This is a genomic window from Rahnella sp. ChDrAdgB13 (genome assembly GCF_017655185.1).
Lineage (GTDB): Bacteria > Pseudomonadota > Gammaproteobacteria > Enterobacterales > Enterobacteriaceae > Rahnella > Rahnella contaminans.
Window position 1 is genome coordinate 55738 of the sequence record NZ_JAEMGT010000006.1, and the last position, 44263, is coordinate 100000.

Annotated in this window: 57 protein-coding genes (1 of these 57 cut by a window edge); 43 read left to right on the forward strand and 14 right to left on the reverse strand. The window is 52.6% G+C overall.

Going from position 1 to position 44263, the window contains the following annotated elements:
* The 3 genes in view from waaA to coaD are tightly spaced (at most 6 nt apart) and all read left to right on the forward strand, a layout consistent with a single transcriptional unit that may run on beyond the window.
* On the forward strand, positions 1–138 hold the end of the coding sequence (gene waaA / locus J8X26_RS03120) for a lipid IV(A) 3-deoxy-D-manno-octulosonic acid transferase (protein ID WP_193333112.1). It extends 1137 nt beyond the left edge of the window; only the last 138 of its 1275 coding nucleotides appear in the window; its start codon lies off the left edge, out of view; it ends in the stop codon at positions 136–138.
* On the forward strand, positions 138–905 hold the full coding sequence (locus J8X26_RS03125) for a glycosyltransferase family 2 protein (RefSeq protein WP_165062003.1): 768 nt from the start codon (positions 138–140) through the stop codon (positions 903–905). The genes waaA and J8X26_RS03125 overlap by 1 nt, the downstream gene beginning before the upstream one ends.
* Positions 906–911: 6 nt before the next feature.
* The gene (gene coaD, locus J8X26_RS03130; RefSeq protein ID WP_208950132.1) at positions 912–1394 is read left to right on the forward strand and encodes a pantetheine-phosphate adenylyltransferase; all 483 of its coding nucleotides are present in this window, start codon (positions 912–914) and stop codon (positions 1392–1394) included.
* Between the two features lie 7 nt (positions 1395–1401).
* Here the strand turns inward: coaD and mutM are convergent, their stop codons facing one another.
* From mutM to radC, 4 genes are all read right to left on the reverse strand, one after another.
* The gene (gene mutM / locus J8X26_RS03135) at positions 1402–2211 is read right to left on the reverse strand and encodes a bifunctional DNA-formamidopyrimidine glycosylase/DNA-(apurinic or apyrimidinic site) lyase (RefSeq protein ID WP_152324981.1); all 810 of its coding nucleotides are present in this window, start codon (positions 2209–2211) and stop codon (positions 1402–1404) included.
* Between the two features lie 140 nt (positions 2212–2351).
* Positions 2352–2519, reverse strand: coding sequence for a 50S ribosomal protein L33 (gene rpmG, locus J8X26_RS03140; RefSeq protein ID WP_004392084.1), 168 nt, complete (start codon positions 2517–2519; stop codon positions 2352–2354).
* Positions 2520–2530: 11 nt separating this feature from the next.
* A complete protein-coding gene (gene rpmB, locus J8X26_RS03145) occupies positions 2531–2767 on the reverse strand; it encodes a 50S ribosomal protein L28 (protein ID WP_101079928.1) in 237 nt (78 codons plus the stop codon).
* A gap of 265 nt (positions 2768–3032) precedes the next feature.
* Positions 3033–3713 carry a DNA repair protein RadC gene (gene radC, locus J8X26_RS03150; RefSeq protein WP_152324979.1) on the reverse strand — a complete coding sequence of 227 codons (681 nt, stop codon included), beginning with the start codon at positions 3711–3713 and terminating at the stop codon, positions 3033–3035.
* Positions 3714–3896: 183 nt separating this feature from the next.
* Between radC and coaBC the strand changes: the two genes are divergently transcribed.
* From coaBC to slmA, 3 genes are all read left to right on the forward strand, one after another.
* Entirely contained in the window at positions 3897–5114 is a 1218-nt protein-coding gene (gene coaBC, locus J8X26_RS03155) for a bifunctional phosphopantothenoylcysteine decarboxylase/phosphopantothenate--cysteine ligase CoaBC (RefSeq protein WP_165062052.1), read from the forward strand.
* Complete coding sequence (gene dut, locus J8X26_RS03160) at positions 5092–5550, forward strand: dUTP diphosphatase (RefSeq protein ID WP_013577627.1); 459 nt, start codon at positions 5092–5094, stop codon at positions 5548–5550. Before coaBC ends, dut begins: the two co-directional genes overlap by 23 nt.
* Positions 5551–5721: 171 nt before the next feature.
* The gene (gene slmA / locus J8X26_RS03165; RefSeq protein WP_152324977.1) at positions 5722–6318 is read left to right on the forward strand and encodes a nucleoid occlusion factor SlmA; all 597 of its coding nucleotides are present in this window, start codon (positions 5722–5724) and stop codon (positions 6316–6318) included.
* Positions 6319–6381: 63 nt separating this feature from the next.
* On the opposite strand, the gene J8X26_RS03170 is transcribed toward slmA, so the two are convergent.
* The 4 genes from J8X26_RS03170 to J8X26_RS03185 all read right to left on the reverse strand — a co-directional run bounded on the left by J8X26_RS03170 (position 6382) and on the right by J8X26_RS03185 (position 10948).
* Positions 6382–6918 carry a GDYXXLXY domain-containing protein gene (locus tag J8X26_RS03170; RefSeq protein WP_208950133.1) on the reverse strand — a complete coding sequence of 179 codons (537 nt, stop codon included), beginning with the start codon at positions 6916–6918 and terminating at the stop codon, positions 6382–6384.
* Complete coding sequence (locus J8X26_RS03175; protein WP_208950134.1) at positions 6905–9112, reverse strand: DUF2157 domain-containing protein; 2208 nt, start codon at positions 9110–9112, stop codon at positions 6905–6907. Before J8X26_RS03175 ends, J8X26_RS03170 begins: the two co-directional genes overlap by 14 nt.
* A 32-nt stretch (positions 9113–9144) precedes the next feature.
* On the reverse strand, positions 9145–9786 hold the full coding sequence (gene pyrE / locus J8X26_RS03180) for an orotate phosphoribosyltransferase (RefSeq protein ID WP_152324973.1): 642 nt from the start codon (positions 9784–9786) through the stop codon (positions 9145–9147).
* A gap of 175 nt (positions 9787–9961) precedes the next feature.
* Entirely contained in the window at positions 9962–10948 is a 987-nt protein-coding gene (locus tag J8X26_RS03185) for a tyrosine-type recombinase/integrase (RefSeq protein WP_208950135.1), read from the reverse strand.
* Positions 10949–11426: 478 nt separating this feature from the next.
* Between J8X26_RS03185 and J8X26_RS03190 the strand changes: the two genes are divergently transcribed.
* The 9 genes from J8X26_RS03190 to J8X26_RS03230 all read left to right on the forward strand — a co-directional run bounded on the left by J8X26_RS03190 (position 11427) and on the right by J8X26_RS03230 (position 16992).
* Entirely contained in the window at positions 11427–11786 is a 360-nt protein-coding gene (locus tag J8X26_RS03190; protein ID WP_208950136.1) for a Cox family DNA-binding protein, read from the forward strand.
* Complete coding sequence (locus J8X26_RS03195; RefSeq protein WP_208950137.1) at positions 11783–11986, forward strand: hypothetical protein; 204 nt, start codon at positions 11783–11785, stop codon at positions 11984–11986. Before J8X26_RS03190 ends, J8X26_RS03195 begins: the two co-directional genes overlap by 4 nt.
* Entirely contained in the window at positions 11983–12240 is a 258-nt protein-coding gene (locus J8X26_RS03200; protein WP_208950138.1) for a hypothetical protein, read from the forward strand. The genes J8X26_RS03195 and J8X26_RS03200 overlap by 4 nt, the downstream gene beginning before the upstream one ends.
* Entirely contained in the window at positions 12240–12461 is a 222-nt protein-coding gene (locus J8X26_RS03205; protein ID WP_208950139.1) for a phage filamentation protein Fil family protein, read from the forward strand. The genes J8X26_RS03200 and J8X26_RS03205 overlap by 1 nt, the downstream gene beginning before the upstream one ends.
* Positions 12462–12480: 19 nt before the next feature.
* A complete protein-coding gene (locus J8X26_RS03210) occupies positions 12481–12801 on the forward strand; it encodes a hypothetical protein (protein ID WP_244370299.1) in 321 nt (106 codons plus the stop codon).
* A gap of 73 nt (positions 12802–12874) precedes the next feature.
* Positions 12875–13612, forward strand: a complete 738-nt coding sequence (locus J8X26_RS03215; RefSeq protein WP_208950140.1) for a DUF3850 domain-containing protein — start codon at positions 12875–12877, stop codon at positions 13610–13612.
* Positions 13609–14085: a hypothetical protein gene (locus J8X26_RS03220; RefSeq protein WP_208950141.1), complete on the forward strand. Its 477-nt coding sequence runs from the start codon at positions 13609–13611 to the stop codon at positions 14083–14085. Before J8X26_RS03215 ends, J8X26_RS03220 begins: the two co-directional genes overlap by 4 nt.
* Positions 14086–14230: 145 nt before the next feature.
* Complete coding sequence (locus J8X26_RS03225; RefSeq protein ID WP_307803311.1) at positions 14231–16636, forward strand: replication endonuclease; 2406 nt, start codon at positions 14231–14233, stop codon at positions 16634–16636.
* A 35-nt stretch (positions 16637–16671) separates the two neighbouring features.
* Positions 16672–16992: a hypothetical protein gene (locus tag J8X26_RS03230; RefSeq protein ID WP_208950142.1), complete on the forward strand. Its 321-nt coding sequence runs from the start codon at positions 16672–16674 to the stop codon at positions 16990–16992.
* A gap of 54 nt (positions 16993–17046) precedes the next feature.
* Here J8X26_RS03230 and J8X26_RS03235 read toward each other — a convergent pair whose 3' ends face one another.
* Genes J8X26_RS03235 through J8X26_RS03245 form a run of 3 tightly spaced genes read right to left on the reverse strand, consistent with a single transcriptional unit; the run spans position 17047 to position 20242 of the window.
* Entirely contained in the window at positions 17047–17313 is a 267-nt protein-coding gene (locus J8X26_RS03235) for an ogr/Delta-like zinc finger family protein (RefSeq protein ID WP_208950143.1), read from the reverse strand.
* 56 nt (positions 17314–17369) lie between these two features.
* A complete protein-coding gene (locus J8X26_RS03240; RefSeq protein WP_208950144.1) occupies positions 17370–18437 on the reverse strand; it encodes a phage portal protein in 1068 nt (355 codons plus the stop codon).
* Complete coding sequence (locus J8X26_RS03245) at positions 18434–20242, reverse strand: terminase large subunit domain-containing protein (protein WP_208950145.1); 1809 nt, start codon at positions 20240–20242, stop codon at positions 18434–18436. Before J8X26_RS03245 ends, J8X26_RS03240 begins: the two co-directional genes overlap by 4 nt.
* Before the next feature lie 177 nt (positions 20243–20419).
* Here J8X26_RS03245 and J8X26_RS03250 point away from each other — a divergent pair, with 177 nt between their 5' ends.
* The 22 genes from J8X26_RS03250 to J8X26_RS03355 all read left to right on the forward strand — a co-directional run bounded on the left by J8X26_RS03250 (position 20420) and on the right by J8X26_RS03355 (position 37740).
* Complete coding sequence (locus tag J8X26_RS03250) at positions 20420–21493, forward strand: GPO family capsid scaffolding protein (RefSeq protein WP_208950146.1); 1074 nt, start codon at positions 20420–20422, stop codon at positions 21491–21493.
* Between the two features lie 32 nt (positions 21494–21525).
* Positions 21526–22560 carry a phage major capsid protein, P2 family gene (locus J8X26_RS03255; RefSeq protein ID WP_208950147.1) on the forward strand — a complete coding sequence of 345 codons (1035 nt, stop codon included), beginning with the start codon at positions 21526–21528 and terminating at the stop codon, positions 22558–22560.
* A gap of 4 nt (positions 22561–22564) precedes the next feature.
* Positions 22565–23269 (forward strand): phage terminase small subunit, encoded by a 705-nt coding sequence (gene gpM, locus J8X26_RS03260; RefSeq protein WP_208950148.1) that lies wholly within the window; start codon positions 22565–22567, stop codon positions 23267–23269.
* Between the two features lie 104 nt (positions 23270–23373).
* Positions 23374–23847, forward strand: coding sequence for a head completion/stabilization protein (locus tag J8X26_RS03265; protein ID WP_208950149.1), 474 nt, complete (start codon positions 23374–23376; stop codon positions 23845–23847).
* A complete protein-coding gene (locus tag J8X26_RS03270; protein WP_208950150.1) occupies positions 23844–24320 on the forward strand; it encodes a phage tail protein in 477 nt (158 codons plus the stop codon). Before J8X26_RS03265 ends, J8X26_RS03270 begins: the two co-directional genes overlap by 4 nt.
* The gene (locus tag J8X26_RS03275) at positions 24314–25012 is read left to right on the forward strand and encodes a hypothetical protein (RefSeq protein WP_208950176.1); all 699 of its coding nucleotides are present in this window, start codon (positions 24314–24316) and stop codon (positions 25010–25012) included. The genes J8X26_RS03270 and J8X26_RS03275 overlap by 7 nt, the downstream gene beginning before the upstream one ends.
* Positions 25013–25014: 2 nt before the next feature.
* Positions 25015–26151, forward strand: coding sequence for a DUF2586 domain-containing protein (locus J8X26_RS03280; protein ID WP_208950151.1), 1137 nt, complete (start codon positions 25015–25017; stop codon positions 26149–26151).
* Between the two features lie 3 nt (positions 26152–26154).
* Positions 26155–26610 (forward strand): phage protein, encoded by a 456-nt coding sequence (locus J8X26_RS03285; RefSeq protein ID WP_208950152.1) that lies wholly within the window; start codon positions 26155–26157, stop codon positions 26608–26610.
* A gap of 4 nt (positions 26611–26614) precedes the next feature.
* Positions 26615–26953 (forward strand): phage holin, lambda family, encoded by a 339-nt coding sequence (locus J8X26_RS03290; protein WP_208950153.1) that lies wholly within the window; start codon positions 26615–26617, stop codon positions 26951–26953.
* 11 nt (positions 26954–26964) lie between these two features.
* The gene (locus tag J8X26_RS03295) at positions 26965–27306 is read left to right on the forward strand and encodes a M15 family metallopeptidase (protein ID WP_208950154.1); all 342 of its coding nucleotides are present in this window, start codon (positions 26965–26967) and stop codon (positions 27304–27306) included.
* Positions 27306–27692, forward strand: a complete 387-nt coding sequence (locus tag J8X26_RS03300; RefSeq protein ID WP_208950155.1) for a hypothetical protein — start codon at positions 27306–27308, stop codon at positions 27690–27692. Before J8X26_RS03295 ends, J8X26_RS03300 begins: the two co-directional genes overlap by 1 nt.
* A gap of 102 nt (positions 27693–27794) precedes the next feature.
* Entirely contained in the window at positions 27795–28070 is a 276-nt protein-coding gene (locus tag J8X26_RS03305; RefSeq protein WP_208950156.1) for a putative phage tail assembly chaperone, read from the forward strand.
* Positions 28071–28114: 44 nt separating this feature from the next.
* Complete coding sequence (locus tag J8X26_RS03310; RefSeq protein ID WP_208950178.1) at positions 28115–28258, forward strand: hypothetical protein; 144 nt, start codon at positions 28115–28117, stop codon at positions 28256–28258.
* A 1-nt stretch (position 28259) separates the two neighbouring features.
* Positions 28260–30341, forward strand: a complete 2082-nt coding sequence (locus J8X26_RS03315) for a phage tail tape measure protein (RefSeq protein ID WP_208950157.1) — start codon at positions 28260–28262, stop codon at positions 30339–30341.
* Complete coding sequence (locus J8X26_RS03320) at positions 30338–30673, forward strand: DUF2590 family protein (RefSeq protein WP_208950158.1); 336 nt, start codon at positions 30338–30340, stop codon at positions 30671–30673. Before J8X26_RS03315 ends, J8X26_RS03320 begins: the two co-directional genes overlap by 4 nt.
* Positions 30666–31850: a baseplate J/gp47 family protein gene (locus J8X26_RS03325; protein WP_208950159.1), complete on the forward strand. Its 1185-nt coding sequence runs from the start codon at positions 30666–30668 to the stop codon at positions 31848–31850. The genes J8X26_RS03320 and J8X26_RS03325 overlap by 8 nt, the downstream gene beginning before the upstream one ends.
* Positions 31843–32433, forward strand: a complete 591-nt coding sequence (locus J8X26_RS03330) for a phage tail protein (protein ID WP_208950160.1) — start codon at positions 31843–31845, stop codon at positions 32431–32433. The genes J8X26_RS03325 and J8X26_RS03330 overlap by 8 nt, the downstream gene beginning before the upstream one ends.
* 9 nt (positions 32434–32442) lie before the next feature.
* On the forward strand, positions 32443–34239 hold the full coding sequence (locus tag J8X26_RS03335; protein WP_208950161.1) for a phage tail protein: 1797 nt from the start codon (positions 32443–32445) through the stop codon (positions 34237–34239).
* Positions 34236–34781 (forward strand): tail fiber assembly protein, encoded by a 546-nt coding sequence (locus J8X26_RS03340; protein ID WP_208950162.1) that lies wholly within the window; start codon positions 34236–34238, stop codon positions 34779–34781. Before J8X26_RS03335 ends, J8X26_RS03340 begins: the two co-directional genes overlap by 4 nt.
* Positions 34781–35506: a hypothetical protein gene (locus tag J8X26_RS03345; RefSeq protein WP_208950163.1), complete on the forward strand. Its 726-nt coding sequence runs from the start codon at positions 34781–34783 to the stop codon at positions 35504–35506. Before J8X26_RS03340 ends, J8X26_RS03345 begins: the two co-directional genes overlap by 1 nt.
* On the forward strand, positions 35478–36008 hold the full coding sequence (locus J8X26_RS03350) for a hypothetical protein (protein WP_208950164.1): 531 nt from the start codon (positions 35478–35480) through the stop codon (positions 36006–36008). The genes J8X26_RS03345 and J8X26_RS03350 overlap by 29 nt, the downstream gene beginning before the upstream one ends.
* Before the next feature lie 7 nt (positions 36009–36015).
* Positions 36016–37740: a hypothetical protein gene (locus J8X26_RS03355; RefSeq protein ID WP_208950165.1), complete on the forward strand. Its 1725-nt coding sequence runs from the start codon at positions 36016–36018 to the stop codon at positions 37738–37740.
* Between the two features lie 258 nt (positions 37741–37998).
* Here J8X26_RS03355 and J8X26_RS03360 read toward each other — a convergent pair whose 3' ends face one another.
* The 3 genes from J8X26_RS03360 to rph all read right to left on the reverse strand — a co-directional run bounded on the left by J8X26_RS03360 (position 37999) and on the right by rph (position 39792).
* On the reverse strand, positions 37999–38256 hold the full coding sequence (locus tag J8X26_RS03360) for a hypothetical protein (protein WP_208950166.1): 258 nt from the start codon (positions 38254–38256) through the stop codon (positions 37999–38001).
* Between the two features lie 114 nt (positions 38257–38370).
* A complete protein-coding gene (locus J8X26_RS03365; protein WP_208950167.1) occupies positions 38371–38877 on the reverse strand; it encodes a hypothetical protein in 507 nt (168 codons plus the stop codon).
* A 198-nt stretch (positions 38878–39075) separates the two neighbouring features.
* A complete protein-coding gene (rph, locus tag J8X26_RS03370) occupies positions 39076–39792 on the reverse strand; it encodes a ribonuclease PH (protein ID WP_152324971.1) in 717 nt (238 codons plus the stop codon).
* Between the two features lie 126 nt (positions 39793–39918).
* Between rph and J8X26_RS03375 the strand changes: the two genes are divergently transcribed.
* The 6 genes from J8X26_RS03375 (at position 39919) to J8X26_RS03400 (ending at position 44215) form a co-directional block, all read left to right on the forward strand.
* Positions 39919–40782, forward strand: a complete 864-nt coding sequence (locus tag J8X26_RS03375; protein WP_152324970.1) for a YicC/YloC family endoribonuclease — start codon at positions 39919–39921, stop codon at positions 40780–40782.
* 187 nt (positions 40783–40969) lie between these two features.
* Entirely contained in the window at positions 40970–42247 is a 1278-nt protein-coding gene (locus tag J8X26_RS03380) for a site-specific integrase (protein ID WP_208950168.1), read from the forward strand.
* Positions 42240–42974: a hypothetical protein gene (locus J8X26_RS03385; RefSeq protein ID WP_208950169.1), complete on the forward strand. Its 735-nt coding sequence runs from the start codon at positions 42240–42242 to the stop codon at positions 42972–42974. The genes J8X26_RS03380 and J8X26_RS03385 overlap by 8 nt, the downstream gene beginning before the upstream one ends.
* A 102-nt stretch (positions 42975–43076) precedes the next feature.
* A complete protein-coding gene (locus J8X26_RS03390) occupies positions 43077–43289 on the forward strand; it encodes an AlpA family transcriptional regulator (protein WP_208950170.1) in 213 nt (70 codons plus the stop codon).
* A gap of 115 nt (positions 43290–43404) precedes the next feature.
* Positions 43405–44034, forward strand: coding sequence for a host cell division inhibitor Icd-like protein (locus J8X26_RS27965; protein WP_307803313.1), 630 nt, complete (start codon positions 43405–43407; stop codon positions 44032–44034).
* The gene (locus J8X26_RS03400) at positions 44027–44215 is read left to right on the forward strand and encodes a hypothetical protein (RefSeq protein WP_208950171.1); all 189 of its coding nucleotides are present in this window, start codon (positions 44027–44029) and stop codon (positions 44213–44215) included. The genes J8X26_RS27965 and J8X26_RS03400 overlap by 8 nt, the downstream gene beginning before the upstream one ends.
* Positions 44216–44263 lie beyond the last annotated feature (48 nt).

The following is a 44263-nucleotide window of genomic DNA, read 5'->3' on the forward strand; positions in this document are numbered from 1 at the left end:
ATCTCCACGTTGCTGACAGATGAAGATTATCGTCTGTATTACGGGCGTCACGCGGTAGAAGTTTTGCATCAAAATCAGGGAGCGCTACAACGCCTGCTGCATTTACTGGAGCCTTATCTGCCCGTGCGAGGTCATTAATGGCCGATAAAAAACGTTTATCCGTCGTGCTGATTGCACGCAATGAAGCAGATCTGCTGCCCGAATGCCTTGAGTCTGTGGCCTGGGCAGATGAAATCATCCTGCTTGATTCAGGCAGTGAAGATGCCACGCCGGACGTTGCCCGTCAGTTCGGCGCCAAAGTTTTCACCAACGAACAATGGCCGGGTTTTGGCAAGCAGCGCCAGTTAGCGCAAAGCTATGCGACTGGCGATTATATTTTGATGATCGATGCGGACGAACGGGTTTCCCCGGAACTGCGTCAGTCGGTGGAAAACGTTCTGAATAATTCTCAGGAAAACACGGTTTACAGTTTTGGCCGCAGTAATTTATTCCTCGGAAAATTTATGCGCCACAGCGGCTGGTATCCCGATCGTGTCAACCGCTTATATCCTTCAGCCTTCCGCTATAACGACGATTTAGTTCACGAATCGCTGAACACGGGCAATGCCGCCGTTATCCCTTTGCAAGGCGATTTGCTGCACCTGACTTGTCGGGATTTCTTTGCTTTTCAGCGTAAACAGCTTAGTTATGCCGAAGCATGGGCCCGTCAGCGCCATCAGCAAGGCCGCCGTTGCAGCTTTTTCTCTGTCATTTCACACACATCAGGCGCTTTCATAAAAACCTGGATCCTGCGGGCGGGTTTTCTGGATGGGAAACAGGGTTTGATTCTGGCAGGCGTCAATGCACAGTATACTTTCAATAAATATGCCGCCCTGTGGGCACTCAGCCATCAACTGCAAAAGTGAGCTTGTATGAGCACTAAGGCAATTTATCCCGGTACTTTCGACCCGCTGACAAACGGACATCTTGATATCGTGACGCGTGCTGCGTTGATGTTCGATCATGTCATTCTGGCGATTGCCGCCAGCCCGAGCAAAAAACCGATGTTTACTCTGGATGAGCGTGTGGCGCTGGCCACGCAGGTCACTTCTCATCTGAAAAATGTTGAAGTGATTGGCTTTCGCGATCTGATGGCGAACTTTGCCAAAGCGCAGGGCGCGAATGTGCTGGTGCGTGGCTTGCGTGCGGTGTCTGACTTTGAATATGAGATGCAGCTGGCAAACATGAACCGGCATTTGCTGCCGACGCTGGAAAGCGTATTTATGATGCCATCAAAAGAGTGGTCGTTTATTTCATCATCTCTGGTGAAGGAAGTGGCCCGCCACGGTGGCGATATCACGCCGTTCCTGCCTCAAAAAATCACTCAGGCTCTGATGGATAAGATCAGCGCCTGAGTCTGTTCTACCGCTGGCAGTTAGGGCAAAAAAACGTGGTACGCTGAGCGTGTTTCTTACTCTCGACAGGCGTACCGCATATCCTGCAAGGCTCGCCAGCGCGGCCATAAACCTGTAACTCCTGCGCGAAATACCCCGGTTTGCCATCCGACTGTAAAAAGTCTTTGAGAGTCGTCCCACCCTGTTCAATAGAACGCAACAATACTGCTTTGATGGTTCTGACCAGCAACTCCGCTTCATCATGTTTGAGCGAATGCGCAGGTCTGTCCGGTGAGATGCCGGCAACAAACAAGGACTCGCTGGCATAGATATTTCCCACGCCGACCACCAGTTTGTTATCCATCAGCCAGGGTTTAATCGGTGATTTTTTCGCGCGACATTTCTCAAACAGATAATCTGCCGTGAAATCTTCGCTCAGCGGTTCCGGTCCGAGATGTGCGAGAACATTGCTGGCAGCGAGGTCAGAAGACCACAACCAGGCACCAAAACGGCGCGGATCGGTATAACGCAGCACACGACCGGTATCCATCACCAGATCGACGTGGTCATGCTTGCCAGGTTCGGTTTCTTCCGACAGAATCCGCAAACTGCCAGACATGCCCAGATGAATGATGATCCAGCCCGTCTTAAGCTCAACCAGCAGATACTTTGCACGACGTTGAACGCTCAGCACCAGTTGGTCACTGAGCGACAGAATCTCTGTAGAAACAGGCCAGCGCAGACGCGGATTACGCACGATAGCGTGCATGATCGTGTGGCCTTTCAGATAGGGTTCAATCCCTCTGCGGCTGGTTTCAACCTCAGGTAATTCCGGCATAATTTCTCCCTTAGCAGAATGATTCTCAGAGTGTGTCGCAGACATCAGCATCAGGCAAACAAAAGTCGCTCTGAGCGGAAATGGCCAAATTCAGACAATAAAAAACCCGGCCGGAGCCGGGTTTTATTAATCCACTAAAATTATTTAATTTTAGCTTCTTTATAGATCACGTGTTGACGGACAACTGGATCGAATTTCTTCAGTTCCAATTTTTCCGGCTTAGTACGCTTGTTCTTCGTGGTGGTATAGAAGTGACCAGTACCAGCAGAAGAAACCAGCTTGATCTTCTCGCGAACACCTTTAGCCATGATGCAGTTCCTTAATACTTCTCACCGCGGGCACGCAGATCGGCCAAGACCGTCTCAATACCCTTCTTATCAATAACACGCATACCTTTAGCAGATACACGCAGAGTTACAAAGCGCTTCTCAGCCTCAACCCAAAAACGGTGGGAGTGCAGGTTCGGCAGAAAACGGCGTTTGGTCGCGTTCAGTGCGTGGGAACGGTTGTTACCGCTCACCGGGCGCTTGCCAGTAACTTGGCAGACTCGGGACATGTCTATTCTCCAAAAATCAAATCAGCTCGAGCTTCGTATAGGGTATGGCCGCCTCGTCAGGCTTTTAGAGCCCATCTCAGCAAACTCCACTGAGAACCGACTCACTGTCGTCGGGTAAAAACCAATTCATCAGGTTAGAAACCTGCTGAGATAGGCTCTTAACGCCAAACCCAAGATTCTCAAAGGTGGCGTAGTATACGCTCTGTAGCGTAAGTGCTCAAGTCCCGAACAGCTAAAGATCCCTAAGGATCTTCAAAAAACGACGCTAAATCCAACCGCGTTCAGCAAAAGAGACTGTTTCTCCGTGGCCTACAACCAAATGGTCAAGGACGCGAATTTCCAGCAGTTGGCACGCTCGAATAATCTGTTCAGTCACTTTCCGGTCCATCAGGCTGGGCTCAGCCCGACCGGATGGGTGATTATGCGCCAGAATTAGGGCTGCCGCATTAACCTTCATCGCACCGCGAACAATTTCGCGGGGATACACTTCTACGTGCCCAATAGTACCAGCAAACATCTCCTCATGGCGAATAACGCGATGCTGGTTGTCGAGAAAAAGTACCAGAAAGACCTCTCTTTCCCGAAAAACCAGCAAATTCTGCAGATATTCCCGCATGACCTCAGGGCTGAGCATCGCATTCTCCGCATTGAGGTGACGTAAATATGAGCGGCGCGACAGTTCTGAAACTGCAACCAACTGTGCAAATTTCGCGACGCCCATCCCTTTAATGCCCGCCATTGAATCAAAATCAGCCATCAGTAACTGATGCAGAGAACCGAATTTTTCCAGAAGATTCTTCGCCAGCGCCATGACGTGCATTCCCTGGCAACCGGTACGCAGATAGATCGCCAGCAGCTCCTGATCGGTCAGCCCTTTTGCGCCCTGTTGCAGTAATTTTTCCCGTGGAGGCAATTCACCCGGCCAGCTTTCCTGTACTTTCGTCATCCTGACTCCTTTTAGGCGCCGATTCTGGCACAGAGCCCTGCCCGTCGGGGTTTCCGGTTTAAAAGCCTGCGAGGCGTTACGCAGAATTTTTATTCATCCGCTTAAGAGCATCGCCAATAGCTGTCATCATTCCGCGTTATGCTAAAATGTCGCTTCTTTCGGCTTACAACCAATCGGACAATGATGATGACGGGACTTTCCGGCAAACATATTGTGCTCGGTATCAGCGGTGGTATCGCTGCCTATAAAGCACCAGAACTGGTACGTCGCTTACGTGAAAGAGGCGCAGAAGTCCGCGTGGTCATGACACAAGCGGCGAAATCCTTTGTGACCCCCCTGAGCCTGCAGGCCGTTTCTGGCTATCCGGTCTCTGATGACCTGCTTGATCCTGCTGCCGAAGCGGCAATGGGGCATATCGAGTTGGGCAAATGGGCTGACTTAGTTCTGATTGCTCCCGCCACGGCTGATTTACTGGCACGAATGAACGCAGGTATGGCGAATGACCTGCTGACGACTGTCTGTCTGGCAACCGCCGCGCCCGTCGCTGTTCTGCCGGCTATGAACCAGCAAATGTATCGCGCTGCCGTCACTCAGGAGAACCTGGAAAAACTGGCCGCACGTGGCACGTTAATCTGGGGCCCCGACAGCGGAAGCCAGGCCTGTGGCGATATCGGCCCTGGCCGGATGCTCGATCCGCTGGTGATAGTCGATTTAGCCAATACCCATTTTTCTGCACATAAAGATCTGGCGCATCTGAATATTATGGTGACTGCAGGCCCGACCCGAGAACCTCTGGATCCGGTGCGTTTCATCAGCAATCACAGTTCCGGGAAAATGGGGTTTGCGATTGCCAAAGCCGCCGCTGAACGCGGTGCGCAGGTCACGCTGATAGCCGGACCGGTCGTGCAACCGACACCTCTGAACGTTCGCCGGATTGATGTAGAAAGTGCGCTGGAGATGGAGAAAGCAGTGCAAGCTTTTGCAGCCTCCCAGCAAATTTTTATTTCCTGCGCTGCCGTGGCCGATTACCGCGCTGAAATCATTGCTGATGAGAAAATCAAAAAGCAAGGCGATGAAATCACTGTAAAAATGGTGAAAAACCCCGACATTGTCGCGGGCGTCGCTGCCATGACGGAAAACCGTCCCTACGTCGTGGGGTTTGCCGCTGAAACCCAGAATGTGGAAGAATACGCGCGGCAAAAAAGGATCCGCAAGAATCTGGATCTGATTTGCGCCAACGACGTTTCACTTGCCGGACATGGTTTCAATACTGATACCAATGCCTTGCATCTTTTTTGGCAGGACGGGGATAAAATCTTACCGCTCAGCGATAAGTCCCTGCTTGGTCAACGTTTATTAGAAGAGATTGTCAGCCGTTATGATGAAAAAAATCGACATTAAAATTCTCGACCCGCGCATCGGTTCGACTTTCCCTTTACCTGCCTACGCAACGCCGGGATCCGCAGGTCTGGATTTGCGCGCCTGTCTGGACGCGTCGGTAGAACTGAAACCGGGCGAAACGACGTTGCTGCCAACAGGTCTTGCTATCCATATCGGTGATGCAAATCTGGCGGCGGTTATCCTGCCACGTTCAGGTTTAGGCCATAAACACGGCGTCGTTCTGGGCAACCTGGTCGGTCTTATCGATTCCGATTATCAGGGTCAGCTGATGGTTTCCGTCTGGAATCGTGGTCAGACTACATTTGTTATCGAACCGGGCGAGCGCATTGCTCAGATGGTATTTGTGCCTGTCGTTCAGGCAGAATTCAATCTGGTGGAAGATTTTGACGCCAGTGAACGCGGCGAAGGTGGTTTCGGCCATTCAGGTCGCCAATAAGAACCTGTTCAGCACCGCAGATTTTGACGCGATATTGAACAGATCCTTATCACTATCAGACCGTAACAACACCAAGGGAACGAAATAAGCCGCAGGATCACAGCGATTCATGCGGCAGTTGTGCGGTTTCTCCATGATTTTAGCCGTTTTTTAGCAAGGGTCTATTCAGACATGGCAGAGAAAGAAACGACAAAAAGGAACCGGCGTGAAGAGATTTTGCAGGCGTTAGCGCAAATGCTTCAGTCCAGCGATGGCAGCCAGCGGATCACCACCGCGAAACTCGCCGCCAGCGTAGGCGTTTCAGAAGCAGCTCTTTACCGTCATTTTCCCAGTAAGACGCGGATGTTTGACAGCTTAATCGAGTTTATCGAAGACAGTCTGATTACGCGTATCAATCTCATCCTGCAGGATGAAAAAGATACATTGAACAGAATCCGTCTGATTTTGCTGCTGATTTTAGGTTTTGCCGAACGCAATCCGGGGCTCACCCGCATTATGACCGGTCACGCACTGATGTTCGAACAGGATCGCCTGCAGGGTCGCATCAACCAGCTTTTTGAGCGAATTGAAGCGCAGTTGCGTCAGGTTTTACGGGAAAAGAAAATGCGTGAAGGCAGCGGGTTTATCAGTGATGAAACCCTGCTTGCCAGCCAGTTACTGGCATTTTGCGAAGGGATGCTTTCGCGGTTTGTGCGTTCAGAATTCAAGTATCGTCCGACTCAGGACTTTGATACACGCTGGCCACTGATTTCTGCTCAGCTGCAATAACGTCATTTTCCAGCACAGGTTACAGATGCAAAAAAGGGCCGAAAGGCCCTTTTGTTTTTGGTCCTACGGCTGGATCATTTTTCCATGTTCATCCAGCATCGTAGTCAGCAAGGCCGTACCGTCTTGCCCTACCCGAAATGCACCATAACGCGCGCTGGCGAAACGCCCACCGTGACCTTCCTGGAAAAAGTAAGCATTCGTTCCCACCGTCAGCATTCCGGCATTCATATGATACTTCACCCGTAACTCCCCTGGCTTCAGCGGCTCGCCGCTATCAAACCTCGCCTGAGTGACCTGCCGCTGCTCATTGACTGTCACAATAATTTTGCCACTGACTGGCAGGCAAGGCGTCTGTGGAACCGAATCACACACCTGACGTTGCCGGGATAACTCCTGCTGCAAAGCCTGCGTTATGGCATAACTGAGAGCCATATAATCCCCCTGCATGAGAGAACGCGGATCAACCGGTGCAAGCGGCAATATCATCACCGCCCCCTGTTTAAGTATCTGTTCTTTTTGCCAGATACCGGCATTCACGGCGATCAGCGCCAGCAGTATCACTAATCCCGCCAGCCATTTTCTCAAATTAGTGGTTTGCATACGCTTCCTCCTTCCGCGCCGGTATCAGTTTTTTGGCGGCAAATGCCAGCGCAAGCAGCGCCACGCCAGTGACAAACATCAGAAGGGATTTCTGCAATAAACTGACACCGAGGAAGTAATACCAGTCAATAACATAAAGCGCGAGGAAACAGCCGCTGGCGGCCAAAACCCCCTGACTTCCCTGATAACGCGCCATCAGTAATAACCACAGGCCCAGGCCGATTCCCGGTGCATAATAAGCAGCGAAACCGCACAACAAAGCAGCAACCAGAAGCAGCGGCGCTGATGACGTCTTTTTCACCACCGTCTGATACAAACACCCGATGATTAAACCTGCGGCAATACCTGCGCCGGTTCCCGTCGAAAGCGTGAAATACCCTGCTGGCCGCCAGAAAAAATCAAAGAGAAGTGAGGAATTAATACCGGAAAAACACTGCAATATCAGGCCGGACGGGATCCCCCAGAGGAGAGGGGAAACAGCCTCAGCGCCTGCAGTGGCTGTTAAGTTAATTTGTTCCCTGATAATCCACAGCCAGAAAATCACAATGACAGCAATCAGCGCTGAAACCACACAAAAACTGGCGACTGGCGGTAAATACATCCCGGCCAGCAAATTGCCGGAAAGTATCAGCAAAAAAGTCGCCGCTGTTACCGCCATAAAGCGGAATGTACGATCTGCCATCGCCAGCGCCATCACTGCGAGAACCGGCAATGAACAAAGTGAGCCCACCAGAAAATACATATCCCAACTGGCTTCAAAGAGCATACAGAAGCCAAAGCACAGGCCACAGGTTGCCGCTATCGCCCATGCCAGCCCGATATGATGTTTGCTCACACCCTGCGCGCGAAGAAATCCGCCCGCGACCAAGGCAAGGATCAGCGAAGGGATAATCACAGTGGCAGCATTAGGGTCATTGAGCAGGCCGGCAACATAGAGCACCAGTATCAGCAGGAACAGAATGATCATGGCCGCCACCCAGCCACCGACACCCAGCGTCAGCCGCAGATACCAGGGGAGATGAGAGGAGTGATCGTATTGCTGAATCTCTTCAATTTGCGTCTGATTAAGCAAATTATGTCGGCGTAACTGTTCGGTCAGCAATGCCACTTTCGTGAAGGAAACCTCGACCGGCTGGTTCTCATAGAGTTTACGCCGCCAGTGGAGCATCAAAGCGCCACATCCCGCCAGCCATAGAGCCATCAGACAGCCCAGCATAAACAGCCCCCCCACATCGTAAGAACTGTCGAACATCTGCATGATCAACACGCACCCGATGGCCGCTCCACTGGCCGTCCCCAGCGTCAGCATACACAGGTCAGGATGGCGGTAGCGGTAGAAGAAGTAGCCCGCCAGTAAAACGAGCAGCCATAACGCCGTCGCAAAGTGATGAGGGGGACCGTAACGCCAGCTGGATACATTTCCGGCAACGATGGAAGTCAGCATTAACAGGAGAAAACCGGCCATCACACGGGAGAACCAGCGACTGGCGAGCCACGACTGAGGATTGTGTTTAATTGCCCGCAGGGCAAGCACTTCACGCGTAACCAGACACAACACCTGCACAATCAAGTAACTATAAAGTGCGGTGGAGGGAAAATAGTCGAGACCATCAAATATCGCGTTGTCCATCAGGGACATAGACACCGTGACGTAATAGAGCTGAAAGGTAAGATTGGCAAGCAACCAGGAGCAGAACCACAAACTGTTCTGTCGGGCGATGAGGGCTAAAGGCAGGAAAACAAACAGCCAGGCTCTGAACAACTCCCAGCTGTCGGCCCCCGTCTGATAAATCTGCCCATAGAGGGCAAACAGCGCGCCAAAACTGAGAGCGGCCGCCAGTAAGGCACTACGCGCAAGTCCGTCATACCAGCGCCACCAGACCACGACGGTAAGCGCAACGACCAACAACTCTGCCAGCGCAAACTTTGCCATCTTAGGCATATCTGCCCAGTTCCAGGCGACAAAAAAGACGGCAGCCGCGACCAGCGATAACAATCCCAGCAGCGAGAGTAACGGCACCAGAAATCTTCGCCATTGCGGAAAATCAGGCCGGACACCGCAGAAATCATAAATACGCTGGCATTCTGCGGGTGTCAGGCTTTTGCCTTTAACCAGCCGCTCCGTCTGGCCACAGAGAAACTCTGCTGCCCGCGAAGGCATCCATTGTTTGCTGCCTGCTTCAGTTTGTGTCATGACATCCCTGCCTTATAAAGTTTTACCCGAGATTAAACGCCATACTCCTGCCGGTAAGCCCGCACAGCAGCCAGATGGTCAGCCATTTCCGCTTTTTCTTCCAGATACTCAATCAGGTCGGCCAGCGTAATAATTGAAATCACTTTGCAATGATAGTCCCGTTCAACTTCCTGAATCGCAGAGATATCCGCGCGGCCACGTTCCTGACGATCCAGAGAAATCAGAACGCCCGCTAGCGTTGCATTGTGAGCATTGATGATTTCCATGGACTCACGGATAGCTGTACCGGCGGTAATCACATCATCAACCAGCATGACGCGGCCCTGAAGAGGGCTGCCCACCAATAAACCACCTTCACCGTGATCTTTGGCTTCTTTGCGGTTGAAACAATACGGCACATCGCGTTCATGATGCTCAGCCAGCGCGACGGCAGTGGTGGTTGCAATCGGAATCCCTTTATAGGCCGGGCCGAAAACTAAATCGAAATCAATTTTTGAATCCATCAATGCTTCAGCGTAAAAACGTCCCAGTAACGCCAAATCACGGCCAGTGTTAAACAAACCGGCATTGAAGAAGTAAGGACTTATGCGCCCGGACTTCAGGGTAAACTCGCCGAATTTCAAAACCTGTTTGTTCAGTGCAAACTCAATAAACTGGCGCTGATAGGCTTTCATTGATGGTCTCCTCGATAATGTCTTATATCTGCAATTGTCAGCCCGCAGGCCATAAAAAAGGCGACTTCTCAGTGACCTACACAACCCCGCCGCAACGGGGTTATTTGTTTTAAAACAGCCACTTAATCCATCGCACTAGGTTCAGTTAGTGCTAATTAGTGCTAGTTGATGGACACTATATGGACATCCCTGCAATCGGATTTAACGCAACTGCATCCTGTAAAAAATCGGGAGCGAAGTGCGCATATGTCATAGTTTGCTGTATGGTCGCGTGCCCTAGTATCCGTTGAAGCGTAATAATATTCCCTCCGTTCATCATAAAATGCGTGGCGAACGTATGGCGTAAGACATGGACAGCCTGCCCCATAGGCAAATCGGGTTTCATTGCTTTCAACGTGGTGCGAACCCTAACATAATCCGGGCGAAGCAATATTCCTGTTTTATCTCCTTTGACCAATGCTTCCAGGTCAGAGGAAATCGGGACAGTTCGACGTTTGCCGTTCTTCGTCTTCATGAACATAACTTTTCCCTGAATTATGTGTATGCCCTTGAGATTGGCAACCTCTCCCCAGCGGCCTCCCGTAGCTAAACATAACAACGCGGTCTTGCGATCATCTCCATCAAGTAACCCAAGGAAGGTATCTATTTCGCTGGCGGTCAAAAATGACATTTCTGATTCACCCTCTTTGAATGCCTTAATACCCCGAATAGGATGCTCGCTGTGATATTCGCCGGCCTCAATCAGCTTGGTAAACATGCCGCTCATAATAGCCAGGTGCCGGTTAACACTTGAAGCCTTCAACCCGTGGTTTAGCATGTGTACCCGATAGTCTTTAACCGCTTTCATGGTCAACTGGTCAGCCCGCTGCAAATCTAGCTCTTTCATCGTCTTGATGATGGCAGTTAAACGCTCCTTCTCTTTCTCACCACGAACGTGATGCTTGCCGTGCTGTATCCACCAAACATCCAACAGGTCAGTCAGCTTTCGCCGGTCTGCCGGTTTTTCTAGCCATTCTTTATTGTGATAGTTAACCAGGATGTGGCGTTCGTAAATTTGCGCCTCGCCCTTAGTATTAAATTTCCGCCGAATCCGTTTTCCCTCGGAACCTTGCGGCCTAACGTCCACTTCATAACGACCATCGTCGAGTTTCTTAATTGACATAAGAAGACCCTCCAATGAATTCATCATCTTGGTAACAAATGGTGAAAATGAATATTTTATAAATGCTTAACCAGACTTCTTCACGGATTGGGACAAGATTGTTTGCTCGTGCCCATTAAGAGAGAGAACCGGAGCAATTTGCCCGGCCGCTGGGTCCACCTCGTCATACATGAACCAACTTTGGTATTTCCTAAATCGGGGGTGTTTGAAAATTTTAGCCCCAACCTCAAATGACATTTTCATTCGACCAGATTCGTAGTTAGACAAACTACTATAAGGAATATCAAGTAGTTGACTCATCTCACGCCGATTCATCCTTTCAGATTCACGAATAAGCGCTAACTTCTCATGACTATCGTATGTTGACATTGTTATTAGCATCCTATAATTTTATCGCATTACTAACACCCAATTGAAATTTAACTAGCGCCAATTAGTGCTAGTTAGAAAATCGGGTACCAGTCTGGAGGATAGCAGAATGCAAGATGATGAAAAAATTCTAGAGGTTGAACCTACTGATAACGATGTTTTGCCTACTCGCAAGGTTGACACCATCAAACTGTCGACAACCCCTTCTGACCTGCTGTCAAAAGAAGGTTTCGCGTTGTATGTCGGCAAGACACCCAACGCAGTGGTTTGCATGGCGAAAGCCGGAAAGTTGCCATCGTTTTATATGGTTGATCCATTGAAACCAGGCGGCAACGCAGAACTATGGATTAACCGCAAAGAATGGGACAAGTACGCGGCCCAGTTGGTAGAAACTGCCCCAGCGGAATGGCATGGGTGGAAAGACCGCTTATCTGCGGGCAAGCCCAGAAACAGGAAATCTGCCGCATGAATCACTCAATAGATAGGCTGAGCAATCATTCATCTGATTATCGCGGCTTCATCATCACCCGCCGCCCGAAGACGGTTATCAGCAAGATTGCCCGCTACGAAGTGAAGCACGGCGAACAATCTTTCGGATTATTCGACGCGCAGGCCCAGGCGACTGGGTACATAGACCAACTTCATAATCAGAAGGGGATAGCGGCATGAAGACACCATTTTTGGCCGCGGCTAACAAAGTGCTAGGCATGTACGAACGCCGCCAGTTAGTTGCGACCGCAAAAGCACCGGCACACTCCGAAAGTGAAATCTATTGGGCCTGTGAAAAGCTGCGTGATATCGCCGGGGCCGCCGCTTATGCAGGCAGCGCCGAAGCCGTCAAATTGAGCGCCGCCGCCGAACTGTGGAGTAAAACTCACAAAATACCTGAACCGTTTACCGTTATTTTCGACGAGGCAGAATAATGCAAACTATCCAGTGTCCATCCCTGGCTAATATGCTGACCCACGGCCAGCAAGTTACGCACCGCGCTCACCAGCGTGGATGGATTGAAACCCCGGACGGTCGTTTCTTCCAGCCAAAAGCCACAGACGTGCAATTTGTTAATGGTCGCCGCCTTCCCTTCATGTCCCGCCCACGAAATAAACGTCGCTGGTTCGCCCGGTTGATGGGTATTTTCGCGTAGTTAATTGGTAGGGGGATTTATGCAGGCTTCAAATAATCAGCATGTTGCACCGTTACCGTTTAAAGATTTTCAGATAACGGCCCGCAAGCTTTTTAAACGTCATGAAAATATCGCGCTGCGCCGGTTCAATACGGGCAGTGATGATTTTAAATTCGTTGTGTTGACGTTATCGAATCGCCGCACACCCAAACTATTTACCCCGTCTGATATCGGAAAGCCTTTCGAAGATTTCAGCGAGTACCAGCGGGAAATGATAATAGACGCAATGAACAGCCTGTCGAAATGGGGCCATTCACTGCCTAATTACATATCGGCATCTGACCGAATTCTAGACATTTAAACCAACCGAACTTTGAACAGGCGCTAACGCGTCGGGCTTTCTGCATCCCAAAATCAGTATAAGGAACTAAATAATGACGACGTCAAAACAGGCTAAATTAAGCATCACCCTTAAATCTGTTGAGCTGATAAAAGAACTTTCACTAGGGCTAGCTCCTGTTGGTTGTTTCGCTGTTAGAAACCTTTGTAATGAAATAAGCCGCACCCTTATTAATCAGGCGGGCGAAATTGACGCACTAACCGCCAAAGTTCAAAGCCTGTCTACAGCCGCCAACAGCTACGAAGTGCATTGGGATTCGCTGATTTTCGCGATCATGGGCGCTGACGGTACCGCTGACATTATTGACGCTGCCGACGCAGAGCGAATAACTGCCGCAGCAATCGCCGCAGTTAAGAAATTAGCATCCGAGCGTGACGAAAATCGACGCATGGCCGAAGCATTCCAGACTGTTGCAGGGTGCAGGCTAACGCGTATTCCTGTTCACCATGAGTTGAAAATAGCTCCTGAGTTTTTTAAGGCCATCATTTGCGGCCAGAAAAAATCTGAAATCCGTATAAATAACCGTGACTTTGATGTTAACGACCGGCTTATTTTAAAGGAATGGGATAACGACAAATACACCGGTTGGCAACATGAAGTTGTTATCACTCATATCACTAATTTAGATTTCCTCCTTCCTAGTAATTCCGAGCGCGAACAATCAAAACCGTGGGTTTCACTTTCCCTCTCTGAAATATGCGGATTAGAGCCAGAATGTATCCAGCGTTATTTGAACAGCTGCCGCATGAGCAAGGCGAAGGGTGCCCAATGACAACTATCGCATGGGATGGATATGTTTTAGCGGCGGATACCCAGGCAACCGCGGGCGGTATTATTTGTTCACTCAAAGAGCGGAAAATATTTTGCCCTAGCATCAGTGAGAAATGGCATATCGGGGGCGACAACGTGGTCGCGCTGGGGTGCTCTGGCGAGTGCGGCGCAGAATATGAACTGATAGGTCACCTGGATACGGGTCTTAGCTATTCGTCTGAATTTGTTCCTACCGTTGAGTTTTCGGCTTTGGCGATAGTTGCGCGTGGGAAGGCGTATCTAATCATCAAAAATGCGGGGGATAAGACAGCCTCAATATCCTTACTTCGTGATCCATACGCATTAGGCTCCGGCAGCACGATTGCCCAAACGGCGATGCACTGCGGGGAAAGTGCTTTCGACGCCGTTCGCATTGCCATTGAAATGGATGTCTACAGCGGCGGAAAAATTGACAGTTTCGATGCCTCTCAATAAATCCAACCGGGGCCGAAAGGCCCCCACTCCACCACCAGCATACCCCGGCAACGCTGACACGTTCGCTGGAGTTTACTCATGGAATGATCCTTTAAAAGCGATTGGCGTCGACAAGGTACCTGCGCCGCTTGTTGCCGCTGTGCCTGTGGAACAGCATCCCGCCGTTGTTGCTCACCTCAAACGCCTGGACAAACAAGGCATCGTTGAGGCTGACGAAATCAGCACGGTATTGCGCGACCTGCTTCAAGCCCGCGCAGCTGCCGAACGCAGCATCTATGAACGCGCCCATGCGACGTGGTCAGAATCCCCCGAAGGCGTTGAAGCCCGGTTCCATGAGCAACCGTTTTTTATCCGCGCCCCGTTTGAGAAAAAAATAGCCTGGCTTCGCGAAAATCGCGGGACTAAGCACACCAATGCGTTTTTGATGGGCACCGTTAAGAATGCATTGTTGCGCCTGGATGCCGTGCGTAAATACCACGGCGTTAGCACCGGCCACGATTCCGAATTCATCGCGTATTACCGCCCGTCATATTGCCACCTGGCTGAGTTCTCCAAATCCCGCGTCAAAACGCTGGGTAACGAAATCGCCGGGCGTCTGAATGAAATGTTCACGACGGCCATAGACGAACGCGGCGGGAACGCTGCCGCCCTGCCTGACGCCGAACTGTTATTTATTTATCGCCATATGGCCGTGGAGGTTCACGCGCTGCGCGTGCGGCCACCGTTCTGGAAGGTCATTAGCCCGTTATTCAATCCGGTAGAATTCCCACCTGAACCGCTCGACCGTGCGGTTTTCGTGTCAGCACTGTATCGGATGATTACCCCTGATTGGTGGGAGCGCCAATTGTGGCGGCTGCGTGGTGACTGGCGGGAAAACCAACTCCGCGCTATCGGCAACGTCCATAAACGGGCCACGCCCTACATCAGCCGCGACGCCCTGGCCGACTGGCTGGAACAGCGCCGGAAGAACCGCGAATTCTTCAAATCTCACGAACTGGCCGACGAAGAAGGGAACCGCGTTTCCCTGGAATCAATGGTTGACGCCAGCATCAGCAATCCGGCAATTCGCCGTCACGAACTTATGGCCCGCATGAAGGGCATAGAGTTTGTCGCCCAATCGCGTGGCGACGTCGGCGTTTTCTATACCATCACTTGCCCGTCGAAGTACCACGCCACGAACGCCAGCGGCCACGCTAACCCGAAGTGGAACCACAGCGACGTAAAGCAGGCGCAAAAATACCTTACTAACCTTTGGGAACGCATCGGCTCAAAGCTGGGCCGGGAAGGCTTGCGGGTTTATGGTTTCCGCGTGGCCGAGCCACACCACGACGAAACGCCGCATTGGCATCTGTTGCTGTTTATGCGCCCGGAAGAACGCAACGCGATCACCAGTATCATGCGGGCTTACGCGGTCAAAGAAGACCGCGCCGAGCTGGGCAAACGTACCAGCGCCCGTTTTACGGCCAAACGCTTAGACCCGAAGAAAGGCAGCGCGACCGCCTACATTGCAAAATACATTTCGAAGAATATCGACGGCTACGCCCTGGACGGCGAAAAAGACCATGAAACTGGCAAGCCGCTGAAAGAAACCGCACGCCTGGCAATGGCCTGGGCATCCCGTCACCGCATCCGCCAGTACCAGCCTATCGGCACACCACCTGTCACGGTCTGGCGGGAACTGCGCAAACTGAATAACGCGCTGCAAGCTGAACTGATTAAGACGCGCGGGTACAAGCGCGGCCAGCGCCTTTTATCTGATCCGGAAATGGACGCGGTAATGGCGGCGGCGGATGCCGGTTGTTTTGCTACCTACATCATGAAACAGGGCGGCGTACTCATTCCCCGCGAAAGCTACATTGTGCGCCTGGCTTACCACGACGCTGACAAGCCGAACGCTTACGGGGAAATCGTGGAAAAGATTTTCGGCATCTTCTCGCCGCGTCTGGGGGATGATTCCCGCGTTTGCACCCGTCTTAAAACATGGACGATTGTCGCCAAACTCAAGACGCCACAGGCCGAAGACATGCGCGAAACCCCGGAGGTTTTGACCTTACCGGACGGCCCCGCCGTCCCTTGGAGTTCTGTCAATAACTCTACGGCAGAGGAAAATTTAAACGAAAATGCCGGAGTTGATGACAGTATTGTCGGGGGTGTTGGCATAGATTTTGACCAAATGGACGACAAAGAACGCCGGGGACTTTTGCGAAGGCTGAGAAACCCACCGGTTACCCCAAAAACGCCTCAAGATTCCTTACCCGATAACACACCGGCGCCCCAGGCGCGGAATACTCACGCCCAAAATACAGCGTTGCGGCTTATCGATTTTGCAGAAACAGCCGGAATTATCCTTGATATGCCTGCGGCCATATCGCTGGCCCTGGGTGCTGAATGGATTATCGACGGGTGTCGGTACATCGGCACGGCGGACGGCACCTTGTTTGCCGTGGGTCGGGCGCCTGAGCGTTGCGAGGGATTAATACGGGAGGAGAGAACCAGAAGATTACAAAGCTTTATCAAAGAAAAACAGATGATTGTTAAGAAACTAGCTTGATGGGCCATTTACGGCCATAAATTTGGGGTGCCAAAATGACAAAAGCAGATATTCAATTTTTATTTGATGCTGAAATGGAACGCCGCCGCATGGTGGATATAGCTGTGCGGGCTGATTGCTTTACCTATAGTTACCAGGCAGCAAAGGCAGTGTTTCAAAATTTTAATAATAACCATCCAATATTTTATGAAAATGGCACAGTAGACATTTTCCCGGATATAACCTTGCTTCATAGAATTTCGGCATTGAAGACATTCAAAGAAAAGGAAAAAACCCATATCCATCTTTCTTCAAAAATAGCAATTTTTGGCTTAGGTCACTGGGGGGCAAAACGTTTTATGCGCATTAAGTTTTAAGCACGCTGCTCACCCCATAACGAAAAACCCCGCCTTGATAGCGGGTTTTTTTGTTTAAACAGCCTGCCCATTTAGCAGGTTAAGCGCGAACTGCCGTTCGTCCGGTTTCAGCTGGTCAATCAGGAATTTCACCAGCTTGTTGCCGGTCAGCCCGCTGGGACTCAGTGAGTGCGAGAATGTCGCGTTAAAAACAAACGTATGGCCGCACTCCACTTCTGAACAGGCGCAGTACAAATCCGCCAGTTTTTTGTCCTTCCAGTCTGATTTACGAATGATTGCCGGTGATCCACACTCCGGGCAATTAATTTTAAAAATGCGCATATTTACAACCCCGCACGCCAGTGCCAACAATTGGGCTGATTTTAGCTTATCCGCGCTCATTTTTCGCCCTTATCCGGGGCAATTACAGGAATTTCAACGTCAAAATTCAGGTGCAACCGTGGAGGAATTTCCCGGTCTGTGTTGATACCGTTCATAAATTTACGTTGTAACGGGATCACCTCGTCTTTGCGGTAGGTACTGCGAGCCGTTTCCGGGTTCCCCATGACCGCGCCGTTGGTCGGGATGATACCAGCCAGGCCAGATGGGAACCGGTGGGCGGTTAAAATATCCTGGGCGGTGATGCTCTTTATGTTCGCAAATTCATCTTTTGCGGCTACCTCACCAACAGGTATCAACTTGACCCCTTCCGGGTCGCCCTTCGGGATGTTGATAAACATATTGCGGAAATTGCCCAGTCCTTTGGACTGCTCAATCTTGGTTTTAATTTCGGCTTCCACTTCCCCGGTAATGTTCGGGTCATTGGCATACAGGATAAAGCCCATGTGTGCGCCGTTGTTGTAATAACGACGCCTGAAAATGGTCGCTTCACTGTTTAACAACACCGAATGAATGCCGCCGATATAGTCCGGCAAACCGTAAACTTGTTGGCGCGGGTCATACATTTTGAAAAACACTACATCGCGCGAGTCATAAATCAGCGGCGGCCCCTCCTGCAACACGGCAAAAGCCCCGTCCTTTCTGCAACGTAGGTACAGCGACGGCAGCGGCATCAAGTCGATAACCTCCCCGAAAACATTACGAATTTTGAGAATCCCCACATCCCCGAATGTTAGATAGTCGAACGCCATTTGCTCGACCTGGTCACCGCTCAACCCGCCGCCCAGGTAGCCACCGGCCACCATGTTGCGCCGGGCGTACAACACACCGCCGTGCTGGCCGTTCAGATTTGGCAGCTGTGCCAGGGCCAGGCGGTCAATGGGTAAACTCCAATGGTCGTGGGTGTTGTCATACCAGATATTCAGGTAATCCGTACCCGTCGTCAAAATGGGTTCGGGTTCACCGAAGGTGATCACGCTCCCCTGACCAGCCATTGATGAAAACGCTTTCGGTCGCGCAGCTGCGGCGCGGTGATGTTTTTTTTGCTTACGCTGTTTCGTTGTCATGCTGCTTGTCCAAAGGCCCAGGTTGACGGGCGGTCAAATTCGTAGTCGATAGGTTCATTAATCACGGCGTGAGAAATGGCGAAGAAAACGTCCGCGTGGCCGGTGGCGTCCGAGCGTTCGGCGACGAACGTCAGCGCGTTGCCGCTGGCCGTCGTGGTTCGGCGTATTGCCATAAAGCTGGCCGGTATTTCGGCCCGCTCTTTATTGGTTTCGTCCTGGGCATCCTTCGCCCATTCGATGCGCTTACGTTCCACCACGTCTATCATCTTCATCACCAGGCGATTTTTACTTTCCACACTGTATAAAATCGCGTTGGCTTCGCGCGGCGCGAACTTGGTCACCAGGTCATAAACGCCTTTCCCGATGCCGGTCGTGTCGATACCGATATAGGTAATATTGAACCGCCGCATTAGTCCTTTTATCTGCTCGGCCTGCCAGCTGAAATTAAGCCCCTGCCATTGGTATATGGCGAGAACGCGGAAGCGCTCGCCCTCAAAAATCGGCGGGGCCACTATCACAAAGGTGGAATTGTCCCCCGACCGCGACGGGTCGAAACCGGCCCACACTTCCCGGTTACCAAATGGCCGGGCGGCGGTCGGGTCATAATCGCCCCAGGTTCCCGCGTCCACCTCGCAGGCCACCAGGGCCGCCAGTTTGAAAACGGCGTCTTTGCTGTCCACGAACTGGCACATGTAAAGCATGGCGAAGGCAGTCGGGTTGTACTTGTTGCGAAGTCGCTCGATATCGACCAGGGCGGCGAGTCCGCCTTCGATAGCGTCTTCCATCGTGATGATGTAACGCCAGATTTCATCCGGGCAGCGGATGCCCGCTTCACGCAATGCCTTCTCTTTGGGGAAGACTTTTCCTTTACGTGTCGGGTCGTCCTCGCTCCACGCTTCCCCCGTCCACACGGTATACGCCTGGTGGGTCTTCGCGCTGGGTGTCGAAAAATAGGTCGTGCGAAATTTGTTGTGCGTCGCCATTGCTGACGCCACTTCATGCAGGCGGGTGAATTTCGGGATCCAAAACACTTCATCACCATACAGGTGACCGTTAAAGCCCTGGGCCGTGCTGGCATTGGTCGACAGGAACCGCAGAATCGCGCCGTTGCTGAGACGGATATTTTTCCCGGTCAGCGTGACGCCGAAATGTTGCTGCGCAATCTGGACGATGTATTCGCGGAAAATTTCCGACTGTGCCCGGGAGGCTGAGAAAAAGACCTGATTGTCGCCGCTGATAACGGCATCTTCGAACGCTTCCCAGGCAAAATAGTAAGTCATGCCAACCTGACGGCTTTTGAGGATAAACCGCCAGTCTTCATCCTTATGGTCACGGCAATGCAGCTGATAGTCGAACAGGTGTTCGCGCGCCCAGTCGTCGAGCATTTCCGCCGTGATGCCGGACACGTCATTTTTTTTGTATTTACGTTTGCGACCTTCTCCGGGTTCGGCGCCGTCGAAGCCGTCACCTCCATAGCTCACCACGCTTTTAGCCTTAATCTCGGCCATCTTTTCGGCGTGCTTATTATGCTGGGCCATCAGTTTGACGTGCTGGGCGACCAGGTCGCGGAGTTCTTCCAGTTCCAGGGAGGTTTTTTTCTCCCGGCGCGTCAGCTGGTCAATGCGCCGGGCGATCACATGTTCGACGGAATCCACAGGCAACAGGGATGCCCACTGGCCGACGTCCGCCCAATGGTAAACCGTTCGCGGCGGGAGGTTTAATTCCTGCGCAATGTCTTTGGGCTGCCAGCGTTTAATATATAACGCGCGGGCCGCCTCTTTTATTTCATCTGAATATTTAGCCATGCGGCTATTATGACGGGAGATAACAAAGCCATTTATCATTAAATATCGGCAATAGTCGGCTAATACCTAATATCCGAATGCACCCGAAATAAAGCGGGTGCGCGTTATTCCTCAATTCGTAATACTGCCTTCCACAGAATACCGTCTGATAAATTCATTACATTATTAAGGTCAATTATGCCGCAACCTAATTACCGCACCGATTGGCTGTGCATTGCCACATCGGGGCAGGCTGTAGACGGTCGCACCATTGAGGCGCAATGGTTAATTGATGCGGCAGAAACTTACAGCCGCGACACCTACACCGCGCTGATTTGGCCGCACCACCCGCAATATGAATATGCCGAACGTGAGTTCACCTGCAATCTGGGTGAGGTTGACGCATTAAAAACAGAAACCGTGGACGGCGTTGTAAAACTTTATGCCCAGCTTATTCCTAACCGTTTTCTTATTTACGCGAATGAAGATGGACAAAAATTATTTACCTCCGCTGAATTCATGGGCGACTTTGCCGGAAGCGGTCGCGAATATTTGATGGGTTTGGCCGTCACGGATATTCCGGCAAGCCTTGGTACTGAAAAAATCAGATTCCAATTAGCGGGTGAAGAAAAAGACGCCGCACGCGGAAGTTTAGAAACTTTCAGCCTGGGTAAATTAAAGACCCAGAAAAAAGAATCCTCTTTTTGGGGGAAATTATTTTCTACCCGCAAAGAGTTTACGCCAACGCCAGAACCCAACACTAACACCGACAAGCCCAACGAGGGCGAGGAACAAAAGATGGATGAATTAAAAGCCCTCTTGCAGCAAATGATGCAAATGCTCACCGACATGAGCGACGCCAGCACCGGCGACGACCCTGATGTAGACGACCCAGACCAGGCCGCCGACGTCGTCGCCGATATCGCAAGTGATATCGCCGATGCTGCCGACCAGGTCGCCGAAATTGCCGCTGACGTTGCAGACAACCCGGACGACGAAGTCAAAGCGGCTGAATTTACCGTCGCAAAAGCCAACCTGGTGAAAGCCATGAAGGCGTTTAACGTGAGGTCAAAACCGGCGCGAAATTCTCGCCGAGAACGTCGCCAGTTCAGTGCCCGCCGCCCTGGTAAAAAATCTAAAAGTGACGCGTTTACCCAGCTGTCCACGCAGCTTAATAACGTCATGACCAAGCTGTCAGCCCAGGAAAGTGGCGGAACGCGACGCCCAGGCAATGCTCCAGGTGGTAGTAACAAACCGCGCGAACTCGTTTAAGGCGTTTTTGCCCAGATTTTAAGGAAAACACCATGCACCACAACCAGCAATTATCCCCCCGAGCAGAGGAGCGGCTACTCAAGTTTACCGCTGCCCTGGCTAGTTCTTACGGCGTGCGTGATACCGCAAAGTTTTTCGCGATCACCCCGCCAAAAGAAACAGCCCTGCGCGACGCCTTACTTGAGCGTTCGGATTTCCTGCGCCTGATTAACGTTACCGACGTCAGTCAGACTACTGGTCAAGTTATTAGCACCGGTAAGCCCGGCATTTATACCGGTCGTAAAAAAAATGGCCGTTTCAGCCGCCCGCTGGGCGTGGACGGTAACGAGTACAAGCTTTATGAAACGGATTCCGGTTCATACCTGGATTACAACACCCTGACCAACTGGGCGAACTCCGGCAGCGAAGACGAATTCTTCCAGCGCATCCAGGCGTTCAGCAATGAATCCTTTGCGCTCGACATGCTGCGCGTCGCGTTCAACGGTATCAGCGCCGCCGAAGACACCGACCCGGACAAAAACCCGAACGGTGAAGACGTCAACATCGGCTGGCACAAAATCGTGAAAGACCGCACACCGGCCCAGATTATTGCCGACACCGTCACCCTGGGCGGCACAGGCGCCGATTTCGTGTCCTTAGACGCGGCGGTCACTGACCTGCTTCACGCCTGCATCCTGGAACAATTCCGTAATGATCCACGCCTGTGCGTGCTGATTTCCGGTGACCTCATCGGCAAAGACGCCACCACCATGATGAACATGGTCGACCGTCCAACCGAGAAAGTGGCCGCGCAGCTGATGAACCGCCAGATTGCTGGGCTGGACGTTTACACCCCGCCATTTATGCCGGAAGGCCGTTTGATCATCACCACGCTGGACAACCTGCATATCTATACACAGGGCGGTACCCGCAAGCGTAAAGCAGACTGGAGCGACGACCGCAAACAGTTCGAAAACAGCTATCTGCGCATGGAAGGCTACGCGGTTGAGCACGACGAACTGTACGCCGCGTTCGACAAAATCACGCTCGCGGAACCGGTCACCCCACCAGAAGAAGGCGGAGAGTAACGCTATGGCCATGTCCCCGTGTCAACGTCACCGCGCCCGCGTTAAAGCCTCGCAGGCACTGGACAACCGCGAAGCGCTGACAGCCTCACCGGCCAGTTTCCACCTGCAAAAGCTGGAACTGGAAAGCGACGTCGCACAGCTGCGCAGCCTGCCGCGTACGGAAGACCGCATCGAAATGAAGCGGGACGAACTGCTGCCGCGCTGGTTGCCAACGGTGGAAGCCTACCTCGCCGGTGATAAGCGTTATGCAAATCCGGCCCTGGTGTACTGCGTTGTCTGGCTGTTTGACACCGGGGAAATGGAAAAGGCGCTCGACTGGGCAGATATCGCCATCGCCGAAGGTCAGGCGACGCCGGAAAACTTCAAAACCACGTTACCGGCGTTTGTGGCTGATACCGTCATGGAATGGGCCATCAACGAAGCCGCCGCAGGCCACAGCATAGAACCGTACTTTACGCGAACGTTTAACAACATCCGCGACAAGTGGCGGTTGCATGAAGACATCAACGCCAAATGGTTCAAGTTCGCCGGGCTGTACATGCTGCGCGACGAGAACGGCGCACCGCGTGCCACCGCCGTGGAAGATGTCGACACGCTGGAACAGGCCGACGCGCTGCTTGCCCAGGCGGAAAAGTACAACCGAAACGCCGGTGTAAAAACCATGCGCACGAAAATTCAGGCCCGCATTAACAGCCTGGTCGCGCTGTAAAGACTACCGCAAGCCGGGGCGGGCGCGGTGGAGGCATAAAGCCCGTAAGGCTTTTTGGCCGTGGAAACCGTTAGCCCGCTTCTCACATTTTTGAGGTGTACCCGATGAACAGCCCGAGTTTCAGCATCAGCGGCAGGCCGGTGGGATATCAGGACGATGCCATCACCAACGGTGTGGCGTTCTGGCCGGATTTGAATCTCGCCGAGTTTCAAAAAACGCGCACCATCCCCGCCGACCTGCCGCCAGAAATTGCAGGCGTCGCCGTGCTGGCGGCCATTGCCGAGGTAAACAGCACATTAGGCGATGTGGTTACGTACTGGACGGGCAAAGGATGTACCCAGGCCAAAGACGTGCCCGGCGCGAAGATGGGCGCCGAGAATCAGCTGACAGCCCAGTACAAAAAGGCCGTCTATGCCAGGGCAAAAGCCGATTTATTGGGTGAATTTGCCGCTATCGGGCGCAGGGAATCACACCCTGGGCAGGAAAGCACAGACACCCGCGCCAACCTGCTGGCTGAGGCGGCGTATGTCATGCGCAACATGTTGCAGCTGCCGCGCGTCGGGGTGCATTTGATATGAGCCAATTAGACGACCTGACGGCTTTTCTTACCGCCAACCTGCCGCCTGATGCCATGCAAATGTTTCAAAGCACGATGGACGATTGCGAAATCACTCGCAGCGGCAAAGCCCTGGGGCTAGGTCAGCGTCGCGTTGGCGTTTTTCGCTATAACGGTCGTTTGTCCTGGGACAATTTTCCGTACCGCCGTTATTCCCCCGGCGTGGTGTATGCGCTGGTGTTGGCCTGGATTGAAGACCACGCCAACGAACTGCACGACGAACTCAATCTCGCCGACCCCACGGTCGACCCGGAGTTTGATGATGAAGACGCGTGCATCTTGGAAATCGTCGTCGCCCTGGCAGACCCTATCATCATCACGCCGACCGACAACGGCGCCGTGCCGTTTCGGGGCAAGCGCTGGGATGTGGTCAATCCTGAAATATGGACAGCGACGGAAGTCGAAGTCATTACCCAGATAGCGGGCGAATCGTGATCCGCGGCGAACTGAATCAGCGTCAGCTGAAACAGATGCGTGCTGCGCTGGCCGCCGCTGACCTGCCGCCGAAGAAACGCCAGCGCCTGTTATGGCGTATCGCCAAACTCGGCATCATCGTGGCGGCCAAACGCAACCAGCGGAACCAGGCAGACCCGGACGGGACGCCGTGGTCACCGCGAAAGCGTGGCAAAGGCAAGATGCTGCGCGGCCTGCCCAAGCTGCTGGCCGTGCGGGAAATGCCGGAAATCCAGGGCGTGCGGATTTACCTCAAGGGCGGGAATTATCGCAACGGGGCGAAGCCGATTGCGGCGGGTCTGGTCGGCGCCGTGCAGCAGGACGGCGCCCATATTCAGATGAATGCCAGTAGTGCGCCGAGAAAGTCGCAAACCAACCGCCCGGCACTACCGCGACAGGCCAAAAAGCTGCGTGCGCTGGGGTACAAAATTCGCCAGGGCAAGCGCTGGATTAAGCCGTCGAGCAAATACATCGTGGCAAAAATGAGCATGGCCCAGGCGGGTTTATTGATTAAAAAACTGCGGGGCACACCGTCAAAACGCACCTGGACAATCGACATACCGGGGCGCGTATTTTTAGGCGTCAGCAACGACGAATTTAACAAAATACTTGCGCGGCAATTGCAGGCGATTGGCTTCGGCTGGGACGTCAACGCGCAGGACATCAGGGGGTAATCATGACCTGGCCCAATATCAACATTGACCAGATTAACCGCTTTAACGGCACCACGACCGACGTCGAGCGCGTCGTTTTGTTTGTCGGTTATGGCAAAACCAACATCGGGAAAACACAGGCATTAAATACCGGCAGCGACCTGGACACGGCGCTGGGCGCTGACGACAGCCAGCTGAAATCGCTGGTTATCGCTGCTGCGAACAATGCCGGACAAAACTGGTTCGCCTACGTGCATGTCATGCCTGAACCCGATATTGAAAAAGACGTGCCGGATGCGGACTGGACGGCGGCCATTCAATCCGCCCAGAACGTTGCATCGGTTGAAGGTATTGTCCTGGCGTTTGATACCGTCCTCACAGCCACCATTAACCGGGCCACCGAAATGCGCAACACGCTGAAAGCCAATTTTGGCCGGTTCGTGTGGTTCCTGCTGGCCGTCAGCGGACCAGATGCGGAGGAGTCCTGGTCGGATTATTTAGCCCGCATGACCACTCTGCAACAGGGCATTGCCTCCCCAGGCGTCCAACTGGTTCCGCGCCTGTGGGGTAATGAACCCGGCGTTCTGGCCGGTCGCCTGTGCAACCGTTCGGTGACCGTTGCAGACAGTCCGGCCCGCGTGGCAACGGGGGCTGTGACAGCACTCGGCAGTGACGCCCTGCCCAAAGACGGCGACGGCGTGGAGCTGGACTTAGCCATCTTGCAGGCCCTCAACACCAACCGTTTCAGCGTACCGATGTGGTACCACGATTTTGACGGTATCTATTGGGCGGACGGCTGCACCCTGGACGTGGAAGGTGGCGATTACCAGACCATTGAGAATGTGCGCATCGTCGATAAAGCCTCCCGCCGCGTCCGTTTGCGTGCTATCCCGAAAATCGCCGATCGTTCGCTAAACAGCACGCCAGGCAGTATCGCGGCCCATGTGACGTATTTCGGCAAGCCGCTGCGCGAAATGGCGATCACCTCCCAAATCAACGGGATTGAATTCCCAGGGGAAGTAAAACCACCGCAAGACGGGGACATCAGCATTACCTGGGCGAGTAGCGTCAAGGTGCAAATTTTTATCAAAGTGCGTCCGTACGAAAGCGCGAAAGAAATCGCGGTCAGTATCGAACTCGACACCTCTCTGGAGAGCTAACCCATGACAGAACGCATTAGCGGCGGGTCGTTCGATGTGAACTATGACAGCGTCATGATCCACGTCGAAAACGCCACGGTGACCATCACCGACAACAGCGCCGCCGTACAGACGCGCGGCGTGCCCAACGGCCACGTCAAAGGATCAGTCTCGGCAGATGTTGAAATCGAAGTCGATTCCCTGAATTTCAAAAAATTCACGGCAGTGGCCCGCGCGGCAGGTTCCTGGCGAGCTATCGCCGCGAAAGACTTTCTGTTTTATGCCAACGCGGGCGACGAGGAAGAAAAAATCGAGGTATTCGGCTGCGTGCCGACGCTGTCCGACCTGGTCAACATCGCACCGTCTGAGGCCAACAAGACCACGAAGAAAATTAAATTCATGGTCACCAGCCCGGATTTTGTGGCGATTGATGGCGTGCCGTATCTGTCAGCCCGCGATACGCGCGACCTGAAAGGATAACGCCATGCAATACAGCCCGTCCGAATTCCTTGCGGAATCCGTCAAGTGGGTTGCTGACAACGCCCCAATTGTTTACACGGCGGCGAGCGCCTTTTCTATCGCCGCGATCATGTCGCTGCGAGACGGTAAACGCTGGATTTATTCGCTGATGGGCGGTTGCGTGTGCGCCGTTATCGCCCTGAGCCTGGGCGGCGTCCTGGACTCTATCGGGTTTACCAAGGATGTGGCCCCGGTCATTGGCCCGGTTATCGGTTTTATCGGTGCCGACAAATTGCGCGACATTATTTTAGCCATCGTAGAACGCCGCACCGGCGCGGACGGTGGCAACAATCAACCTAAATAAGGTGTTTCATCATGACATTAGGCGAAAAACAACAAGAGTTTACCCGCATGGTCGGCCTGCTGATTGCCTGGGCGTATGCCAACGGCTTTGCCCTGACATTCGGCGAAGCCTACCGCACCCCGGAACAGGCAAAACTGAATGCAACATCCGGCGCCGGTATCGCCAATAGCCTGCACACCCAACGCCTGGCCGTGGATTTTAATCTGTTTATCAACGGCACCTGGCAGACCGACAGCACCGCATTCACACCGCTGGGTGAATTCTGGGAAAGCCTGGGCGGCAGTTGGGGCGGGCGATTCAAGACCAACCCGGACGGCAATCACTTTAGCCTTGAACATAACGGGGTCCGCTAATGCTGCGTGACCTGTGGTGGTATTTGTTCCTCTTAGCGGCCGGTGCCTATATGGGCTGGACTGCTCACGATTTGCGGGACGCAAAATTAGAACGGGACGCAAACCGGTCAGCAGAGCAAACCCGCCAGGTTGTCACCGAAGTGACAAGGCAATCCGGCCAGGTATTGGAAGCCAAAATCGCGGAGTTAAAAGCCAATGAAACCCACACCGAGCGGGAAATCCGCACGGAAATTATTAAGCCGGTGTTTACCAATGTTTGCGCTACTGACGAGTATGTCCGGGTGTTCAACCAGAGTGTTGATCAGGCCGAGCGAACCTTATCAGGAAAACCAGCTGACATTGTGCCCGGTTACCCTGCCACGACTGGCGGGCAAAACCGGCGCTGATTTTGACGCGGCGTTATCGCGGTATATCCAGCTGTATACCGACTGCGCCGCACGACATAACGCCCTGGTGGGCATCATCCGACAACGAAAGGATTTAGACCAATGAGTAACCAAAAAAATAAAACCATTTCCATGACCGTGGCCGGTGTTGAACTGACGTTCGAACCGAACAAAACCGCGTTTAATGGCCTGATGAATGAAGTCACCGCGACCAACAAAATGGCGCCAATGGTCACGTATTTGGGCCGTATTGTGTCGCCCGACTTTAAGGACGCACTCACGCAGCTGATTGACGACTATCCGGGCGTTGAACTGCAAATCGCCGAGAAGGTGAATTCGATTTACTCGCCACAGGTTGAGATTGAAATAAAAAACTGACGGCGCGGGTAGCGGCCATCCGGGCGAATGCCCTGGAACAGTATTTGACGCTGCGCCGCTACTATCTGCCACACGAAGACGACACCGAAGAAAATCTCGCCCGCGCGTTGTGGCTTGACGAGTATTTTGCAAAGACCAAAGCCTATAAAACGGCGGAGGGAATAGCGATAGCCCTTAACGGAACCTGACATGAGTCACTTAGATTTTACTTTGAGCCTAATCGACAAGCTGACGCGACCGCTAAAAACGGCCCAGTCGTCGCTGAAAGGTTTCGCTGAAAAATCGCAGGCATCTTTCGGGAAAATCGGCATCGGAACTGCTGCCGTGTGGGCAGTTGCGCAATCCATCAGGGGCGTACTCGGCCCCGCGTCGGAAATGAAAGCGGCCTTGAATGAACTCGGCGCCAAGGGCGTGGCGGAGGATACGCTCAATAAGCTGTCCTCCGCCGCGCTTAAATTCAGTATCCGCTACGGCAAAAGTGCGGTCGACGTAGTCAATTCCAGCTATGCCATAAAAGGCGCGATGGCCGGACTCGCTGACCAGGATTTACCGCGCGTCACGCTGGCCGCCAACACGCTGGCCGCAGGGGTTAAAGCCAGCGGCGAAGAGGCTGGGGAATACATCAGCGCGATGGCGTCCCGCTTCAACAGTGAACTATCCAGCCTGGGACACGTGAGATTTGCCGAAGAACTGGCGGGGAAAACCGCCTACATGGTGCAAAACTTCGGCGTCAAAATGCAGACCATGCAAGAGCTTATCGAAGGCACTAAAAAAGCTGGGGCAGACTTTGGCGTCAGCATGGACGAACAGTTCGCCGTGCTGGGCAACTTGTCACGCACGCTCGGCACTGAATCCAGCGGCATTTACGAACAGTTCCTGCGCAGTGCGCCCGCCGCGGCCCGAAAGCTGGGCATGAGCTTTGTCGATGCCACCGGCAAAATGCTGCCAATGGGCGACATTTTGCAAAAGCTGCAAGACAAATACGGCAAGAGCATCGAAGGCAACGTCAAGGCACAGCAAGATTTAGACGCCGCTTTCGGTGGTGGTGCCGACGTCATTAAAAAGCTTTACGGCCAGCAGAATATTTTAAATCGCAGCATCAGCGAACTGGGCCGCAATGACGGCATGAAGCGTGCCGAGGAAATGGCCGCCAAAATGGCGAAACCCTGGGAGCGCATCACCGCGTCGTTTTTCGCGATACGCGTCGCAATCGGTAACACTTTGTTGCCCATCCTCACCCCGCTGATTAACCGCGTAGCCGACGTCGGGGCCAAATTCGCCCGCTGGCTGGACATGTTCCCCAACATTGCCCGCTGGCTGGGTTACATCACGCTTGCCGTACTGTCATTTGGTTTAGTCGGCGCGGCGGCAAATATCGCGATGGGGGTATTTGGCTTCACCATGATGGGCCTGACCGGGATTTCCAAATTACTGGTCACCGCCTGGAAGATGCTCACCTTTACGCTGAATTTGCTGCGCCCGTCCCTGCTTATGACCCGTATCGGTCTGGCCGGTCTGTGGATCCAGTCCAAATTACTGGCCGTGTGGACAGGCGTCTGCCGCGTGGCACTGTTTGCCTGGAACGCGGTACTAAAAGCCGGGGCCATTGCCATGCGTATTTATGGCGTGGCGACCATGTTCGCCGGTGTCGCCATGCAGATTTTGACCAGCCCGATCACTTTAATTATTGCCGCGCTGGCAGCGCTGGCCGTGGGTATCTGGTATGTGGTGACGCACTGGGATGAACTGAAAACCGCCATTATGGAAACCGCCGCTTTTGCCTGGGTTATGGATATGGCCGGACAGGTCGGCAAGGTCTTTTCAAGCGTCTGGGATTCCATCGCCCAGGGCTGGGATGCTGTGGTGAAATTCTTTACCGGATTGTCACCAGTGACCGCATTTGAAGGGTTTTCCGAGGCCATCGGCAATATTTTCAGCGGCCTGTTTAATGTCCTGAAAAACAGCTTTACCGCGACGTACAACTGGATTGCCGAAAAGTTAAATAACCTGCCCGGCGTCAATATCGACCTGAAAACCACGGCGGCGACCAACGTCGGCACCACGACGGCCCCGCAGCTAAACGGCACATCACTGCTAACCGGCAACACAACCGGTTCGGCGATCCCCCGCGACGGGCTAATGAGCCAGGTTAAATCCGACAATAAAACCGTTGTCGACAGCCGCAAAACATGGGGTGACACCTACATTAATGCGCCAAACGGCATCACCCCCGGCCAGCTGGCCGAATGGCAAGAGATGAACGCAGGATGAGCGATACACTGATTTACATTGATTTGCTGATAACTCACGGGGATTTCACCCTGGATTCCGGCAATGAGCCGCAGCTGTGTAACAACCAGGCCAGCATCGGACAGGACATTATTCACAGCATTTTAGAAAGTGGCATCACGTCGAAACTGATTGGCGAACGCAGCCCGACCCTGCGCGGCGATGTCATTACACAGCTGACGTTGCTAGTGGAAAGCGACACCCGACTTATTCCGGGCACGATTGTGATTACAGAAGAAAACTTGTCACGCCTTTACGTTACCGCTGAAACCTATGATTTCGGCGATGTCGGCCAGGGAGTTAATTATGTCTGAAAAACCAACCGTCGATTTTGAGCAAATTTTGCGTGATAGCGGGATGCCGACCACGGAAGACGAAATCGGCGCGGCGTTTAAAACCATTGTCGCTGATGAAAATTACGTGACGAATACGTCGCGCATGTCGCCGTTCTGGCGGCTGATTAACAAGATTGTCAGCACGCCGGTGTTATGGCTGAAAGATGCCCTGGTCAGCGTCGTTTTAACGAATATGTTTGTGGCGACCGCCACCGGCCCGATGCTGCGCCTGTTAGCCTGGGCGGTGAATATTGAAGTCAAACCCGCCAGCGCGGCAGCGGGCACCCTACGCTTTTATAAATCCACACCGGCCAACGCGGTGACCATCACAGCCGGGACGATTATCCAGACTGAGCGCATTAACGGCGTGGTGTATGCGCTGGCCGTCAGCCAGGACACCACGTTGCCCGAAGGTGTCGAAAGTGGCTTGGTTGCTGTGACCGCCACCGGTACCGGCAGCGGCTACAACCTTGCACCGGGTTATTACCGCATTCTGCCGGTGGCCGTGGCCGGGATTGCCAGCGTGGTGAATGAAGACGATTGGTTAACCACGCCGGGCGCCGATGAAGAAACCGACGACGAGCTGCGCGACCGCACCCGCAACCAGTTCAACCTGGTGGGAAATTACCATACGGATGCCATTTACCGCAGCATGATAGCCAGCATTGTGGGCCTGAGCGTCGACCGCATTTTCTTTTTGCATGACGCCCCGCGCGGCCCAGGTACCGCAAACGCCTATTTATTACTCGACAGCGGCGAGACGTCACAGCCTTTTATCGACGCGGTCAATGACTACGTTAACACCCAGGGCCACCACGGCCACGGCGATGATTTGCAGTGTTTTGCCATGCCGGAAACGACCCACACACTGGCCGTCACGGTGTTTGTCCTGAGCAAAGAGAACATGACGGCGGAAGAACTGGATGAACTGCAATCCGGCGTCACCAATCTTATCCGCTGCGCCTTCCGGGAAAATGCCAATTATGACGTCAAAAAGACCTGGCCTTATGCGCGGTTCTCATTCTCCAATCTGGGCCGCGAATTGCACAAAACATTTTCGGTTATTGATTCCCTGAGCTTTTCGCTTACGGACATCATCAGCGAATTAACCGTCCCGCGCCTGGAATCCCTGACAGTGGAGATTATCAATGACTGATTTTCTAACCCAGCTTAAAAGCCTGAAACTGCCGTCCTGGATGGACGCAGGCGAACCGGCCAAATTATTGCGGGCCTGCGTGCGGTTTTGGTCAACCGTTTATGACTGGATCACCTGGCCGCTTCGCCAGTTCGACCCGCTGACCTGCGCTGAACCGTTGTTAAACCTGATTGCCTGGGAGCGCGACATCACCCGTTTTGACGGTGAGCCGCTGGAACTGTACCGCAAGCGGGTGAATTTCGCCTTTATCAACGCCCAGCAGGCGGGCGAGGTGGCCGGATTTATTGCAATTTTCAGTCGCCTGGGTATTGGTTATGTCGAATTGCTGGAACGTCAGGAAGGGCTGGACTGGGACGTCATTGTCGTGCGGGTAACAGATAGCCAGGTTGCGAACAATAGCGACCTGCTTTTAGAGATTATTCGCAAATATGGCCGCACCTGCCGCCGCTATCAGTTCGAAGTCATTACAACCCTGACGGTGCATATCAACATCGGCTGGTATCAGGGTGAATATATTTGCTACCCGGCCACGCTGGGCGACGTAGACACAACATCAAGCGCAACATTTAGCGCAAGTTTGTAGGGGAAGACCATGTCACAAACCGTCATTACACAAGCCTTTGTTGAGTGGAAAGCCCAGCAAGCCGCAGACAACCAGCCCGTTACGCTGGATGAATTTATTTTCGCTTTCGTGCCCGACCTGGACGTCACCAAGCCCATTGAAAACACCGAGGCCATTCCGACCGACAAAATCGTATACCGCCAGGCCGTCAGCAAAACCGGCGTAGTCAATGCCAATGCCGTGGTGTATTCCGTCACGATGGGCGCCGACGTCGGGGATTTCGATTTCAACTGGATAGGGCTGACCAACAAGGCCAGCGGCACACTTGCCATGATTATTCATGCGCCAACCCAGCGCAAAATCCAGAACGCCAGCGGCCAACAGGGCAACGTCCTGGTGCGCTCCATGTTGATGGAATACAGCGGCGCCCAGGCATCTACCAATATCACGACACCCGCCGAAACCTGGCAGATTGATTTTACCGCCCGTCTGGCGGGCATGGATGAAGCCGACCGCCTGGCGGCGCTGGATATCTACGGCGCCGGTGCATTTTTCGATAATGGCTTTTTGGTCGCAAAAACCGGTTCGCAATATTTCGTGACCAAGGGGCTGGGGTATGTGGGCGGTTTGCGTGCCGAACTGGCGGCAAATCAAAACGTCGCCGTGTCGGCCAAACCGACAACAGTCTGGGCAGATGTGTGTTACCAGGGCACGTTGACCAGCGCCTACAAAACGGCGATCACCTTCACAGTTGCGGATACGCTGGAAAACCACACTACTGACGGCGTCGCGCATTACGTGTTTGCACTGGCAAGCATTGACGCCGCAGGCACAATCACCGATTTACGTCCGAAAGGCTCTTTGGCTGACCAAACCTTTTTACGTAAGGACAAAAACCTTACCGATATCGCTAACCCAGCCACAGCCCTCAAAACGTTAAACGGCGTCCCGACAAGCCGGACAGTCAACAAAAAACCATTGTCTGATGATATTAATCTTGCCCCAGATGACGTTGGGGCGCTGCCTTCCGGGGGTACTGCGGTCGCAGCCAAAAAGTTAGAAACGACCCGCAAAATTGCTGGTGTCGAATTCGACGGCACAAAAGATATCTCACTGACGGGTGCCAATATTGGGCTTGATAAAGTCGGCAACTATGCTGCCGTCCAGGCCAATGGCGGGCTTCATCACGATAGTGCGCATCGTATTTATATGGATTGGGCAATCGACGGAAAAATATACGCGACCGTTGATAACACTGACCAGGGCGCCTTTTTTACGACAAAAAACCCACCCAATTACGGCCAGGTAGGAGCCTATCCCCAGTCAGGGGGAAACGTCAGCGGCTATGTAAATGCAACGTATCTGAGCGCTACCCAACCCCCTAACCCAGGAAAAGAAGTTCAGGGAACTTTCATCGGCTGGAATGAAACGGGCGGGCAAGGTGAATCTGATTTTATTAATAACCGTGGTGGGGGCGTGGGCGGATTTCATTTTCGGACGGTCAACTCGAATAACAGCGAACAAAGCGGATATATCAACTTCTCAGGGACTGGCGATATTTCGGCCCAGGGGGATATTAACACTGACACCGGTGGGATATTCGAGAAAGGTCAACGCGTTTATAGCCCCAACAATCCCCAGCCTAACATAGTTCAGGATATGCGTTTCGGGACATCGGCTGAATTCCAGGAGCGGTCGAACAATGAGCATGTTGACGGCGGGGTAATGACCTCCTTCAAAGACTCAGGAAGTTCAAATTATTGGATACGCGTCCGTCAGCTACAAAAATTAATTAATAACACTTGGTATACGGTGAGCTACACATGAAAGCTAAAATTTACGGCCCTTTTTCACCACGCGAGAACCTGACGCAAGATGAAACAGCGTTAGCCACAACACGCGGCGTTAAGTTTATCGGCGACCCGCAGGGTAACGACTGGTATCAGTTGGTTAAGAAATTTTCAGCCGATACGCTAAAAATCATTTTTGATGACAGCGGCATTATTCGTATGGCGAGCTATGACGCATCAACTCTTTGGCCGAAGGGGCAAAGCGTGGCGGAAGTTGACGTCATTCCCGAAGGTTTCGCCCCTGAAACATTACGCGAGCGCTGGGTTTTCGACGGCAAGAAAATAATCGCGCATACCTACACCGCCGACGAACTGACCGAACAGGCAACAGTTACCCGCGACAACTTACAGGCCGAAGCCGCGCTGAAAATCGCCCCTTTGCAAGATGCCGTTGATATTGACGACGCCACCGACGAAGAACGGGCGAGCCTGACGGCCTGGAAAAAATACCGCGTCGCGCTGAACCGGCTGGACTTGTCCGCCGCGCCGGATATCACCTGGCCGGAGGCACCGCAGTAATGTGGCAAGAGTCGATAATCCAGATTGCCGACGATATGGCCCCGCTTTCGTGCGCCATCGTGCCGGCACATCCCTGGGTTTACGGTCTGGGACAATCGGCTGATTCAGGCGGTTACCTTAGCCCGGCCAATGCGCTAGGCTATCTCGCCAAAAAGCTGACCACCAGCGGGGCCAGCGGCGATGTGATTGTCCTGATGATTGCCGAAAATACGCATGATGATTTTATCCAGGGATTAAACAGCCTGGCCGCCGTATTTCCAGCCCCGGCGTTTACACAGGTCAGCAGGATGGCAAAGGCCGCCGCCGAACTTAGCACGGTAAAAATGCAGCTCCCGGCAAAAGTTACCAACGCCCTGCCCGCCGCCGCGCCGTTGTCCGTACCGACAAACCGGGCAGCCGTAAATGCCCAGCGCGTTGCCGCCGCGCAGCTGGCTGCCGCAGTCAGCACAGGAACAGCCGGATTGCAAAAGCAGGTCACCGAATTTATCCAGGCCCGCGCCGACTTGCTTTCATCCGTCAGCCTGGCACTTGACGACCTGAAAGGGGCCAGCGCCAAAGTGTGGGCATTTACGCACAGCGGCAATCACATCACCGGCGCCATTGAACTACTGAAAGATATTCCGCAAACCACCGCCGTGCATACCGCTGCGATGATGTTCACCGGGGATTCCCTCGCCGATTTGGAGAAGATGTTACATGAGCCAGACCGCGCTTCTCGCCCTTGATGGTGAGGGCATTTCGATGCAAAACATGCTGGTTTCGCCGTCTATGCAATTCCAGGAAAAAGACCAGTCCGGCCAGACGTCCAGCACGGCCAATGCCGAGCAGGGAATAAAAGCCAAAGAGCTGCGCGTTTCCGGGTTAATCACGTTTGACGACCAGGCCGTATTACAGCGCCTTTTTCAAATTGCATCGGCGACCGAATCTAGCGGAGCGCTAAAAACCTACCGGGTCGCGCATGAAACCGCGACGGCCATAAACTTTCGTGAAGGCACGTTCACCGGCCAGATTGACGCCGTTCCCCAGGAAGACCGCCTCGCCTGGCAAGTCAGTTTCACCCTGCGCGAAAAAGGCAGTGTCCCGGAGAAACGCCAGGCGCGGAGTGCAAATAAAACTGCCAGCACAAAACAAACCGGCGCCGGTGGCGAGTCAGCTGACGAAAGCCCGGACAAAATGAGCTGGTTTGAAGAAAAAGTCCTGAAACCTGTTAACGATGCGTTGGGATAACTGAGCCATGAAACCGATAAAACGTTTATATCTGTCCAGTGATCCGATCCCATTGGTCGACAGCAATCTGGTGTTAGAACTGAATGCGTGCGGTCGGGGATTTATTACCGCCACAACGGAAACCGACTACACCGGCAAGATGGTGCGCCTTGATATCGGTTACGACGGATTAGTCCTCCGCTGGTTTACCGGTTATGTCGAAAGGTCACAGCCCGCAGAGAACGGCGCCCAGCGTCTTTTTGTCCGGGAACTTATCGGCATATTCGATAAACTGTGGCCGTGTTCATTTCAGCATCCGACCCTGCGACAGATTACCGACTGGATAAGCGAACAATCCGGGCTGACCGTCTCGCCGCCAGCCGGGGCCAGCTATGCAGATAAGCCAATCCCCCATTTCACCCACAGCGGCACCGGGTACCAGCTTTTCGCTAACCTGGGCAAAGCGTTTGGCATCACGGATTATCTCTGGTACCAGCTGCCTGACGGCGGCGTCTTTGTCGGCGCTGCACAGCACAGCATGTTTGCGGGCAAATCGGTGGAAATCCCCGGAGAATTCAGCCAGGCCACGGCGGGCGGTAACTCCATGACCGTGCCCATGATTCAGAGCTTACGACCAGGCGCGGAGGTTAACGGCCAGCGCCTTAACCTGGTACGCCTGGAAAATGACGACATGGCGATCACCTGGCAACCGCGTAACAAAACCACCGGCCAGCCATTGCAGAAAACGCCAATACAACGCCAGGTTGAAGGCGTATTCCCTGAACTGGCTTCCGGTCTGCACCTGCCAAAATTTGCCCGCGTGGAATCACCGAGCGAAGACGTCAGCAGCGGAAACATTGCCGACCCATTCCGCCCGCGCTATGCGGTCGATTTGCAACTGCTTGACGCTGACGGCAATCCCGCAGCCGACACGCCGGTTTATCCTGCCGTGCCGCTGCCGGTACCGATGGCCGGAAGTGAATCCGGGATGTTCCAATTTCCGCCGCCTGGCACACTGGTGGAAGTGGGTTTCACCGATGGACGCCCGGATAAGCCGTTTGTGCGCCAAAGTATGCCGCAGGGCCAGAACCTGCCAGCAGTAAAACCGGGCGAACAGCTGCAACAGCAACGCGACGGGGTATCGCAACGCGTCACCGTCGCTGGTGACTGGGAACGCCAGACAGACCAGACCATCCGCGAAAACTCCATGAGCAGGGAAATAAACGCCGACGACGAAACCCGCAAACTGGTAGCCAGGGAAACCACCGTTCAGGCCACGGATAAAACCACCGTGCTGGGCACGTCCACCCTTCTGGCCGGTGCGGTGACGCACGTCAGCGAAGGCGATTACTGCGTCGGCACATCGGGAAACCTGACCATGACGAGCGGGAAAGATGCGACCGTCAAAATTGCGGCGAACGTTAAACGCGACATTGGTGCCAATCTGGAAGACAACATCACCGGCAACATGATGCTATCGGTCGGCGCTGCGCTTACTGAGAAAATAACCGGCATTCGCCGCAGCGTCGCCCAGGCGCAACAGCTGATTGCGCCGTCCGTTAAACTGGGCACAGATGAAATCAACGTGTTAACCCTTCTGACCGACACGCTGGACGTTGTCAACGAGCTGGCGAAATTGGTCGCCACCCATACACACCCGGACACCGGGGCCAGCCAGCAGGCGAGCCAGTTCACTGCCATAGCAGAGAAAACCGACACCCTACGGAACAAATACGGCCCAATAATTGCCTGATTTTTCCCTCCACGCGTAAAACGATCTGTAACGCCCACCACGAAGCGCAATAACCCAAGGCCGACACCGTTCGGCCTTCTTTTCGTTCGTCTAACCACGCCCCACAGCCGCAACAGAAACACGTACACGGAATCGCATCCGAGACGGAAACGGCGCTACACCGCACCCGCCTGCACGATTTGGATCATAAAAATTTTGCAAAAGAAATTTTGTGCAAACCACCCCGCCAGCCCGCGCGGCGACTGGGGTTTTGTGCTTTCACTGGTTTTGCACACTGCGCAAGGTTTTGCAGAGTTTTGCAAAAAACACCGAGGGGTCACCGGCTAACCATTTGTTTAACTGATTGTTTTTAATTGGATCTCTTTGCTTTCCGTCACGATCAAACTGACGAGCGGTCAGCACCGTGGGAAATTGAGAGAATCGCGGGAAGCCTTGCGCCGCAAGGGCTGGCCGGGAAATAACAGAAATTATTTTTTGCAAAACTTTGCGCGTTGGATCCGAATAGGATCGCGTCACTATCCGTTATCACCGGCGCGTTATCCGTGGTCATTTGCCGTAATCCGTGATGATTCCGTCACAAGATTCGCAGCAAAGAAAAGCCCCGCGAACGGGGCTATTTTCTCGACTTAGTTATTTAGGTAGTCGACCTTCGGTTACTACATAGTCAACAAGCTTGTTTGATTTTGTATCGAGGATGCATGAATAAGTCATGTTCACTTTTGCGTTAAAGCCATTTGTGAATTTAAGTGTATCTCCCAGGTAGGTTATTTGGTTCTTTTCTGGCTCGTTAATGTAACGGCTGAAAATATTACCAAATGCGCCATTCGTCCATTCATAATCATATTTTGACCGGCTTTGGATGGGGTCTTTACATTCCATAATGGCATCAACAAGATGGGCATCAAAAACACATTGCCCGTCATTCGACGCACAAACTTTCACTTTTGGAAGTTCCTTCGCTGCATCATCGCCACCACTAAAATACCAATAGCCAGCTCCAACCAGCACAGCCAAAAAAATGAAACCTTTGAAGGCGTCTTTTGCGCTGAAACCTGGGTCTTTAACACCACAATGCGGACACACCTTAGCCTTTGCCGATACTTCCTTTTTGCATTCTTTGCATTTCAACATTGCCATATGAGAATTCCTTTTTTAAACGTGGTTTTTTAAAGCAATACGAATATTAACGATTCATGCTATCTAGAGAAAGAAAAAGCCCCGCAAGCGGGGCTTTTAATGTCGACATGGTCACGATGTGGACATCGCTAGAAATAAATCCTTTTATTTCAGTCTACTAGACTCGATTTAGAGCGACTTCTCAGTCGCCTTAAAAAATTATTCCGCCAGCGCCGCTTTCTGCGCCTGGAAGATAGTGTCGATGCCCCCTCTGGCGAGGGCCAGTAAACTGAGCAACTCCTCATGACTGAACGGCTCGCCTTCTGCGGTGCCCTGCACTTCAATCATGCGGCCATCTTCCATCATCACGACGTTCATGTCCGTTTCAGCTGCCGAATCTTCGACATACTCAAGGTCGCAAAGCGCTTCGCCTTTGACAATACCCACAGAGACGGCGGCAACCATCCCTTTCATCGGATTGGCTTTCAGTTTACCCGCTGCTACCAGCGCGTTCAGTGCATCTGCCAGCGCCACACAGGCTCCGGAAATGGACGCAGTACGCGTGCCGCCGTCAGCCTGCAAAACATCGCAGTCCAGCGTGATGGTGAATTCACCCAGTTTTTTGAGATCCACTGCCGCACGCAATGAGCGGGCAATCAGACGCTGAATTTCAAGGGTACGACCGCCTTGTTTGCCTTTCGCGGCTTCACGCGCATTACGGCTGTGCGTGGAGCGTGGCAGCATACCGTATTCAGCCGTGATCCAACCTTGTCCCTGACCTTTCAGGAAACGCGGAACGCCTTCTTCGACCGTCGCGGTACACAGCACTTTGGTATCACCAAACTCCACCAGCACGGAACCTTCAGCGTGTTTAGTGTAATGGCGGGTCAGTGTTACGGGGCGTACTTGTTGTGCATTTCTGCCTGCTGGACGCATGGATAGTTCTCCGGGTCGCGAATCGTGTTTGGCTGCGCATTATACGGACTTCGCGAGGTAATGCCTATCATGACCCGCTTACCGGGGCTATAATCGCTGCATCTTTACATTAACAGGTACGCATACATGATCCGTAGTATGACCGCTTATGCCCGACGCGAAATTAAGGGTGACTGGGGCAGCGCCGCGTGGGAACTTCGCTCGGTAAACCAACGTTATCTCGAAACTTACATCCGTCTGCCAGAGCAATTTCGCAGCCTGGAGCCGGTTATTCGCGAGCGCATTCGTGCCCGGCTGACCCGCGGTAAAGTCGAATGTAATCTGCGTTTTGATCTCGATCCGGGCGCGCAAAGCACTCTGCAACTGAATGAAAAACTGGCGAAACAGCTGGTTGAAGCGGCGCAATGGGTAAAAATGCAAAGCGACGAAGGCGAGATTAATCCGCTGGAAGTTCTGCGCTGGCCGGGTGTCATGCTGGCCGAAGAGCAGGATCTGGATGCAATCAGCACTGAACTGCTGCTCGCGCTGGAAACAGCTCTCGATGATTTCATCGCTGCCCGCGAAAGCGAAGGCGCCGCACTGAAAACAATGATCGAACAACGCCTTGATGGCGTTAGCGCAGAAGTCATCAAAGTCCGTGCCCAGATGCCCAATATCCTGCAATGGCAGCGCGAGCGTCTGGTCAGCAAGCTGGAAGACGCGCAGGTACAGCTGGAAAATACCCGTCTGGAGCAGGAACTGGTTCTGATGGCGCAGCGTGTTGATGTTGCAGAAGAGCTGGACCGTCTGGAAGCGCACGTTAAAGAAACGCATAAAATCATGAAGAAAGATGAGGCGGTCGGCCGTCGTCTTGATTTCATGATGCAGGAATTTAACCGCGAGTCGAACACGCTGGCATCCAAATCGATCAATGCCGATGTCACAACATCCGCCATCGAGCTGAAAGTCCTTATCGAACAAATGCGCGAACAGATCCAGAATATCGAGTAAATATTTAAGAACCATCACAAAGACGCAAAAACCATAAAGCCCGCATAATGTCGGGCTTTTTTATTGTCATGAACTATCATAAAGAAGCACTAAAGCGCATGATATGCGTGTACCCAAAGGTGTACCCAATGAGTTTTGTGTACATCAATTTGGGTACACCCCATCATTCAATGTTCAGGTAATCACTATGCCAAAACTCACAGACATGCAGATCCGGGCATGGATAAAGGCCGGAGAACGTTTTGAAGGCCGTGCAGATGGCGGCGGCCTGTACCTGAGATTCCGCCCGGCAGATAAAAGCCCATCGTGGAGATTCAGATACAAGCTGGCGGGGAAATCCCGCGCAATGCTGATGGGTTCGTATGCTGAACTATCCCTTTCAAAAGCTAGAGAGACCGCCAAAGAGCTTTCAGCGCGTGTGTCACTGGGTTATGACGTGGCAGGCGAGAAACAAGAGCGAAAAACCGAAGCACTTGCGAAGATGGAAGCCGAGAAGAACGCTATGCGCGTTTCAGTGCTGGCCGCTGAATACTTTGAGCGTCAGATCCTGCCACGTTGGAAGCACCCAGATATCTTGCGCCGTCGCATCGACAAAGACATAAACCCCCATATCGGCAACATGAAGGTTGAAGATGTGAAACCGCGCCACATTGACGACATGCTAAAAGCTATCGTTGACCGTGGAGCGCCTACCATAGCAACAGATGTTCTACGCTGGACACGCCGCATATTCGATTACGGCATCAAGCGCCACGCATTAGAAATTAACCCATGCTCAGCTTTTGAGGTGTCCGACGCTGGCGGGAGAGAGATTAGCCGTGACCGCTGGCTAACCCGTGACGAGTTAATTCAGTTTTTTGCCGGTATGCGCATGGCTAAGGGATTTAGCCGACAGAATGAAATTACGTTTAAATTATTGCTGGCGCTTTGTGTGCGAAAAATGGAGCTGTGCGCAGCCCGCTGGGAAGAGTTCGACCTTGAAGCAGCAATCTGGCACCTGCCAGAAGAACGCAGTAAGAACGGAGACGCCATCGATATACCGTTACCAGCGCCAGCAGTGGAATGGCTGCGTGAGCTGCACACTTTCTCATGTAACAGTAAATGGGTGCTGCCAGCCAGGAAGATGCAACATCGTATGATCCCCCATATTCAGGAAAGCACCCTACCCGTAGCGCTGGCAAAAGTTCGGGCTGAAATGCCAGATGTACCAAACTTCACAATCCACGATTTCAGGCGCACAGCCCGCACACACTTAGCTGCGCTTGGAGTTGATCCTGTAGTTGCTGAACGCTGTCTGAACCACCGAATAAAGGGCGTTGAGGGCATATATAACCGCCACCAGTATTTTGAGGAGCGCAAAGCGGCGCTAGCGCAATGGGTTCATTTGTTGGTGGCGTTGGATCATGGGGAAGAATACAACGTAACGCCATTTATCAAGATAAAAGCAGGAATTAAAGGTGAATAGAAATCATCCAGCTGTTGATTATGTAAACTTGGTAAATCGCAGAATTTATGATGATGCTGCGGAAGTTTCGAAAAATGCGCAGTTCTTAATTGCGGAAGATGAAGATGGAACCCTTGGCTTTTTAGTCAGTTCGTTTTCCCTCGAAGATTTACAGCAATGGAACCAATCGCAGAAATTTTTCTTACGCTCAGAAATATCGGCAGAGAAAATTAATGCAATGATTAAAGACATGGCAGAGTCAGGCATTAATAATCGGATAGCGCAAGAAGTTACAAGGGATGGGATTCCAAATGGTAATAGGTTTTCAGGCTCCCTAAGCCTTAAAGAGTCTCAAAACATGATGATCTCGTCATGCATCATGTACTTTTTAGGGTTTGATGACATAGCTAAATCGTTATTAGAAACAGCTTTTTATAATGAGGAAATGAAGCTCGGCCAATTAAAATTCATTCATTACGGAAGCTCTGTAGTTTCTAATTACAAGCAGTCACTACGATCATCGAAACCAAGAAACCCACACTATGCGGAAGCGATGCGTATAGCAGCATTAACATGGGAAAAATATCCAGCTGCCAGCAAAAAATCGATGTGTGTGAACCTTCGCAATCACTTTAATGGGCAGGTAAGCATCGACACCCTAAATGATTGGATAAAGAAACAGAAAATTCAGCCACCCAAACCTAAGGCATACACTAGTTTTTCCCTCGTACTCTCGCCTGATGCTTAACCGGCTGCTCCCCCCGCATAGCCGGTTAAGCATTCTGGTGCTTCGTAGCTTTTAGCTCTTCAATTAACCCCATTACGGCGCATAGGGCGTCATTCAGAGGTAATGGGAAACATGAAAGAACAATCCGCAATTCCAACAACTGGTTATATCCGTCGTTATCGTATGGCTGTAATGCTTGGCATCAGCGTAGCAACTCTCGATCGTTGGGTTCGCAATGGAACCTTACCGAAGCCTACAAAGCTTGGAGAAAAGATAACTGCATTCGATGCTGTCGAAATCAATCAATGGCTGGAAAAACGCCGCAACTCTATCTGAATAAACAGAAACCACATTCAGTAAACTAAAACCCGGACATCAATATGAAGATGAAAAATTGCCCTCACAGGCAGGGGTTCGCACACCTTCAAAACAGCTATTTAGGAGGGGAACGATGAATGGCGCCCAAAGAAAAAGCGCCCCATTGCCGGAGCGCTTCTGTGAACGTATTGCTGAGGTCTGCTGTGCCAACACTGGCGATAATATCAAGCCAGCTTGCGGTGGTCAAAATCAGCCTTTTGGCTCGATGCCGCGTTTTCGTAATTCAGAACGCCCTAATTCTTTTAGCCAATTACTGGTACTGGTGTTTTCTTCCATCGCCAGATCATCGAATTGTTTGCGTAGCTCTGCTGGTATGCGGATCGGAAGCATTGGGGACTTCCCTCCGCCTTTAGGTTGTTTGTCACGAGTTATTGACATGCATATGCCTATAGGTTTATTGTTAACTCAAATAGGTATATACACTAACATGTGTAAGCCTATAAAAACAACGCCCCGAACTGGTGGAACAGTACCGGGGCGTCTCACCACCAACGTTAACGCAAGTAACGAGGCAGCTATGAAGAATCATACCCAAACTCACTCGAAATTTCAGTACCGTTTCCGCTTCCTAGCTCTTTGCGCAACTGGCAGCGCGATTATTCACATCACTGCACCTGACGAACACGCAGCGCGTGAAATGTCACCCGCTGGCTTTGTGATGGTCTTTACCGCCCGTCTGCCTGCGGAGGTGCACCATGCGTAATGACGTTCAGTTACCGAGAGCCACTTATCTGGAAGGTGTCATTGATAAAATTGATGCACTGGCTCAGGCCGCAATGTTTCTCTATGAAGACAGCGAGCGCGAACTTGCCTACAGTCTGATTGACGCCATTACCCGCCTGACCAGCAAGGCGCAGGATGAAGCAACGGAGGCGCAACAATGAACCTGCAAACCCTGACAGCAAAAGCGCGCGAGCTGCGCGGCAACGTCG

Coding starts and splice junctions, on each gene's coding strand:
- rpmB (WP_101079928.1), bottom strand. CDS start 2,767: ATGTCCCGAGTCTGCCAAGTTACTGGCAAGCGCCCGGTGAGCGGTAAC.
- J8X26_RS03210 (WP_244370299.1), top strand. CDS start 12,481: ATGCAGGCTTCAAATAATCAGCATGTTGCACCGTTACCGTTTAAAGAT.
- J8X26_RS03325 (WP_208950159.1), top strand. CDS start 30,666: ATGTCTGAAAAACCAACCGTCGATTTTGAGCAAATTTTGCGTGATAGC.
- J8X26_RS03400 (WP_208950171.1), top strand. CDS start 44,027: ATGCGTAATGACGTTCAGTTACCGAGAGCCACTTATCTGGAAGGTGTC.
- J8X26_RS03270 (WP_208950150.1), top strand. CDS start 23,844: ATGAGCCAATTAGACGACCTGACGGCTTTTCTTACCGCCAACCTGCCG.
- rpmG (WP_004392084.1), bottom strand. CDS start 2,519: ATGGCTAAAGGTGTTCGCGAGAAGATCAAGCTGGTTTCTTCTGCTGGT.
- J8X26_RS03265 (WP_208950149.1), top strand. CDS start 23,374: ATGAACAGCCCGAGTTTCAGCATCAGCGGCAGGCCGGTGGGATATCAG.
- J8X26_RS03170 (WP_208950133.1), bottom strand. CDS start 6,918: ATGCAAACCACTAATTTGAGAAAATGGCTGGCGGGATTAGTGATACTG.
- J8X26_RS03290 (WP_208950153.1), top strand. CDS start 26,615: ATGCAATACAGCCCGTCCGAATTCCTTGCGGAATCCGTCAAGTGGGTT.
- J8X26_RS03335 (WP_208950161.1), top strand. CDS start 32,443: ATGTCACAAACCGTCATTACACAAGCCTTTGTTGAGTGGAAAGCCCAG.
- J8X26_RS03320 (WP_208950158.1), top strand. CDS start 30,338: ATGAGCGATACACTGATTTACATTGATTTGCTGATAACTCACGGGGAT.
- J8X26_RS03380 (WP_208950168.1), top strand. CDS start 40,970: ATGCCAAAACTCACAGACATGCAGATCCGGGCATGGATAAAGGCCGGA.
- J8X26_RS03190 (WP_208950136.1), top strand. CDS start 11,427: ATGCAAGATGATGAAAAAATTCTAGAGGTTGAACCTACTGATAACGAT.
- J8X26_RS03390 (WP_208950170.1), top strand. CDS start 43,077: ATGGGAAACATGAAAGAACAATCCGCAATTCCAACAACTGGTTATATC.
- J8X26_RS03295 (WP_208950154.1), top strand. CDS start 26,965: ATGACATTAGGCGAAAAACAACAAGAGTTTACCCGCATGGTCGGCCTG.
- J8X26_RS03220 (WP_208950141.1), top strand. CDS start 13,609: ATGACAACTATCGCATGGGATGGATATGTTTTAGCGGCGGATACCCAG.
- J8X26_RS03215 (WP_208950140.1), top strand. CDS start 12,875: ATGACGACGTCAAAACAGGCTAAATTAAGCATCACCCTTAAATCTGTT.
- J8X26_RS03280 (WP_208950151.1), top strand. CDS start 25,015: ATGACCTGGCCCAATATCAACATTGACCAGATTAACCGCTTTAACGGC.
- J8X26_RS03345 (WP_208950163.1), top strand. CDS start 34,781: ATGTGGCAAGAGTCGATAATCCAGATTGCCGACGATATGGCCCCGCTT.
- J8X26_RS03330 (WP_208950160.1), top strand. CDS start 31,843: ATGACTGATTTTCTAACCCAGCTTAAAAGCCTGAAACTGCCGTCCTGG.
- coaD (WP_208950132.1), top strand. CDS start 912: ATGAGCACTAAGGCAATTTATCCCGGTACTTTCGACCCGCTGACAAAC.
- J8X26_RS03315 (WP_208950157.1), top strand. CDS start 28,260: ATGAGTCACTTAGATTTTACTTTGAGCCTAATCGACAAGCTGACGCGA.
- J8X26_RS03350 (WP_208950164.1), top strand. CDS start 35,478: ATGAGCCAGACCGCGCTTCTCGCCCTTGATGGTGAGGGCATTTCGATG.
- mutM (WP_152324981.1), bottom strand. CDS start 2,211: ATGCCGGAATTACCTGAGGTTGAAACCAGCCGCAGAGGGATTGAACCC.
- radC (WP_152324979.1), bottom strand. CDS start 3,713: ATGACGAAAGTACAGGAAAGCTGGCCGGGTGAATTGCCTCCACGGGAA.
- dut (WP_013577627.1), top strand. CDS start 5,092: ATGATGAAAAAAATCGACATTAAAATTCTCGACCCGCGCATCGGTTCG.
- J8X26_RS03185 (WP_208950135.1), bottom strand. CDS start 10,948: ATGTCAATTAAGAAACTCGACGATGGTCGTTATGAAGTGGACGTTAGG.
- J8X26_RS03205 (WP_208950139.1), top strand. CDS start 12,240: ATGCAAACTATCCAGTGTCCATCCCTGGCTAATATGCTGACCCACGGC.
- J8X26_RS03355 (WP_208950165.1), top strand. CDS start 36,016: ATGAAACCGATAAAACGTTTATATCTGTCCAGTGATCCGATCCCATTG.
- J8X26_RS03250 (WP_208950146.1), top strand. CDS start 20,420: ATGCCGCAACCTAATTACCGCACCGATTGGCTGTGCATTGCCACATCG.
- J8X26_RS03300 (WP_208950155.1), top strand. CDS start 27,306: ATGCTGCGTGACCTGTGGTGGTATTTGTTCCTCTTAGCGGCCGGTGCC.
- J8X26_RS03240 (WP_208950144.1), bottom strand. CDS start 18,437: ATGACAACGAAACAGCGTAAGCAAAAAAAACATCACCGCGCCGCAGCT.
- J8X26_RS03340 (WP_208950162.1), top strand. CDS start 34,236: ATGAAAGCTAAAATTTACGGCCCTTTTTCACCACGCGAGAACCTGACG.
- J8X26_RS03195 (WP_208950137.1), top strand. CDS start 11,783: ATGAATCACTCAATAGATAGGCTGAGCAATCATTCATCTGATTATCGC.
- J8X26_RS03375 (WP_152324970.1), top strand. CDS start 39,919: ATGATCCGTAGTATGACCGCTTATGCCCGACGCGAAATTAAGGGTGAC.
- pyrE (WP_152324973.1), bottom strand. CDS start 9,786: ATGAAAGCCTATCAGCGCCAGTTTATTGAGTTTGCACTGAACAAACAG.
- slmA (WP_152324977.1), top strand. CDS start 5,722: ATGGCAGAGAAAGAAACGACAAAAAGGAACCGGCGTGAAGAGATTTTG.
- J8X26_RS03230 (WP_208950142.1), top strand. CDS start 16,672: ATGACAAAAGCAGATATTCAATTTTTATTTGATGCTGAAATGGAACGC.
- J8X26_RS03245 (WP_208950145.1), bottom strand. CDS start 20,242: ATGGCTAAATATTCAGATGAAATAAAAGAGGCGGCCCGCGCGTTATAT.
- rph (WP_152324971.1), bottom strand. CDS start 39,792: ATGCGTCCAGCAGGCAGAAATGCACAACAAGTACGCCCCGTAACACTG.
- J8X26_RS03125 (WP_165062003.1), top strand. CDS start 138: ATGGCCGATAAAAAACGTTTATCCGTCGTGCTGATTGCACGCAATGAA.
- J8X26_RS27965 (WP_307803313.1), top strand. CDS start 43,405: ATGAATGGCGCCCAAAGAAAAAGCGCCCCATTGCCGGAGCGCTTCTGT.
- coaBC (WP_165062052.1), top strand. CDS start 3,897: ATGATGACGGGACTTTCCGGCAAACATATTGTGCTCGGTATCAGCGGT.
- J8X26_RS03365 (WP_208950167.1), bottom strand. CDS start 38,877: ATGGCAATGTTGAAATGCAAAGAATGCAAAAAGGAAGTATCGGCAAAG.
- J8X26_RS03175 (WP_208950134.1), bottom strand. CDS start 9,112: ATGACACAAACTGAAGCAGGCAGCAAACAATGGATGCCTTCGCGGGCA.
- J8X26_RS03285 (WP_208950152.1), top strand. CDS start 26,155: ATGACAGAACGCATTAGCGGCGGGTCGTTCGATGTGAACTATGACAGC.
- J8X26_RS03235 (WP_208950143.1), bottom strand. CDS start 17,313: ATGCGCATTTTTAAAATTAATTGCCCGGAGTGTGGATCACCGGCAATC.
- J8X26_RS03305 (WP_208950156.1), top strand. CDS start 27,795: ATGAGTAACCAAAAAAATAAAACCATTTCCATGACCGTGGCCGGTGTT.
- J8X26_RS03255 (WP_208950147.1), top strand. CDS start 21,526: ATGCACCACAACCAGCAATTATCCCCCCGAGCAGAGGAGCGGCTACTC.
- gpM (WP_208950148.1), top strand. CDS start 22,565: ATGGCCATGTCCCCGTGTCAACGTCACCGCGCCCGCGTTAAAGCCTCG.
- J8X26_RS03200 (WP_208950138.1), top strand. CDS start 11,983: ATGAAGACACCATTTTTGGCCGCGGCTAACAAAGTGCTAGGCATGTAC.